Below are 41,785 nucleotides of genomic sequence, written 5' to 3'. Positions count from 1 at the left end.
CAGGCGACCGAGGCGATGGAACGGATCACCAACTCGTCGGGCAAGATCTCGAACATCATCGGCATGATCGACGACATCGCCTTCCAGACCAACCTGCTGGCGCTCAACGCCTCGGTGGAAGCGGCTCGTGCCGGCGATGCCGGCAAGGGGTTTGCTGTGGTGGCGGTGGAAGTGCGGCGGCTGGCGCAGTCGGCAGCCGGTGCGTCGAATGAGGTCAAGGCGCTGATCGAGCAATCGGGCAGCGAGGTGAAGGGCGGCTCGAAGCTGGTCGCGGAAGCCGCTGCCAAGCTCGAGGCGATGCTTGTCGCAGCGCGGTCGTCGAACGAGTTGATGGACTCGATCGCGCGGGCCAGCCAGGAGCAGGCTTCGGCGATCGAAGAGGTCAACGCGGCGGTCCGCACCATGGACGAGATGACCCAGCACAACGCGGCGCTGGTCGAAGAGACCAATGCTGCGATCGAGCAGACCGAAGCACAGGCGACCGAGCTCGACCGGATCGTCGAGGTATTCCGCACCGGCGATGCGAGCGCGCCGGTCCGCGCGACCGAAGCGCCCAAGGGCATCCGCGCCCTGCAGGACAAGGTGCGCTCGGCGGCAAAGTCCTATCTCAGCCACGGCAACGCCGCCGTCGACAAGGACTGGTCCGAGTTCTGACCAACACGCCAGAAGGCCCCGCGACAAGTCCAGAAAGGACGACCATGCGCAAGTTGCACCGGATCATCGCCGCCACTGTAATCGGGGCGTTGCCCCTTGCCGGCGCGGCCTATCTCGGGGCGCAGGTAAGCCGCGAGGCCGCTGCGGCGCAACGGGAAGCCGCGGGGATGCACTATGCCGGCCTGGTCTTGCCGGAGCTGGTGAGTCTCGCGCGCGATGGCGCCGCCCGGGCGGGGAACCCGGCACTGGCCGAGGCGGCCCGCACCGGCGACGCGACGTTTGGCACGGGCGCGCTGTCTCAAGCCTATGACGAGCTGAAAGCAGAACTGGCGTCCGGGGCGCATCCGGCGGCGGCACGCAACGCCGCAGCGATGCTGGTGGCACGCATCCACGAGAGTTCCGGACTGCTGGCAGAACCCGATGGGGCGGCGACGCAACTGACGCAGGTGCCGCAGGCGGCCAATGCCGCACCGTTGTCGCCGGCGCTGATGAATGCGACGCGCTATGCCATTGCGGTGTTGCCGGCAGAGATCAAGCGGCTCGAGGAAGTGCTGGCCGAGTTCCGCGCCGCCACTGCGAACGCCGGTGCGACGCCCGAGGGCAAGGCCTATGCGGCAGCGGCAACGGCGCTGGCTGACCGAGTAGCGGCCGGCATCGCGGTGATCCCCGACGTCAAGGCGCGCCTGGCGTTCGACTGGGCCGGTCTCGATACTGCACATGACACATTCCAGGACGCAGCACTGGCGCTAGGCCACGTGTCGCAGGCGGCGATGCAGCAGGTGCTCGACCAGCGGATCTCGGCGTCCAGCTCGAGCCTGACCTGGATTGGTGCGGCGAGCGCGGTATTCGCATTGCTCCTCGGCGCCGCTGCCTATCTGGGGCTGGGTCGGATCGGTCAACCTGCGATTAAGGAACCTTCCCTATCGTTTGCGGCGGGGAAGAGCGGAGCAGCCGGGCACGAAAGCCCCGGCGACATGGGGGCTAGAATGGCCACGACCTCTGCGCACGCCAAAGGCGGGCTGAAGCTCACCACGGCAATTTCGGCAACAGTGTTTCTCGCGGTGACAGCTGCCATCGCGGCAGTGCTGTTCGCGGTGTGGACGATGCTCGCGGCCAACACGCGGGATACGGCCGACCAGCGGCTAGCAGCGGACTTGCGGATCGCGGCGGCGATCCTCGAGGTGAACCTGCCGAACTCCGACATCTTCTGGAGCGAGGACGGTCAGCTCGAAAAGATCGAGGCAAAGGCGATGCCGAAGTTCCGCAACCACGATCTGATCGACACGATCGGGCGGGTGACGGGCGACACCGCGACGCTGTTCGTGTTCGATCCCGAGAGCGAGGACTTCATCCGCAAGTCGACCACCATCCTCGACGACAAGGGCGAGCGCATCCTCGAGACGCCGCTGGCGCGCGAGGGCGCGGCCTACCCCGTGGTGGTGGCAGGCGGCACCTATCAGGGCGAAGCGAACGTGCTGGGGACGCCCTATTATGCAATCTATCGGCCGATCCTGAACCTCAACAACGAGGTGATCGGGCTGGTCTATGTCGGCATTCCGAAGGCAGAGATCGACGCGGTGGCGACTGATGGCCTGAAGCTGCTCGGGCTGGTGGGCGCGGTGGCGGTACTGGTGATGGGGGCGCTGTCGGTGTTCGCGGTGTCGCGGATGATGCGGCCAGTGCCGCGGCTCTCGAAACACATGCAGCTGTTGGCCGAAGGTGACCTCGAAAGCCAGATTCCCTACATCGGCCTCCGGAACGAAATCGGCGAGATGGCGCGCAACGTCGAAGTGTTCCGCGCCAATGCACTGAAGGTTCAGGAGATGACCGAGGACGAGCGGCTGGCGCTGGCGCAGCGGCGGGCCGAGCGGACCGAAATGATGCAGTCGCTGCAGCAGAGTTTCGGCGAGGTGGTCGACGCAGCGACCGCGGGCGATTTCTCGCGGCGGGTGGAAACGCAGTTCGCCGATGACGAGCTCAATCGCCTGGCGGGCAGCGTCAACACGCTGGTGGGGACGGTGGAGCGGATCATTGGCGACACGGGTGCGGCGCTGGCCGCATTGGCCGATACCGACCTGACGCACCGCATCGAGGGCGGCTACGAGGGTGCGCTCGGGCAGTTGCGCGACGATGCCAATGAGGTGGCCGAGAAGCTGAGCGCCATCGTGATGACGCTGAAGCATACCTCGCGGTCGCTGAAGACGGCGACCGGCGAAATCCTCTCGGGTGCCAACGACCTTTCCGAACGGACGACGCGGCAGGCGGCAACGATCGAGGAAACCAGCGCGGCGATGACGCTGCTCGCCGACACTGTGCGGGCCAATGCCGAAAAGGCCGAGGATGCGCGGCATGTCGCCGAAGAGGTGAGCCGCACGGCCGAAGCCGGAGGCTCGGTGATGCAGCAGGCCAACGTAGCGATGGAGCGGATCACCCAGTCGTCGGCCAAGATCTCCAACATCATCGGCATGATCGACGACATCGCCTTCCAGACGAACCTCTTGGCACTGAACGCTTCGGTCGAAGCGGCGCGTGCCGGTGAGGCCGGCAAGGGCTTTGCCGTGGTAGCGGTCGAAGTGCGCCGGCTGGCGCAGTCGGCGGCGCAGGCTTCGTCCGAGGTGAAAGTGCTCATCGAGCAGAGCGGCGCCGAGGTCAAGGGCGGGACCAAGCTCGTTGCGGAGGCGGCGGACAAGCTCGAAACCATGCTGGCGGCCGCGCGGCGCTCCAATACGCTGATGGCGGCGATTGCTGAGGACAGCCGGCAGCAGGCTGGATCGATCGACGAGGTCAACGCAGCGGTGCGGCAGCTCGACGAGATGACGCAGCACAACGCGGCGCTGGTCGAGGAAATCAACGCGGCGATCGAGCAGACCGAGGCGCAGGCCGGCGAGGTCGACGGTATCGCCGAGATCTTCACCATCGACGACGCTGCACCAGGCCGCCGAGCTGCCTGATCAGGGTCGGCCGGGCCACCCGTCCGGCCGCCGTTTTTCCGACCAAAGTCTAGCCGCCGGGTCGGTCTGTTTGACCGGATGTTAACGCTGCCATGCTGTGATCGTCCAGAGACGCAGAACGCATTTCCAGCTGTCGACACTCCAGAAGGACAACGACTCTCCATGCCGGCCAAAACCATTTTCAAGCTGCCGACGCTCAAGCTTCGGGGCTCAATCATTCTCGCCGCTGCCGCAATCTTCACCGTGGCAATCGGCTCAGCGCTCTACTACGTCGTCTCCAGCAATCGTGCGCAGGACCTGGCGCAGGCCGACGAAGTCGTCGGTGGCCTGGCAGTGACGGAAGCACAGAAGATCAATGCGTTCCTCAGTGAGTACGCCACGGCGGCGAACTCCACTGCACAAACCGCCAGCGCATTGCTCGCCAACCCAGCGACCTCGCCCGACATCTACGGTGCTGTGGTGACCAAGCAGCTCGAGACGCTCGAGAATGCACTCGGGGTCTACATGATGTTCGCGCCGGAATCGCAGCTGGCGAGTGCGCCGGCGTTCGCGGGTTCGGCTTTCGCCTACAAGGACCGGCATGTCGGCGTCTATGCGGCGCGTGGCGCCGACGGCAAGCCGGCGTTCCAGTCGCTGGAACAGGCCGGCGGTGGCTACGACACGTGGTTCACCAATCCGCTGAAGGCGGGTAAGGCCGAGATCGCCGGACCCGACAACTATGACGGCGTGCTCTACACCACCTTCACCGACATCATCCGTGACGCTGCCGGCAAGGCCGTAGGCATGACCGGCGTGTCGTTCAACGGCAACGCGCTGGCGACGCTGATCGGTGGGACCGTGCCGATGGGCACCGGTTTCATGGGCGTGATCAACCAGAAGAACGTATGGGTGGTGAACCCGGATCCCAAAATCGTGGGCACCGAAGTTACCGAGCCGTGGGCGCTTGAAGCGACCACCGCGATGCAGAGCGCCGAGACGTTCAGCTCGACCGGTGAGGCTGCGGGGCAAACCTGGAAGATGACGGCACAGAAGGTCAACCTTCCCGGTACCGATCAGTCATGGACCGTGATCGTCGCCGTGCCGCAGTCGACGTTGCTCGCCGATTCCGAGGCGCAACTGCTCAGCCTGCTGATCGGCGGCGCAATAATCCTCGTGCTTGGCCTCGTGGCCTTCGCCTGGCTCGGCACGTCGATCGCCCGGCCGGTGAACAGGATGACCGGCGTGATGCGCAAGATCGCCGACGGCGACTACCAGGTCGAAGTGCCATACGGCGACCGTCGGGACGAGATCGGTGACATGGCGAAAGCCGTCGAGGTGTTCCGCGAGAATGGTCTCAAGGTCGCCGAAATGACCGAGGCGGATGCGGCGCGGATCATCCGCGACCAGCAGGCGCGCACCGCGATGATGGCCGAACTGCCGAAGGCGTTCGGGCAGGTGGTGGACGCGGCAGTTGCCGGCGACTTCTCGCAGCGTGTCGAGACGGAGTTCCCGGATGCCGAACTCAACGCCATTGCCGGGAGCATCAACAACCTGGTCGCGACAGTCGATCGCGGCCTCGGCGAGACGGGCGAGGTTCTGGCGGCGCTGGCTGACACCAATCTCACCAAGCGCATGGAGGGCCAGTACGAAGGCGCCTTCGCTCGGCTGCGTGACGACACCAATGCGGTGGGCGACAAGCTGAGCAGCATTGTCGGTCAGCTCAAGGAGACCTCGCGTTCGCTGAAGACGGCGACCGGCGAAATCCTCTCGGGTGCCAACGACCTCTCCGAACGCACCACCAAGCAGGCGGCGACGATCGAGGAAACCTCGGCGGCGATGGAGCAGCTCTCGACCACCGTGCTGCAGAACGCGGAACGGGCCCGCGAGGCGAGCGAAGTGGCGAGCACCGTCACCCGCACCGCCGAAGAGGGCGGCCAGGTCATGGGCGATGCGAACTCGGCCATGGAGCGGATCACCCAGTCGTCGGCGAAGATCTCCAACATCATCGGGTTGATCGACGACATCGCCTTCCAGACGAACCTCCTGGCGCTCAACGCTTCGGTGGAAGCGGCACGGGCCGGCGATGCCGGCAAAGGCTTCGCGGTGGTTGCCGTGGAAGTGCGTCGCCTTGCGCAGTCGGCCGCCAGCGCGTCGAGCGAAGTGAAGGCACTGATCGAGCAGTCGGGCAGCGAAGTGAAAGCCGGCTCGAAGCTGGTTGCGGACGCAGCAGCTCGTCTCGCCGCGATGCTGGAAGCGGCGCGTTCGAGTAACGCGCTGATGGACGGCATCGCCCGCGACAGTCGCGAGCAGGCCTCGGCGATCGAAGAGGTGAACACCGCAGTGCGCCAACTCGACGAGATGACGCAGCACAACGCAGCGCTGGTCGAGGAGACCAACGCGGCGATCGAGCAGACCGATGGGCAGGTGAACGAACTCGACCGGATCGTCGACATCTTCACCATTTCCGGTGCGTCGCAGACCAAGGTGGTCCAGGTTGCCTCGCCTTCCCGTGGCATCAAGGGCCTGCAGGAGCGGGTCAAGAAGGCCGCGAGTTCGTACTTGAGCCACGGCAACACCGCGATCGACAAGGACTGGGCGGAATTCTGACCGGCTTGAAAATAACCCTGACACTCGGCGTCAGGTGACTCATGCGAAACCCTCTCCGTCGTCACTACGGAGAGGGTTTTCTTCATGCCCCAGACACTCGAACTCGTCACCTTTCGGCTCGCCCGCGGCACCGGCCAGCAATTCGTCGATGCCAACGCCGCGGTCAGCGACTGGCTGAAGCGGCAGCCGGGGTTCGTGTCGCGCCACCTCGCCGAGCGCGACGACGGCAGCTTCGTCGACATCGTGTTCTGGCAGACGCACGAAGCGGCACTGGCGGCGAGCGGCAAAATGATGGAAGAGATGGCCCAGAGCGAGGCCATGACCATGATCGATCCCATGGGCCTCGAGATGAGCCATGGCAATATCCGACTCTCGGTCGACTGAAATGGTCGCCGATCTTCTACAAATCGTCCGGTCCTTCCCGCAGCCGATCGCGGACCTGGCGCAGAACCTCGCATTGACGCTGCTGTCGGTGCGCCCGGATCTCGATGCCAAGGCGCGGCTCGGCTGGGGTTCGGTGAACTATCGGCACCCGAAGGCGGGGTTCGTGTGCGCGATCTTTCCGATGGAGGATCACGTGTCGCTGGTGTTCGAGCATGGAAGATTGCTGAGCTCCTCGCTGCTCGAGGGCGACGGCAAGCAGGTGCGCTACATCCGGTTCGAGCCGGGTGCCAAGATCCCCGAAGACGAGATCGCCATCCTCTTGGCCGAGGCCATTGCGCTCAAGGGGTGAGCCGTGCAGAAAACCGGGAGACCCTCTAGGAGATATCCCGCATGGCGCGCATCGGCCTCGTGGCGCACGACGACAAGAAGGACGAACTGGTCGCCTGGGCCAAGCTCAATCGGGACAAGCTCGCGCTGCACGAGCTCTGGGGAACCGGCACGACCGGTGGCCGTGTCACTGATGGCACTGGCCTGGCGGTTACGCGGCTGCTGAGCGGGCCGCTCGGCGGCGACGCGCAACTGGGTGCGATGATCGCCGAGGGTCGGCTCGATGCGCTGGTCTTCTTCCAGGATCCGCTGACCGCCATGCCGCACGACGTGGACATCAAGTCACTGACCCGGCTGGCGACTCTGTACAACATTCTGTTCGCGCCGAACCACAAGACCGCCGACGCGGTACTCGCCGCGCTTTGACCATCTGGTCAAAGCCCGTGCAAAGCTATAGAAGCCGCCCCCAATCGAAGCGCGGTGTTGGTTGACCGGTGTTTGTGCATATGCGCAGATGACCGCAAAACCGGCATAAGCCGCGAATAAGAACTATTCATCAGGACGGGGGCGGGGTGTCCTTCGACGCAGTCATCGACGTGCAGAACGTCAGCAAGCGCTTTGGCGGCTTGCGCGCAGTCAACGATTGTTCGCTACGGGTCGAGCGTGGCTCGATTACCGGGCTGATCGGCCCGAACGGCGCCGGCAAATCGACGCTGTTCAATCTCGTGGCCGGCAATATCGTGCCCAACAGCGGCAGGATTATCTTTGATGGCCAGGATGTTACCGGGTTGAAGCCGCACCAGCTGTTTCATCGCGGCATGCTGCGCACCTTCCAGATCGCGCATGAATTCTCCAACATGACGGCGCTCGAGAACTTGATGATGGTGCCCTCGAAGCAGGCCGGCGAGAACCTCGTCACCACTTGGCTGATGCCCGGCGCGGTGAAAGCCAGCGAGCATCATGTCCGGCAGAAGGCGCTGGACGTCATCGATTTCCTCAAGCTCGGGCACGTGAAGTACGAGCTCGCGGGGAACCTTTCGGGCGGGCAGAAGAAGCTGCTGGAACTCGGCCGCACAATGATGGTCGACGCCAAGGTGGTGCTGCTCGACGAAGTCGCGGCCGGCGTCAACCGCACACTGCTGCAGGATCTCGCCGCCAATATCGAACGGATGAACCAGGAGCTCGGCTACACCTTCTTCGTCATCGAGCACGACATGGACCTGATCGGGCGGCTCTGCGATCCCGTCATCGTCATGGCGCAGGGCGAGAAGATCGCCGAGGGTCCGATGAGCGAGATCCGCGCTAACCCAGAGATTATCGAGGCCTATTTCGGCTCTCCGGTGGGGGCCGCGTAATGGCACTTCTCGACATCAAGGACGTCGTCGGCGGGTACGGCGGCGCGCCGATCCTCAATGGCGTCAACATCGCAATCGAGCAATCCGACATCGGGGTTATCGTCGGGCCGAACGGTGCGGGCAAATCGACGACGCTGAAGGCGATCTTCGGACTCCTGAAGCTCAACGAGGGCTCGATCCTCTTTCACGGCGAGGAAATCCAGAACTCGCTTCCGGACCGGCTGGTGCCGAAGGGGCTGAGCTTCGTGCCGCAGGAAAAGAACGTTTTCACTTCGATGACGGTGGAAGAGAACCTCGAAATGGGGGCGTTCACCCGGACCGACGATTTCAAGCCGACGATGGAATGGGTCTACGACATGTTCCCGGTGCTGCGCGAGAAGCGTCGGCAGCCGGCCGGTGAGCTGTCGGGCGGGCAGCGCCAAATGGTGGCGATGGGCCGTGCGCTGATGAGCCAACCGAAACTCTTGCTGCTCGACGAGCCGTCGGCGGGCCTCTCGCCGCGCTACGTGCTCGAGATCTTCGAGCAGATCGTCAAGGTCAACAAGGCGGGCGTCGCTATCCTGATGGTCGAGCAGAACGCACGGCAGGCGTTGGCCTTCGCGTCACGCGGGTTTGTGCTCGCGACCGGCAAGAACCGTTTCACCGGCACGGGCGCCGAACTGATCGCCGATCCCGAAGTCGCCAAGAGCTTCTTGGGGGGCTGAGGGGCAAATGAACGAACTGATCTTCTTCTTCAACAACGTCATCGTCGCCGGCGTGGTGCTGGGTTCGATCTATGCTGTCGGCGCCATCGGCGTGACGCTGATCTTCGGCATCCTCCGCTTCGCGCATTTCGCCCATGGCGACATGATGACCATGGGGGCGTTCATCGCCTTCCTGCTCGCCATGGCGGCGACCGCGCTAGGCATCACCACGCCGATCGTCCCCACTGGATTTCTGGTACTGCCGATCGCAATGATCCTTGCTGCAGTCATCGCGCTGGGGCTCGACAAGAGCTTTTACGCCCCGCTGCGCAAGCGCGGCGCGCGGCCGGTGACCATGCTGATCGCCTCGATCGGCGTGACACTGATCATCCAGGGCGTGATCCGGCTGTTTTTCGGCTCGGGCACCTATTCGTTCTTCGAGACCGAGCAGAAGCAGTTGATCCGCATCCCGGTGCCGCTCGAGGGCGTGACCCGGACGATCAACTTCACCCAGCCGCAGTTGCTGATGATCCTCTGCACGGCGGCTGCGGTGATTGCGCTGCACCTGTTCCTCACCCGCTCGCGGCTCGGCAAGGCGATGCGCGCCATGGCCGACAATGCGGACCTGGCGCAGGTCTCTGGCATCAACACCAAGCTGGTGGTGCGGGTGACCTGGATCATCGCCGGCTCGCTCGCGGCGATGGCCGGTACCATGCTGGCGCTCGACGTGAACCTGAAGCCGGACCTGGCGTTCAACATCGTCCTGCCGATCTTCGCAGCGGCGATCGTCGGTGGGCTCGGGCAATCCTACGGTGCCATCGCCGGCGGCTTCCTCATCGGTTTCGCCGAGACGATGGCGATCTTCAACTGGTCGGTGCTGCTGCGGCCGATTTCCGGGATCATTCCCTTCGAGATTCCCGCGACGCTGGCGATCGTGCCGACTGAGTACAAACTCACCGTGGCGTTCGTCATCCTCGTGGTGGTGCTGCTCTGGCGCCCGACCGGTATCTTCAAGGGAGCCTCGACATGATCGCCCGTCGCTCTCTCATGATGTTTGCCGGCCTGTTCGTGCTCTTCACGCTGATCGGCTGGTTCCTCGGCGCTGCCAACATCTCGCTGCTCCTGGTGCAGAGCTTCGCCTATGCGCTGATCGCGCTGGGGCTCAACATCCAGTGGGGCTATGGCGGGCTGTTCAACTTCGGCATCATGGGCATGCTGATGCTGGGTGGCGCGGCCGTCACCTTCATCTCCTATCCCATCAACGCGCAGTTCTGGGGCTCCGACGGGCCGCTGATGCTGGGCAAGGCGTTGATGGCGTTCCTCGCCGGGTTCCTCTTGGTCTGGGGCGCGCGGCATGCCGACCGCTTCGGCATCCGCGGGCGCTGGAAGACTGCGCTGATCGTCCTCGCGTGGATTGTCGCCTATTGCGTCTATCGCAGCCAGATCGACCCCGCGGCCGCCTATATCGAGGACAAGGCGCATGGCGGCTGGGTGGGTGGACTTGGGCTCCATCCGGTGCTCGGCTGGCTGTTCGGCGGCATTCTTGCTGCTGGCGTCGCCTATGTCGTCGGCAAGATCTGCCTCGGGCTCAGGACCGACTATCTCGCGATCGCCACCATCGGCATCTCGGAGATCATCCGGGCGCTGCTCAAGAACATGGATTGGCTGACCCGCGGCACGCTGACTGTATCGCCGATTCCGTGGCCGACGCCGATCCCGCAGGACCTGCAGGCGCAGGGCGTGTCGATCTCGGACTCGTTCATCTATGCGCGCCTGGGCTTCCTGGCGCTGGTCATCGCCATACTCGCCGTGGCGTTCTTCCTCATCCAGCGCGCCTATGGCGGGCCGTGGGGCCGGATGATGCGAGCGATCCGCGACAACCACATCGCCGCGGCCTCGATGGGCAAGAACGTCACCCGCCGGCAGCTCGAGATCTTCGTGCTCGGCTCGGTGCTGATGGGCATCGGTGGCGCGATGCTGGTGAGCTTCCAACAGATCTACGATCCAGGCTCTTACCAGCCGATCAATCACACGTTCCTGATCTGGGTGATGGTGATCGTGGGCGGCGCGGGCAACAACTGGGGTGCGGTGTTCGGGGCGCTGCTCATCTATATCACTTGGATGATCTCCGATCCGGTGTCGCAGTGGCTGTTCAACGGCATCTCGAACTGGTCGACCGATATGGGCTGGGGCGCCATCCCCGAGATCCAGTCGCGGGCCAGCCAGATGCGCGTGTTCGTGCTTGGCGTCGTGATCACCATCGCCCTGCGCTACGCGCCGCGTGGCCTGATCCCCGAAGTGGTAAAGCGCGAAGTCTAGTCCAAATCTGGACGCGCTATTGCATGTTGTCTGGATTTAGACTATGTCTTGATCTGGACAAGGAGCGCATCATGCAGTTCGGCTTCCGTGAAAAGCCTCAGGCTGGTTTTGAGCCAGCCAGCTCGGCTGGTGAGAACGTCATCGATCTCGGCCAGTTCTCGGCAACCAACCGGCGTCGCCTGAGCGGCCCGGCGCTCCGCACCTTCCTCGCCATTGCCGAGCAATGGGGACTCAACGAGGAGCAGCGGCGGCTGGTGCTCGGCTACCCGTCGCGCTCGACCTATCACCATTGGGCCAAGCTGGCCCGCGAACAGCACCCCTTCACGCTCGACCTCGATGCGCTGCTGCGCATTTCGGCGGTGTTCGGCATCCATCAGGCGCTGGGCGTGCTTTTTGCTGATGACGCAGATGGGGTGCGCTGGTTGAAGGGGCCGCACATGGCGCCGCTGTTCGGCGGGCAGCCGCCGCTGGCGCTGGTCACGTCGGGCACGCAGGATGGGCTGATGGCGGTGCGGCGTTTCCTTGATGCGGCGCGCGGGGGGCTCTACATGCCGCCCAACGCACTCGATGCGGCCTTCACCCCGTACGAAGACAGCGACATCGTCATCCGCTGATGCAGTCGCCCGCCCCACAGCCGAGCTACCGGCTGATCCCGTCGCGGTTCCCGCCGATCGGCCTGTTCGACACCGTCGCTACCACTGCGGATGCCGAGGCGGTGATGGAACTGGCCGGCTGGACCAATGACCGGCTGGTGAAGCAGCGGTTGGCGCGGCTGCCTCAGGACGAGTGGGTGTTCGGCCGGGCCAATTCCAGCGTCGTCATGGCAGCGTTCCTGCATGCGGCACCGAGTGGCGGGCGGTTCAACGGACCGGACCTCGGGGCGTGGTACGCTGCGGCATCGGTGACGACCGCTATCGCCGAAGTGGGGCACCACCTCCGACGCGAGACGCTGGCGCGCGGGCTCGAGGGGATGCAGCGGGACTTTCGCAGCTATTCGGCCCGGCTCGACGGTAGCTATCGCGATATCCGCGGGAGCGAGCCGGAACTGCACGCATCCGACAGCTATGCCGCCGGGCAGGCGTTCGGCGAGGGCCTGCGGTCGTCCGGGGAGGACGGCGTGCTCTACGACAGTGTCCGCCACCGCGGCGGCAGCAATGTTTGCGCCTACCGGCCGAGCAAGGTGCTCGACGTGGCGCAAGCCGAGCATTTCCGGGTCAGCGTCAGTGTCGGCGAGCGACGTATCGAGGCGAAGCGGCTCGGCGGCTAGGCGATGCTGGCGAGGAGGGCCCGAACGGCCCTCGGCAGGTCGCGCTCGATGTTGGGGCGGTGCGGGGCAAATTCGGGTTGCGACAGCACGCGCTCCGCCGCCGGCGCCGGGTGCGCGCCCGGCCACATGCCGGCAACCAGTGCGCCGATCATGGTAACGGCCCAGAACGCATCCTCGGCCGACGCGTGCGGGAGCCGAGTCCGCAGCGCCGCAGCGATCTCGCCGGCCATGCCGCCCATGGTGCGCTTCACCACGATGATGGTGTCTTCCGAGACATTGGCTTCGAGCGTGCTCGAGAGGATCGAGGTGAGTTGCCCGAGCCGCGGGCGGGACGCGAACTCCGTCGCTACTGCCTGAGCCAGGGCATCGAGATCATTCTCGGGCGTTGCGGCGACGGCGGCCGCGAGGGCCGGCACGAGTTGGTTCATCTCATCGAGGAACAGGTTCAGCAGCACCTCTTCGCGGCTTTCGAAGTAGCGGTAGACGTTCGACTTGGTGAAGCCGGCGCGGGCGGCAATGGCGTTGAGGCCGGCGCCGAGGGGGCCTTCCGCGTCGAACAGTTCCGCTGCCGCCGCGAGAAGCGTTTCGCGGCGGGCCTGGATTTCCTCGGGCTTGCGGGCCCGCTGGAAGGTCGTGGTGGTCATACGGATGTGGTGCGGCGCTCCGCTGTTGCTGTCAAGCGGCGACGGCGGCGAGGACCGGGAAGCGCACGCCGGTCAACTGCTCGGATACGGCCCAGAGGCGCGAAGCGACGGCTTCATTCTTGGCCTGGGCCGGGATGCGGCCATCCTTGGGCGGACCGACCAGCTCGAAGCGACGGCTGGGGCTGTAGTAGCCGCCGGGCACGGCGTTGGGCGAGGTCGCGGCGAACAGCTGGGGCAGGGCGCCTTCGGCCGGGGTCTGGCTCATCAGTGGGGAGAGGAGGCGGATTGCGATACCGGTCAGGCCTGATGTGCCGGGGCCGTTGGGGATGAGGTCGGTGCGGGCGTAGCCGGGGTGGGCGGCGGTGGACTTGAGGTTCCAGCCGGAGCGGTCGCTACGGCGTTGTAATTCCAGCGCAAACATCAGCATGGCGAGCTTGGATTGGGCGTAGGCTTTGTAGGGCTTGTAGAGTTTTGCGCCCTGCAGGTCGTTGAAATCGATGTGGCCGGCATTGGCGTAGCCGGAGGAGAGCTGAACAGAAGTTGGTGCTTTCGCACGGGCAAGTTGCGGTAAAAGTCGGGCGGTGAGCGCGAAATGCGACAGGTAGTTGGTGCCGAACTGCTGCTCGAAGCTGTCGGCGGTCACTTGCCGCTCGGGCAGGGCCATGACGCCGGCATTGTTGACGAGGATATCGAGGTGGTCGTGCACGGCAGCGAAGCGCTCGGCGAAGGCGGCGACATTGGCGAGGGCCGAGAGGTCGAGGCTTTCGTACGAGATATTGGCGTGCGGCACCTCGGCGCGAATGCGGGCGAGGGCCGTGGCACCCTTCTCGGTATTGCGGCCGGTGAGCACCACGTCGGCGCCGGCACGGGCCAAAGCCAGCGCGCTTTCGTAACCGAGCCCGCCGGTGGCGCCGGTGATGAGGGCAAGCTTGCCCGATTGATCTGGAATGTCCTTGGTCGACCAGCCCATGGCTGCACCTCAATAAGAGAACGATGGTCTGTAATTAAGAGACCGTCGGTCTGCTTTCAAGATGCCGGCTAAAGAAAAGGCCCGGGATCGCTCCCGGGCCTTCGAACTATCGGAGGCCGACGCCTCCGGGCGTGGTGCTTACTTCACCGGGCCGATTTCGACGAACTTGCCGTCCTGCACGGCGACTTCGACGATGATGCCGTCGACATCGCCGGCCTTGTCGAAGTCGGCAGGGCCGCCGGCGCCGTCATAGTCGATGTCGGTGCCGGCCTTGATCAGCTCGAGAGCCTTGGCCCACTCGCCGGGCAGGATCTTCTCGCCGGGAGCCGAAGCGATCTCACGCAGAGCGGCCGAGAGGCCTTCGCGCTTGGCCGAACCGTTCTTCTCGACCGCGAGGGCGAGGAGGAACGCGGCGTCATAGGCCTGCGGCGCATAGGTCGCCGCCGGGTCCTGGCCGGCTTCGGTCGCCAGCTTCTTGTAGGCGTCGGCCGAGGCACCGGTGTAGGCGCCGGCGCGGGTAGCGATGATCTTGCCGTTGACGGCAGCCGGATCTAGGCCAGCTACCAGGTCGTCGCCGATCATGCCGTCGCCGCCGACGAACGCGGTGAACTCGCCGCCTTCGATGGCCTGCTGCAGCACGGTCTTGCCCGAGCCCGAAGCGTAGGCGAGGATCACGAGGTTCTGCGAGCCGCCCGAGGACAGCTGGCCGAGCTCGGCGCGATAGTCGGCCTTGCCGTCTTCATGCGCGACGTTGGCCGACACAGTGCCGCCATTGGCGGTGAACTGGGCGACGAACACGTCGGCGAGGCCCTTGCCGTAGTCGTTGTTCACGTAGGTGACGGCAACGTCCTTGATCCCCTTGGAGATCAGCAGGTCAGCCAGCTTCACGCCCTGGAACGCATCCGACGGGGTGGTGCGGAAGACGAGGTCGTTGTCTTCGAGCGTGGTCAGCGCGGGAGCCGAAGCCGACGGCGAGATCTGCACGACACCGCCCGGGATACCGGCAGCGGTGGCAGCGCCGATGGTGGCGCCGGTGCAGAAGGCACCAACGATGGCGGTCACCTGGTCGGTGTTGACGAGCTTGTCGGCGGCCGGACCGGCGACCGACGGATCGCAAGCAGAGTCACCGGTGACGGAGACGACCTTGCCGCCGCCGAGAATGCCGCCCTGGGCGTTCACCTCGTCGAAGGCCAACTGGGCGCCGGCAACGATCGGCGGCGCCAGGCTTTCGATCGGCCCGGTCAGATCACCGAGAATGCCGAGCTTGACGTCTTCGGCGAGCGCCGGAACTGCGAGACCGAGCACGGTCGCGGCAACGGCGAGGCCAAGGATGCTAAATTTGTTCATGATGTCCCTCTGTACAGTCGCTCCGCCGTGCGGCGTTGTTACCGGCCGTCTCCGTCGAAGCAACAATCAATGGGGGCACGACCCGTGCCCCGCTGCGGGCGATATTGCATAAATTGCGAAGGCGAGTCATCCGCTTTTGATCAGACGGTAAAAGCCTTAGGGCATTTGTCTTCGCCGCTTCCGGCCCTATAAGTTCGACCAGCAAATCCGCCCTCGCTCCGGTCCGATGACAAAGCTCGTTCGTTGCCTCACAGTTCTCGTCGTCGCGCTGCTCCTCGGCAGCGCTGTGGCACAGGAGTCGGTCCAGACGCTGGAGACCCCGGCGGAGGGCGCTGCTGCAGACCCGGCGATCGGCGAAGCGCCGCCGCCGCCGCCCTGCGGCACCCAGCAGGTGGCTATTGCGCGCATGGGCTGGCCATCGGCGGCTCTGCTGGCCGAGATCCATTCGCGGCTGCTGACCGCCAACTTTCTCTGCAACGTCGCGGTGCAGGACGGCGATCTTGCCGCCACCGGCTCATCGATGGGCGCGACCGGCCAGCCGGCAGTCGCGCCGGAGCTGTGGATCGGGCGGATCGCCGACATCTGGAATGCTGCGATGAAGGGCCAGAAGGTGCGGCAGGCCGGCGCGCCCTATGCCGATGCGGTGTTCGAGGGCTGGTTCGTGCCGGATTACGCTGCGGCGCAGTGGCCGGAGGTGACGACCGTGGATGGACTCAAGGCGCACGCCGCCGATTTCGGCGACGGCAATGGGCGCGGCAAGTTCATCTCCTGCCCGGTCGACTGGGGCTGCGCGGTGGTGAACCGCAACATGCTGAAGGCTTACGGGCTCGACCAGAGCTTCGACATCGTCGAGCCGGCCAACCGCTTCGAGCTCGATACGCTCATCGCCGAGGCGGTGGGGCGCAAAGAGCCGATCTTGTTCTACTACTGGCAGCCCAACGCGGTGCTGGCGCAGTTCGGCTTCAAGCCAGTGACGCTCGCCCCCTACGATCGCGACGCGTTCCTCTGCATGGGACGCACCGCCTGCGCTACACCGACCCCAACCGGGTTCGCGCCCGATCCGGTGGTGGTAGCGCTGGCCGAGTGGGTCTATCTCGATGCGCCGCAGGTGGCGGGCTATTTCGGTCGGGCGCGGATGCCGTTCGACGAGATGAACAAGCTGCTGCTGGAACTGGGCGAGGCCGGCGCCACGGTCGAAAGCGTGGCCGATCGGTTTGTCGCCGAGCGCGGCGAAATCTGGCGCCCCTGGGTGGGATTGCCCGCGGCCGAGAAGCCACCGGAAGCGGCGCCGCAATAACGCTAGGACTTCGTTAGCCACGTTGGTGGCCCGTGGCGCTGCTGTTACGCGAGTGTCACGAACCGGTCCTAGCGTCGCTTGCGGCGTGGCATGGCTGATGGCTCCTAGTAGCTTGTATTCATTGTCGTAATGGTGGCCGTTAGGGCTTCTGAAAGACTATTGGGCGAGGTTGCGGTCTGGCCAGCGCGGCGGATCGTGCCGGCCGGAAGCCAGGAGGCTAACCGTTGCAACGTCAAGCCTCATTGCACCACGTCATCGGCACCTACCGCATGGTCTTCACCGGGGTGGCAGCGCTCGTGCTGGTGACCGGACTGATCGCGCTGCTGGGCTATTTCACCGACCCGCGGGCCATAGAGATGGTGGTGGTGCGGGTGCTGGCGGGGGCCAGCCTCCTGCTGCTGTTGCGCTGGGGTTATGTACGGCTGAAGCAGGAGTTGGAGGCCGCCGCCGATGAACAGCGCCAGCTCCTCGACCTCGCCTATCGCGATGCGCTGACCGGGGCGCACACCCGATCGTATTTCTTCAGCGCGCTGAAGGAGAGCCTGCATGGTGGCGACCGACCCGTCGCCTACATGCAGATCGACATGGATAACCTCAAGGTGCTCAACGACTCGCATGGCCATGGCGCCGGCGACGCGGCATTGGTGCACCTGGTCAAGACGCTGAAGGCGCTGATGCCGGACGCGTTGATCGGGCGCCTGGGCGGCGACGAGTTCGGCATTGTCCTCGTGGGACAAGACAGCAAGCCCGCGCTGGTGCGGTTGGGCGACCAGATTCTTGCGACGCTCGGACAACCGACCAGCATGGAAGGCCGGCCGATCCGGCTGTCCGCCACCATCGGCGTGGCGCTATGGCCCCAGGATGCGGCCGAGGCGGATGAACTGATCTCGAAGGCCGACCTGGCGCTCTACAAGGGCAAGAAGCAGGGACGGGCGACGACGGTGACGTTCGAGGCGGAGCTGATGGCCGACGAGCGGCACAAGCGTTTCGTCGAGCGGGACCTGCGAGCAGCCATCCTGCTCAATGAACTCGAGCTGCACTACCAGCCGATTTTCGCTGCCGACGGTGTGACCCGGCTCACCTACGAAGCGCTGGTGCGCTGGCAGCATCCGGTGCGTGGGCAGGTGCCACCGTGCGATTTTATTGGCATCGCCGAGCAATCCGACCTGATCGACAAGCTGGGCGACTGGGTGCTGCGCCGCGCCTGTGCCGATCTCAGGCGCCTGGGCACACCCAATGTCGGGATCAACGTCTCGGTCGTGCAGCTGCGACGCGGCGACTTCGCTGAGCGCTTCACGGTCATCCTCGCAGAGAGCGGGATCAGAGGCAGCCAGATCGTCATCGAGATCACCGAGTCGCTGCCGTTACAGGCCGGCACAGTGGAACTGCGCAATATCGAGACGCTGCGGGCGCTGGGCGTGCGCGTCGCGATCGACGATTTCGGCACCGGCTTCGCGAGCCTCGAGTATCTGCGCGGCTTCCCGTTCGACATCATCAAGATCGATCGCTCCTATGTGATGAACCTGCCGGGAAGCCGGATCGACGGGCTGATCGTTTCGGCGGTCGCCAAGATCGCCCGCTCGCTGAAGGTCGAAGTGATCGCCGAAGGCGTCGAGACCGCAGAACAACTGGAGTTCCTGCAGCGGGCCGGCGTCACGGCGCTGCAGGGCTATCTACTGGCGCGACCGGAACCGCTACAAGCCTTGGCGCCGCGGTTGGCTTCGGCCGCCTGAGCCGCGGCTGGAGCAAGCAATGACCATCGAGATACGGCCCGCCCAGCAGCGGGAGGCGGAGAGCATCCGCAGCATCGTCCGAGCCGCCTATGCCAAGTGGGTGCCGCTGATCGGTCGCGAGCCGATGCCGATGCGGGCGGATTACGAGCGGGCGCTGACCAAGCACCGGTTCGACCTGGCTGTCGAAGGCGCCGAGATCCGCGGCCTGATCGAGACGCTCGCCCACGACGATCACATCTGGATCGAGAACGTCGCCGTGGCGCCCGAGGCGCAGGGGCAGGGGATCGGGCAACTGCTGTTCGCGCATATCGAGCAGCGAGCCATCGAGGCGGGCTTGCCGCAGTTGCGGCTGCTGACCAACGGGGCATTCGAGGCCAATCTGACGCTCTACAAGCGGCTCGGCTTCGTCACCGATCACGTCGAGGAATTCATGGGCGGCACCGCCGTTTACATGAGCAAGACTCTCTAGGAGCCTTGGAGCGCCTAACCCAAAGTCATGAGACTTAGGGCGGGCGATGGCGCGCCTTGCCTCTCGGATGCAGCGATGTCTATAAAGGCTTCCGGGAAGACCCTGGCATATCTATCGGAGTATGTGATTTGGACGTGAAGCGGATCAACGACCACGTGAGCGTGTCCCCGCAGATCAACCCCGAGGATGTTGCGGCTATCAAGGCCCAGGGTTTCGTCGCCATCATCAATAACCGGCCGGACGGGGAATCCCCAGACCAGGCTACCAGCGCGACGATCGAGCAAGCGGCGCACGACGCCGGCCTCGCCTATCATTACATTCCGCTCGGTCGTGAGGGGGTCAGTTCCCAGATGATCGAGGAGACCAAACAGGTGCTCGAGGGGAGCACCGGTCCCGTGTTCTGCTATTGCCGTTCCGGCACGCGTTCGACGACCCTGTGGGCGTTGAGCCAGGCCGGCAAGGCGCCTGCTTCCGAGATCATCTCGGCGGCGGCAAATGCGGGTTACGACATGTCCCACCTCGCGGGACATCTGAGCCAGAAATAGGGGCGGCGGCCCTTCGGGGCCAGTGCCCTGAGACTACCCTTGCCGGCACTAGCGTGCCTCGCCCCCTCCTGCTCGGGTTAAATCGATGCCGATCAAGAAGATCCTCGTCGCCAATCGCAGCGAAATCGCCATCCGGGTGTTTCGCGCCGCCAATGAACTGAACATCAAGACCGTCGCCTGCTATGCCGAAGAGGACAAGCTGGCGCTGCACCGGTTCAAGGCCGACGAGGCCTACCTGATCGGCAAGGGCAAGGGCCCGGTCGAAGCCTACCTGCAGATCGACGAGTACATCCGGATCGCCCGCATCTCGGGCGCCGATGCGATCCACCCGGGCTATGGCCTCTTATCGGAATCGCCGGAATTCGCCGACGCCTGCGAGGACGCGGGGATCATTTTCATCGGGCCCAAGGCGCAGACGATGCGCGACCTCGGCAACAAGGTCGCGGCGCGCAACATGGCGATTGCGTCGAAGGTGCCGGTGGTACCGGCGACTGACGCGCTGCCCGACGACATGAACGAAGTGAAGCGGATGGCCGCCGAGATCGGCTATCCGCTGATGCTGAAGGCGAGCTGGGGCGGCGGTGGCCGCGGCATGCGCCGGATCATGGACGAGTCGACGCTGATCTCCGAGGTCTCGGAGGGTAAGCGCGAGGCGAAGGCGGCGTTCGGCAAGGACGAGATGTATCTCGAAAAGCTGATCGAGCGGGCGCGCCATGTCGAGGTGCAGCTGATCGGCGACGACCACGGCAACCTCGTGCATCTGTTCGAGCGCGACTGCTCGGTGCAGCGGCGCAACCAGAAGGTGGTGGAGCGGGCTCCAGCGCCGTATCTGAGCCAGGAAGTACGCGACGATCTCACCGGCGCTGCGATCCGGCTTGGCAATGCGGCGCGCTATCGCGGCGCTGGCACGGTCGAGTTCCTGCTCGATGCCGATACGAACAAGTTCTACTTCATCGAAGTGAACCCGCGCATCCAGGTGGAGCACACGGTGACCGAAGTGGTCACCGGCATCGACATCGTGAAGGCGCAGATCCGCCTGCTCGAGGGTGCGGTGATCGGCACGCCCGAGTCCGGTGTGCCGCTGCAGCAGGATATTCGGCTCAACGGCAACGCCATCCAGTGCCGCGTCACCACCGAGGATCCGGAGCAGAACTTCATCCCGGACTATGGCCGCATCACTGCCTATCGCGAGGCCACCGGTTTCGGCGTGCGCCTCGATGGCGGTACGGCCTATGCGGGCGCGGTGATCACCCGGTTCTATGATCCGCTGCTCGAAAAGATCACCTGCTGGGCGCCGACCGCCGACGAGGCGATCGCCCGCATGCACCGCGCGCTGCGCGAGTTCCGTATTCGCGGCGTGTCGACCAACCTGGCGTTCCTCGAGAACATCATCACCCATCCGGATTTCGTCGAGAACCGCTACACCACGCGCTTCATCGATACGACGCCGGCGCTGTTCGACTTCAAGCGGCGGCAGGACCGGGCGACGAAGCTCCTCACCTATATCGCCGACGTGACGGTGAACGGGCATCCGGAAGTGCGCGACCGGCCGCGGCCGCCTGCCGACGCGGCGGCGCCGGTGGTGCCGGAGTATGAACCGCTGATCGTCGTCGAAGGCTCGAAGCAGATCCTCGATCGTGACGGGCCGAAGGGCTTGGCGCGCTGGATGAAGGCGCGGACCGAGGTGCTGTTCACCGACACGACGATGCGCGACGCGCACCAGTCGCTGCTGGCGACGCGCATGCGCTCATTCGACATCACCCGCATTGCGCAGGCCTATAGCCGCGGGCTGCCGAACCTGTTCTCGCTCGAGTGCTGGGGCGGGGCGACGTTTGACGTGTCGATGCGTTTCCTCAACGAGGATCCGTGGGAGCGGCTGGCCGCTGTCCGCGAGGGCGCGCCGAACATCCTGACGCAGATGCTGCTGCGCGGCTCGAACGGCGTCGGCTACACCAACTATCCGGATAACGTGGTGAAGTTCTTCGTGCGCGAGGCGGCGAAGGGCGGGGTCGACGTGTTCCGCGTGTTCGATTGCCTCAACTGGGTCGAGAACATGCGCGTCTCGATCGACGCGGTGATCGAAGCCGACAAGGTGGCCGAAGGCGCCATCTGTTACACCGGCGACGTGCTGGACCCGAACCGGGCCAAGTACGACCTCAAGTACTATGTCGGGCTGGCGAAGGAGCTCGAGGCTGCCGGCGCGCATGTGCTGGGGCTGAAGGACATGGCGGGGCTGTTGAAGCCGGCTGCCGCCAAGAAGCTGATCGAGACGCTGAAGTCGGAAGTCGGGTTGCCGATCCACCTCCACACGCATGACACTTCGGGTGCAGCGTCCGCGACGATCATGGCGGCGGTGGACGCCGGGGTCGATGCGGTCGATGCGGCGATGGATGCGCTCTCGGGCACTACCTCGCAGCCGACGCTCGGCTCGCTGGTGGCGGCGCTGAAGGATGGGTCGCGCGATCCCAAGCTCGACCAGAAGGTGATCCGCGAGATTTCGTTCTACTGGGAAGCGGTGCGCAACCAGTACCGCGCCTTCGAGAGCGACCTGAAGGGCGGCGCCTCGGAAGTCTACCTGCACGAAATGCCGGGCGGGCAGTTCACCAATCTCAAGGAGCAGGCACGTTCCCTTGGCTTGGAAAGCCGATGGCATCAGGTGGCGCAGACCTATGCTGACGTGAACCAGATGTTCGGCGACATCGTGAAGGTGACGCCGAGCTCGAAGGTGGTCGGCGACATGGCGCTGGCCATGGTGTCGGCCGGGCTGACCCGGGCAGATGTCGAGGATCCTTCGCGCGATATCGCGTTCCCCGACTCCGTGGTCGGGTTCTTTGCCGGTGATCTCGGCCAGCCGCCGGGCGGCTTCCCGCCGGCCTTGCAGAAGAAGGTGCTGAAGGGCAAGAAGCCGCTCACCGAGCGGCCTGGCTCCTATCTCAAGGACGTCGATCTCGAGACCGAGCGCGCCAAGATCGCCAAGGAGGCCGGCGGCGATATCGACGACAAACGCCTCGCTTCGTACCTGATGTATCCCAAGGTGTTCTCGGACTTCCTGAAGAGCCAGGACAAGTACGGCCCGACGGCGGCGCTTTCGACGCCGGTCTATTTCTACGGGTTGAAGGAGGGTGAGGAGCTCTTCATCGACATCGAGAAGGGCAAGACGCTGGTCCTCACCTACCAGGGTCGCGCCGAGACCAACGAGAAGGGCGAGGTGCGGGTGTTCTTCGACCTCAACGGTCAGCCGCGCACCATCATCGTGCCGGACCGGCTGAAGGTCGGCGACATCAAGGTCCGCGCCAAGGCGGCATTGGGCGACGCCAAGCAGATCGGCGCGCCGATGCCGGGGGTGATTTCGGGGCTGGGCGTCAAGGTCGGCGACAAGGTGTTTGCCGGCGACGTGCTGCTGTCGATCGAAGCGATGAAGATGGAAACCGCCATCCACGCGGAATCCGACGGCGTCGTCGCCGAGGTGACGGTGAAGCCCGGCGACCAGATCGACGCCAAGGATTTGCTGGTCCGGTTCGAGTAGTTCAGATTTCCGCGCCCATCGCTTTCGCGATGGTGCGGAAATCCGCTTCACTGATTTCGAACAGGCCGAAGCGCATCTGGTAGCCCCAGTTGGCCTTTCCGCGGGAGAACTCGAGCTTGTCGAGCAGTGGCGCGATCGGAGCGTCGTGGCTCTCGGCATAGTCGACGTTGCGGCGCCACGGGGTGCGGAGACCAGTGTCACGGGGGACTGTCAGAAACCGGCAATGGTCAGCGCCGGCGGTAGTCGCCGTCGATCACCTTGTTGCCCTGGGCGTCGCGATAGACCTTCACCGGCTGCGGCAGCAGGCGGACGATGAGCGCGACCAGCATCGGGATCACGACGAAATCGTCGACCCAGCCGAGCAGCGGGATGAAATCGGGGATCAGGTCGATCGGACTCAGGAGGTAGGCCGGGACCAACAGCATCAGCGCCTTCAGATGCACCGGCGTGTGCGGCGACAGGAACGCCTGCCACAGAGTTGCGAGTTCCTTGCGGAAGGTGAGGAAGCGAAGGAGGAACCTGTTCATGCTGCGTGACATGGTCCGGACCGGGTCGTGGTTCAAGACCGCTGGTGCATTGTGCCGCAGTTTCCGGTGGCTATTTCAGCCCGGCGCGGTCCTTCAGCAGTTTGACGATCGCCATGGCGTGGCCGTGACCGAGCTTGTAGTCGGCTTTCAGCCAGTCGGTGATCTGGGTTGCCTTGGTGCCCGGCTTGGTAAAACCCTTGTCGGTCGCGAGCTTGATGAATTCGTCGGGGGTGACGCCGGTCTGCTTCTGGATATTGTCGAGATAGGCCTGAAAGGTCATGAGCGGCTCGCTTCAATCGGTCACGCAATCGTAACATTGCGCCGCCAACGTCAAAGGCCTATTTGCTCGGCAACGAGGTGAGCAATGAGCACTTTCCCGCGCCGGCAGGCAGTTGGCGTCAATGTTGGTGGTGTGATGGTCGGCGGCGGTGCGCCGATCGTCGTGCAGTCGATGACCAACACCGATACCGCCGATATCGATGCGACGGTGAAGCAGGTGGCGCAGCTGTGGCGCGCCGGCTCGGAACTGGTGCGCATCACGGTCGACCGCGACGAAGCCGCGGCGGCGGTGCCGCATATTCGCGACAAGCTCAGGGCGCGCGGCGTCACCGTGCCGCTGATCGGCGATTTCCACTATATCGGCCATAAGCTGCTGACGGATCATCCGGCGGCGGCCGAGGCGCTCGACAAGTACCGGATCAATCCGGGCAATGTCGGCTTCAAGGCGAAGCGCGATACGCAGTTCGCAACGCTGATCGAGCTGGCCATTAGGTACGGCAAGCCGGTACGCATCGGGGTGAACTGGGGTTCGCTCGATGAGGAACTGCTGACCCGGCTGATGGACGAGAACTCGGCTTCGGCGGCGCCGGTTTCGGCAGCGGCGGTGCAGCGCGAGGCGATCATCCAGTCGGCGCTGCTGTCGGCGCAGCGGGCCGAAGAGATCGGGCTGGGGCGCGACCGGATCATCCTGTCCACCAAGGTTTCGGACGTGCAGCACCTGATCGGGGTGTACCAGGATCTGGCGGCACGCTGCGATTATGCGCTGCACCTTGGCCTCACCGAGGCGGGCATGGGCTCGAAGGGCATCGTCGCCTCGTCCGCCGCGATGGGCATCCTGTTGCAGCAGGGGATCGGCGACACGGTTCGGGTATCGCTGACGCCGGAGCCGGGCGGCGACCGCACACAGGAAGTGCGGGTGGCGCAGGAACTGCTGCAGACCATGGGCTTCCGGCAGTTCCTGCCGGTCGTCGCGGCCTGCCCGGGCTGCGGGCGCACCACGTCGCAGACGTTCCAGGTGCTGGCCAAGGAAATCCAGGATCACCTCAGCTCCTCGATGCCGGAGTGGAAAGAACGGTATCCGGGCGTCGAGGCGCTGTCAGTGGCGGTGATGGGCTGCATCGTCAACGGCCCGGGGGAGAGCAAGCACGCCGATATCGGCATCTCGCTGCCCGGTACCGGCGAAACGCCGGCCGCGCCGGTGTTCATCGAAGGCCAGAAGGTCGCGACGCTGCGCGGTGCGGATGTCGCCGACCAGTTCAAGGTGATGGTGGCGGATTACATTGAGAAGCGGTTCGGCACAGCCGAGAAGGCGACAGCGGCGGAATGATCGAGAAGGCTTGCCCCGTGGTGCTGCGCCAGCGGGGCGGCATCGAGGTTCTGGCGTTTCGTCATCCGCTGGCCGGACTGCAACTGGTCAAGGGGACCATCGAATCCCGAGAGGCGCCGGCTGCCGCGGCGCTGCGCGAACTTGCCGAAGAAGCCGGCATTACCGACGCAAGGATTTCGGGCCGGTACGGTGCGACCCTGCTCGCTGCCGATGAATACTGGCACTTCTTCCGCGTGAGCGTTCCTGAACTGCCCGACAGTTGGACCCACCATGCGCCGGACGATGGCGGGTATGACTTCCAGTTCTTCTGGCACCCGCTCGGCACACCCGCGGATGATGAGTGGCATCCTAACTTCAGGGCGGCGCTAGCCTATATTCGCGATCTCGCGGCATAGGCAGCCACTGGCTTTCGAAGGCTCACTGACTTGCTAAGGTGAGTGATCGAAACACCGCTGAAGGTTGCCGATGCCGAGCCCGAACCTGCCTGAGCCGCCGTATTACATGGTCAGCTTCGCCTCGCAGCGAACGCCCGGCGATAACGGGCACAGCGAGATGGGCGCCGCAATGCTCGAGATGGCGCGCCGGCAGCCGGGCTTTCTCGGCTTCGAGAGCTGCCGCGACGCCAGCGGCTTCGGCATCCTCAATTCGTTCTGGGCCGACGAGGAGAGTATCCGCAACTGGAAGGCGGTCGCCGAGCACGTCGAGGCGCAGCGGCGCGGGCGGGCCGAATGGTACGCTGGCTACCACATCCGCATCGCGTTGGTGCAGCGGGCCTATGGGTTTGAGGGAGCGGCCAGCAACTCTCAGTCCTAGCGCTCGCGTTCGGCGAAGAAGCGGGCGGTGGCGCGGAGGCCGTCGGCGCGGTGGTCGAAGGGGAGCAGGGCGGTCAGCGCGTCGTGGATGACTTCGCCGAGCTGGCGCTGGGCGGCTTCGACGCCGATGCGGGAGACGATCGTCTGCTTGCCCTTGCCGGCGTCCTTGCCGGCGGCCTTGCCCAGTGTTTCGGTGGAGGCCGTGACGTCGAGGATATCGTCGGCGAGCTGGAAGGCGCGGCCGGCGGCCTCGGCGTAGTCGGTGAGGTGGGCGAGGTCGGTGTCGGAGGCGTTGCCGAGGATGGCGCCGATGCGGACGGCGGCGCGGATCAGGGCGCCGGTTTTCATCGCCTGCATCTGGGCGATGGCGCGTTCGGTCAGGAAGCTCGTTTCGCCCTCGATGTCGCGCATCTGGCCGCCGACCATGCCGCCGGCGCCGGCACCGGCCGCGAGTTCGGCGACAAGGCGGACGCGGATGGCGGGATCGGGGTGCGCGGCCTCGCTGGCGAGGAGGCCGAAGGCGTGGGTCAGCAGGGCGTCGCCCGCGAGGATGGCGGTGGCGTCGTCATAGGCCTTGTGGACGGTCGGCTGGCCGCGGCGCAGGTCGTCGTCGTCCATGGCGGGCAGGTCGTCGTGCACCAGCGAGTAGCAGTGGATCATTTCGACGGCGAGGCCGGCGGTTACGGTCGCGGCAGGCGCCACGCCGAAGACGCCGGCGGCTTGGCGGACGAGCAGCGGCCGGAGGCGCTTGCCGCCGTTGAGGCTGCCGTGGCGCATGGCAGCGATGAGGCGCTCCGGCGGGATGCCGGGGGTGGTCAGAGGTTTGGCGGCGAGCAGCGCGTCAAGGGCGCGCTCGGTGTCGGAAGCGGTGCTGGCGAGTTCGTCGGGGAAGGAGTAGGTCACGGGGTGGTCCGAGCCGGGATTGACAGGTTCTTACTCGAAACAACTGAGCGTGTGGACCCCCACCCTTGATCCCTCCCCATAAGGGGAAGGTGACGACTGAGAGACCCGAGCAATAGAACCAGCAGATGGGCCAATTTCGCCCCTTCCCATCGGGCCAATTGTGCTCTATAGACGCCCCCAATTCCCGACAGACCCTGTCTGTTAGACGCCGGAACGCTTTCGGCGAAACGCTATTGAACCAGGAGTAACAACCATGGCAGTGCCAAAGCGCAAGACCTCGCCGATGAAGCGCGGGTTCCGCCGCTCCGCCGATGCGCTCGCAATTCCGGCTTATGTCGAGGACAAGGATTCGGGCGAGCTGCGTCGTCCGCACCACGTCGATCTGAAGACCGGCAGGGCCCCCCCCGTTTCCATTTGTTTCAGAGGCATCCCGGCTATGGGCACGCGCGTCGAATCGGATTCCATGGGCACGATCAACGTGCCATCGGAAAAGTACTACGGGGCGCAGACCGCCCGCTCGCTGGCGAATTTCGACATCGGCGGCGAGAAGATGCCGACCGAGATCATCCGGGCCTTCGGCATCCTCAAGAAGGCGGCGGCGCTCGCCAACCACAAGCTGGGGCTGATGGATGTGGCGACGCGCGACCTGGTGGTTGCGGCGGCCGACGAGGTGATAGCCGGCAAGCTCGCTGACCATTTCCCGCTGGTGGTGTGGCAGACCGGGTCGGGCACCCAGTCCAATATGAATGTCAACGAGGTGATCTCGAACCGCGCCATCGAGATGGCCGGCGGCACGATGGGCTCGAAGAAGCCGGTGCATCCGAACGATCACGTCAACATGAGCCAGTCGTCGAACGACACCTATCCGACGGCGATGCACATCGCGGCGGTGGAGGCGATCGAGAACTACCTGGTCGACCGGGTGATGCTGCTCAGGAACACGCTCGACGCCAAGGCCAACGAGTTCATGGGCGTGGTCAAGATCGGCCGCACGCATCTGCAGGACGCGACGCCGCTGACGCTCGGCCAGGAGATTTCCGGCTGGGTGGCGCAGCTCGACCTGGCGCTGAAGGCGATCCGCGCCACGCTGCCGCAGCTCTATGAGCTGGCGCTGGGCGGCACGGCGGTGGGCACCGGGCTCAATGCGCATCCGAAGTATGGCGAGACGGTTGCGGCGGAAATCGCGGCGCTGACCGGGCAGCCGTTCATCACTGCGCCGAACAAGTTTGCGGTGATGGCCGGGCACGATGCGTTCGTCGGCTCGTCCGGCGCGCTGAAGCAGCTGGCGGTGGCGCTGATGAAGATCGCCAATGACGTGCGCTGGCTGGCCTCCGGCCCGCGCTCTGGGCTGGGCGAGATCACCATTCCCGAGAACGAGCCGGGCTCGTCGATCATGCCGGGCAAGGTCAACCCGACGCAGGCCGAGGCGACCACGATGGTCGCGGTGCAGGTGATGGGCAATGACGCGGCGATTGGCATTGCGGCGAGCCAGGGCAATTTCGAGCTCAACGTGTTCAAGCCGGTGATCGCCTACAACTTCCTGCAGTCGGTGCGGCTGCTGGCGGATGCGGCCAAGAGCTTCAACGATCACTGCGCGGTCGGCATCGAGCCCGATCGCGACCGGATCAAGCAACTGGTCGACCAGTCGCTGATGCTGGTGACGGCGCTCAACCGCAAGATCGGCTACGACAATGCAGCCAAAATCGCCAAGCACGCGCACAAGAAGCGCTCGACGCTGCGCGAGAGCGCGATCGAGCTGGGGCTGCTCACCGGCGAGGAGTTCGACGCGGAGGTGAAGCCCGAGCAAATGGTCGGCCCGCTGAAGGTCTGATGATTCTGCCATCGGTGCGAAATCGTACCGCAGGGCTGGCGGTGGGGGCCCGGCTTTGGCATTGTTCCCCGCACAACTTTCGCGGAGCGCGCCATGTCCGACAACACTGTATTCATCCCGCAGGGTGGTCGCGCCGCGCGTCACGGCGCGTTTATTCCGCCGCTGCTGTTGATCCCGCTGATCGCCTACAACTTCTTTGCCTTCCTGTTCATGGGTGGCAGTCCGGTCGGCTGGAACCAGCAACTCCTGACCATTCCGATGGTATCGGGCGTGCAGTGGTCGCTGACGGCGGGCGACCTGATGCTGGTCGTCGGGTTGATCTGCCTGTTCTTCGAGGTGCTGAAATCCACCAATACCGGGCGCAACTCGGTGGTCGAGCATATGCTCTCGGTGGTGGTGTTCGTGATCTTCCTCGTCGAGTTCCTGCTCGTCGGGGCGGCTGCCAGCTCGGTGTTCTTCATCCTGATGATGATGGCGATCGTCGACGTCGTGGCCGGCTTCACCGTCTCGATCACCGGCGCGGGCCGGGACGTCTCGATGGGCGGCTGAGGCCGCCCGACTCCCAACCGTCAGGTGACGATGGTCGTCCGGTAGCCTGCGGGCATGCGCCGGACAGCGATCTTGCTGCCATTGGCATAAGCGTCGACGGCCTGCCCAACCGGGGCGCGGCGGCGTTCGCGCTGCGGCGCGAGGTGCTGGCGTTCGGCGATCAGCTGGCTGAGGAAGTCGGCATGGGCGGGGGTGTGAACCAGCGTCAGCCGTCCACGCGGGGCGTCGAGCGCCACCGGTAGCCTGAAGACCTTCCTATCCGTCCCGTTTTCGTCCATCGCCTCGGCCTGGTTGTGCCGATCCGGAGCGACTGTTTCATTCTGGGACAGCCTGATCCGGACCTATGCGAGTAACGTCGCAATGGCCGTGCCAGGTTGCAATGTTTCGTTAGGACTTTCCCGTCTTATGCGAAGTGAGGGTTAACCGCGTGGGGTGTCGGCGCGTACCGGCTTTCCCCACCTCGACGGAGGTCAAACCCTCGAAGGCGGGGGTGGTTGGAGGCCGGCTTTGGGCCGTCTGCTACCCTTTGAACTCGTCCTTTGCCTTGCGTAGAGCGCCAAACACCTTGGCGGGCTCGGCGCCCGGCGCGAAGCCCATGGCCTGGGCGAGCACAGGCTGATCGGCGCGGAGGAAGGGATTGCTGGCCTTCTCCATGCCGAGCGTCACCGGGATGGTGTACTTGCCGGCCTCGACCATGCGTCTTACCTCGGCGGCACGGATGTTGAGCGCCGGGTTCTTCGGGTCGACGCTGAGGGCGAAGGCGGCATTGGCCGCAGTGTATTCGTGGCCCGGATAGACCAGGGTGTCGTCGGGCAGGGCCCGGAGCTCCTCGAGCCCTGCCCACATCGGACCCGGCTTGCCCTCGAACATGCGGCCGACGCCGAGCGAGAACAGCGCATCGGCGGAGAACAGGTGCCGGCCGACCGGATCGTAGTAGGCGATATGACCAAGTGTGTGGCCGGGCGTCTCGATGACGATGAAGTCGGTTTCGCCTAGGGACACGGTATCGCTGGCCGAGACCAGCACCTCGAGCCCGAGGATCTTCGAGGCCTCGGCCTTGGGACCGACGACGCGCACCCCATATTCACGTTTTAGGACGGGAATGCCTTCGACGTGGTCAGTGTGATGGTGGGTGATGAACAGATCGGTCAGTTTCCAGCCGCGGCGCTGCAGCGCCTCCTTGATGGCCTTGGCGTCGGGCGCGTCGATGGCGGCGGTGCGGCCGCTGGCGACATCGTGGACGAGGTAGCCGAAATTGTCGGTGCGGCAGAGAAAGGTGTCGATCAGCAAGGGCACGTTGGGGAGTCTCCGGCTAGAGCTGCGGCGGCGCGGGTGGCAAGCGGCAACGAAGCATGACAGAAACTAGAGAAGGTTTTCGGACAACGCCATGACCTCACACGTCGAGCGGCTGATCGGCTTCTACAAGTCGCCCCTGGGAAAGATCTCCCGCGCCCTGCTGCGCGAGGAGGTGTTGCGCTTTGCCGGCAATGTGCGCGGGCTGCGCGTGCTCGGGCTGGGCTTTGCGACGCCCTACATGCGGTTCACGCTGGAAAAGGCCGAGCGCGTGATCGCGGTGATGCCGGCCCGCCAGGGCGCCTCGGCCTGGCCACGCGAGGGCCCGTCGCACACCGTGCTCTGCGATCCGCTGGAACTGCCGCTCACCGATGCGGCGGTGGACCTGATCGTTGCCGTGCATGCGTTCGAGCATGTCAGCGACACCGAAGAGCTGATGCGTGAGCTGTGGCGAGTGTCGGCGCCCAATGCGCGGCTGATCGTCGTGGTGCCGAAGCGCCGCGGCACCTGGTCGTCGATCGACACGACGCCGTTTGGCGACGGCCACCCGTTCTCGCGCGGCCAATTGGAGCGGCTGCTACGCGACCATAGCTTCGTGCCGGAGCAGTGGCGCGATGCGCTGTACGTGCCGCCCTCGCAGCACTCGCTGGTGCTCAAATCGACCCGCTTCTTCGAGCGGGCCGGGCGGATGTTCGGGCCGACCTTTGCCGGCGTCCATTGCGTGCTGGCGCGCAAGGAACTGTTCCCGGCCGTGCCACGGCGCAAGAAGGCCGAGCGGCTGATCAGAGTGCCGGCGATGGCCCCGCAGGCGGCGATGGAGATGCCGAAGGAGCGGTAACTCCAACGCCGCTCGCTACATGGCGCTTTCGGCGCTGACTTGCGGCCTGAGGTGCAACGATACTTCGCCCGACCAGGGCTCGGTGACGCCGCGGCCGCCGCCGAGATCTTCGAGCAGCGAACGTTGGCGGTCGAGACTGGAGATCATTTCGGGGCGGGCCCGTACCAGGTCGGACATCTCGGTCCATTCCCCGACGACGATGAAGTCGCGCTCGCCGGTCTTGACGATCCAGAAGTTGCGCAGCCCCGTCATCTTCAAGTTCTCGAAGTCTCGGTTGATGGCAAGGAATTCCTCCTCGCGGCCGGGTTTCACCCGCATATGCACGATGTTCATTGCCGTCATCGGATCCTCCTCCGTTTGCGACCGATCATGCGCCAGTCACCTTAGCAGATGCGCGGGCGGGGCGGGCCGGATTCCTTTGCAACCCCGAGCGCCATCCCCTATGGTCCGGCCGATTTTCGACCCGGCCCCAAAGACATGACCGACACGCCCAAACGCCCCGTTCCGCAACCCGGCATCCTCAAGATCGCGCCCTACGTTCCGGGCCGCTCCGACACGCCGGCTGGGGTCAAGCTGGTAAAGCTCTCGGCCAACGAGTCCCCGCTGGGCGCCAGCCCCAAGGCGATCGCCGCGGTGCGCGAGGCGGCTGGGCGTATCGAGATCTATCCGGAAGGCACATCGCGTGACCTCCGGACGGCGCTGGGCGAAGTGCACGGGCTGTCGCCGGATCGGATCGTCTGCGGCTTCGGCTCGGACGATATCCTGCACCTGTTGGCGCAGGTCTATCTCGGCGAGGGCGACGAGGCGGTGATGAGCCAATACGGCTTCAACGTCTACCCGATCATCACCCGGGGGGCGTCGGCCGAGATCATCATGGTGCCCGAGAGGGACTATCGGGCCGATGTCGACGCGCTGCTCGCCGCGGTAACGCCGCGTACCCGCGTGCTGTTCCTCGCCAACCCGAACAACCCGACCGGCACGTACCTGCCGGTAGCGGAGGTCGAGCGGTTGCAGCGCGGGCTCAGGCCCGACATCCTGTTCGTGCTCGACAGCGCCTATGCCGAGTACGTGACCGCCGAGGACTATTCGGTGGGCATCGACCTAGTGAACGCATCGGACAACGTCGTGATGGTGCGCACCTTCTCGAAGATGGGCATTGCCGGCGAGCGGGTGGGCTGGATGTATGGCCCCGATCATATCGTCGACGCGGTGAACCGCATTCGCGGACCGTTCAATGTCTCGCTGTCGGGGCAGGCTGCCGCCGCTGCCGCGGCGCGGGACGTCGAGTTCACGGCAAAGCTGCGTGAGCACAATGCGCGCTGGCGCGGCTGGCTGACCGGGGCGCTCCAGTCGAACGCCATCCGGGTGCCGCCGAGCCAGGGCAACTTCATTCTTGCGCTGTTCGAGGACGTGGCGACGTCGAAGGCGGCGTTCGCGGCGCTGCGCGACAAGGGGCTGCTGGTGCGCGAAATGCACGGCTATGGCATACCCGAGGGCCTGCGTATCTCGATCGGGCTCGAGGAGCACATGCGCGCAGTGGTGGAAATTCTGAAGGCGTTCGGGGCGCCGGGGGCAAGCAACTGATGTTCGAAAAACTCACGCTCATCGGCATCGGCCTCATCGGCTCGTCCATCGCCCGGGCGGTGAAGCTCAAGGGGCTGGCGAAGACCATCGCCATCACCACGCGCAAGTCCGAGACGCTCGAGGAAGCGCGCTCGCTGGGGCTGGGCGACACCTACATGCTCGACGCGGCCGAGGCGGTCGAGGGCGCCGATCTCGTCATCCTCTGCACACCGGTTGGCGTCTATGCCGACCTGATGAAGCAGATCAGCGGGCACCTCTCGCCGGGCGCCATCCTCTCCGATGTCGGCTCGGTGAAGGGCCAGGTGATGAAGGCGCTGGAGCCGATGGTTCCGGCGGGCGTGCATTTTATCCCGGGGCATCCGATTGCCGGTACCGAGCATTCCGGTCCATCGGCCGGTTTCCCGGACCTGTTCGTCGGGCGCTGGTGCGTACTGACGCCGAAGCCGGAAGTCGACCCGGTGGCGGTCGACCGATTGGTGTCGTTTTGGGGCGCGCTTGGCTCGAATGTCGAGGTGATGGATGCCGCGCACCACGACCTGGTGCTGGCGATCACCAGCCACGTGCCGCACCTCATCGCCTACAATATTGTCGGCACGGTCGCCGATCTGGAAGCGGCAACGCAGTCAGAGGTGATCAAGTTCTCGGCCTCGGGATTCAGAGATTTCACCCGCATCGCCGCCAGCGACCCTGTCATGTGGCGCGACGTGTTCCTGACCAACCGCGAGGCGGTGCTGGAGATGCTCGGGCGGTTCCTCGAGGATCTCTCGAGCCTGCAGCGCATGGTCCGCGTCGGCGATGGCGAGGGGATGCAGCAGCTGTTCACCCGCACCCGTGCCATCCGCCGCTCGATCATCACGGCAGGCCAGGAAACCGCAGCGCCCGACTTCGGCCGCCCGCACGGCACGCCCGAGGCGGTGGTGCAGCCGGTTGATGTGCCCGACGTCATGGTGCGCGAGCACGGTGGTGGCGAGGACGCATAGCCGCGATTCCTCACGACCCACCGTGCGTGGTGCCAACTCTGGGACCCTAGAACAGCGGCAGCAACTGTGCGAACGGCACGGCGAGCAGCTTAATCTGGCCGTCGGTGATGGTGAGGCTGTTGCGAAAGGTGCCGTCCGCATTGGGCGCACCGCGCAGCATGGCGAGCTGGATCGCCGGCAGGAACTGGGCGAAGCGATCGAGCACGCCCTTGGTGACGTAGTTGATCTGGCCCTCGGGGTAGCCGCCGCCATTGAGCTTCAACTCGCCGGTGATCTCGAAGCGCTCGTCGGGCGTCGGCTGGCTGCCGGTCAGTTTGGTGAGGGTCAGCGCCCCGCCGGCCGCCTGCCAGCGGCGGAGCGCGTCGGGCTCGCCGAAGGCGCGGAAGTCATCGGGCAGGCCGGTGAGTTCGGCTTCGAGGCTGGTGTCGGCGGCTGCGACCTGCAGGCCGGGCAGGTCTAGCGCGGTGGTAGTGAGGTAGCCGCGAAGGGCCGAGGTGCCCGCTGTCTTGTCGTGCAATTCGGGCACGTCGATCAGGTGCGCTTCGAGGTGTTTGCTGCGCGCCTCGACGACCTCGCTGGCGACCGTATCGGTCAGCGTCAGATCATCGGCGACCAGCGAGAAGCGGGCGATGCGCCAGCCTTCGCCGCTCAGGCCGCGTATGAGGTCGGTGGAGGTGAGGCGGAGGCTGCCTTCCATGGCGCCGAAATCCAGCCGGCGCTGGCTGCCGGAGAAGGCATCGGCCAGCGCGAATGGCGCCTTTGCGGAGAAGATGACGTGTGCTGGCGCGTAGACGAGCACTGAGGCTTTGAGGCCAGCAAAGGTGGCGGTGAGATCCTGGTCGACGAGGGTGGCGTCGAGGCATTCTGCATCGAAACGGAAGGGGAAGCCTGAGACGTCGAAGGTGCCGCAAGTCAGCTTTGGCGCGGTTTCGCCGTCGCCCTCGGCGAGCAGCTTCACCTGCCGCGTCGCTTCGCCGGCGGCCCAGAACCAGCCGGCGGTCCACAGCTCCACCACGACGACCACGGCGATGGCGAGCCACATGAACTTCCGCAACGTCAGGTCTCCCATAGCGGCGCACCGATTGCGCGGCGCGGACCGTATCGGTAGGAACGTGACCGCGGCAAGGCGGATGGGCTCACGTGCAGCAGATTTCAACCCATTGGGTGTTCGGCTACGGCTCGCTGATCTGGCGGCCGGGCTTTGCCTTCATCCGGCAGGTGCCGGCACTGCTGCGCGGGGTGCACCGGCGGCTCTGTGTCTACTCCTATCGGCATCGCGGCACCGAGGCGCAGCCGGGGCTGGTGTTCGGGCTGATGCCCGGCGGCTCCTGCCGCGGCATGGCATTCGAAGTGGCCGGCGAGCAGTGGCGCCAGGTGCACGCCTATCTCAGCGAGCGTGAGATGGATCGCGGCGTCTATCGCGAGGCGACGCGGCAGATCGAACTCGCCGATGGTCGTCTGGTGCCATCGCTGGCGTTCCTCGCCGATACGCGGCACCTGCAATACGCGGGCAAGCTCGCCATTGCCGAGCAGGTGCGGATCGTGCGGGCCGGGGTCGGCGAGTCGGGCGCGAACCCGGAATATGTGCTGGAGACGGCACGGAAGCTGCACGAGCTTGGGATCACGGACCGCTATCTCGATGAGGTCGTGGCAGTGCTGAACGGGACCGATTTGCCGGTGGTGGCGGGGGCTTAGGCTGCGCTCAGCCCAATCACCGGTTCAGCGCCCTCGAGGTCCCACACCACGGTGAGGCGCTCGATCGCGTCGGCGCTGGTTTCGACGTGAAAGACGCGGTCCGCGCAGTCCATGGCGAGGCGGAAGCGGGCACGGCTGACGTGGTCCTCGACGAGATCGGCGGCGCCGCCGGCCCACATCACGTGATGGCCGAGCGCGATCAGGTAGAGTTCGTCGCCCTTGAAGCTGAAATCCTCGAGTCGCAACGGCTCAAGCGCATAGAAACGGCCCGAGCGGCCGCGCCAGTTCACCGGGTGCGCGGTGGCGTTCCGAAGCAGCGTACGATCGAGTGTAGGCACCATGCCCCCGGCTCCTTCGATACCCGGCGAAAGAGAACGAATGTAGAACAAATTTGAGCTAAATGTCAAGCGCCGCCCTGCATGACACCTACAGCTATGGGCTGCGTCGTCGATTCCGTCAAGATGTAGTGGTTTCGAGCGGCCCGGGCGCTATCCCTTGCTTCAGGTTATCAAGCTTCTCGCGCAGCTCGGGGCTGATCGGGCGGCTCAGGCCTTCGTCATAGGCGCGGAGGATCAGCCGGTTGGTTTCGCCCTCGATGGCCCCGATCAGCCGGCTGCGGAACTCCTCAACGGGCAGACCCGGCGGGATGGCCGGGAGGAACCGCGCCCGGGCGGTGCCGGGCCAGAGCAGCAGGCTGTTGCGGCCCCAGAACAGGCCGGAATTGAGGGCCACCGGCACCACCGGGATGTTGAGCCCTTCGTACAGCCGGACGACGCCGTAGCGATAGTCGTGCGGCTCGAGCGGCGCCTTACGGGTGCCCTCGGGGAAGATGATGATGCGGGCACCGTTGGCGAGCGACTTGCGGGCGTCGTCGAGCATCATCGGGATGGCGTCGCCGCCCTTCGAGCGATCAACGCGGATGGTGTCGAAGGCCATCGCCGCTTGGCCAAAGAACGGGATGTCCATCAGCTCCTTCTTGGCGATGAAGGCGGGGCGGCGGGCGCCGGGGAGCAGTGCGAAGATGTCCCAGTCGCTCATGTGCTTGGACGCGATGATGCAGGGGCCGGCGGGGATGTTCTCCATACCCTCGACGTCGGTCTTGATACCGGCGAGGAGGCGCAGGGCCAGGATGTGCGAGTGGATCCAGTAGAGCGCCAGGGTCCAGCCGAACCTGGTGCGGCCCCAGATGACGGCGCTGCCGCCGACGAGAATCGCGAGCACTACGGTCTGCAGGTAGAAAACCGCGTAGAACAGCAGCGAGCGAAGCGCCTGGCCGAGCAAAGAAAGTCCTCCCCGTTTTGTGCGGCAGGGTGCCTGCTGGCCCGCCGGAGGACAATGATAATTCGGTAGGTGGGTCGCGGGGATAAAGGCCCCCGTCAGGACGTCTTCTGCAGGAAGCGCCGCACCGTCAGCCGCGAGGTGATGGCCGTCAGCGCCGCAATGACGGGCACCACGGCCAGGATGCCGAACATGCCGTCGATGCCGAGCGCGAAGCGGCCGAACAGGATGCCGAGCTGCTGGCCCGCCTCCTGCGGTACCATCGAGCCGGCGGCGACGCCGACCAAGAGGAAGAACAGCAGGGCGCCGAGGCCGCCAAAAATGCCGCCGCGGAAGCCGATGGTGAGGAAGCGGCCCTGGAACTCGCCGGCGATGAAGTTGTTCGAGGCGCCGATGAAGTGCAGCACATCGACGATTTCTCGGTTCGAGGCCATGGTGCCGCGCGTCGCGAAGACAATGGCGAGCACGGTGGCGACGACGATCAGCGTCAGTACCAGGAGGCCCGAGGCGACGATGGTGCCGGCCATGACGTTGAGCTGCTGACGCCAGGCGGCGTGGGTATCGAGGCTCGCGCCCTTCACCGCCACGAGATCGCGTTCGAGCTTGCTGACATCAGCCTCGGCGGGATCAGCGAGCTGCACGACGACCAGCCGCGGAATGTCGATGGCGGTGAGATCGAGGCCGGCGCCGAGCCAGGGCTCGAGCAGCTTCTGGCTTTCCTCGAGCGTCAAGGCCCGGGCCGCAGCGACGCCGGGGGTGGCTTCGGCTAGCGCGACCGCCGTGCGGAGGTTCGATTCCATCACCTCGCCCTCGACGGGGCGGATCTGGATAGTCATTTCGCGGCCAACGTCCGACGACCAGGCGATGGCGGATTTCTGCACCAGCACCACGCCGCCGAGCGTTACGCCCGACAGGAACGTCATGATGGCGATCAGCAGGACCAGGGTGCGACCGGCCACCGAGCGCTCGGGCACGATGGCTGCGGCGCGCTCGCGGTTCTCGATGCCGATGAAGCGGGGGAGCTTGAGCTCAATCGCCAAAGACGATCTCCCCTTCATTGAGGATCATGCGCGGGAAGGGGAATGCGTCGAGCAGCGGCAGTTCGTGGGTGGCGAGGATGATGGTCGTCCCCATCTTGTTGAGTTCGGCGAAGAGCCGCACCAGCCGCAGCGACAGGTCGGGGTCGACGTTGCCGGTGGGCTCATCGGCGAGAAGAATGTCGGGGCGGCCGATTACGGCGCGGGCAATGGCGGCGCGCTGCTTCTCGCCACCCGACAGCACGGCCGGCAGCGCATCGAGGCGCTCGCCGAGGCCGACCCATTCGAGCAGCTCGGTGACATTGGCGCGGTAGCTCGACTCGGGCTCACCGAGCACGCGCAGCGGCAGCGCCACGTTCTCGAAGGTGGTGAGATGGTCGAGCAGGCGGAATTCCTGGAACACGATGCCGATGTGGCGACGCATTTGCAGGAGCGCGTCCTGGTCAAGCGAGGAGGTATCCTTGCCGAACAGGGTGACCCGGCCGCGGGTGGGGCGGAGTGACAAGAGCAGCAGTTTCAGCAGCGACGTCTTGCCGGAGCCGGAGGGGCCGGTGAGGAAGTGGAACGTGCCGGGTTCGATGCGGAAGTTGAGATCGCGCAGGATCTCTGGCCCCTGCCCATAGCGCAGGCCGACATTGGAGAACTCGATCACCGGGCCATCCGCTCCGAATCAGTTGAGAGGCATCATAACAGCGGCGTCCCGCCGGGGCGGCGTTCTCACCCACAATTCAGCCCAAATCTTGGTGGGCCGAGACGAATGCCGCGGCAGTTTCGCAGTGCGGGTTTGAGGAAACTTAACCCCGCCCGGCTAGCTTCCAATTCATGCGCTCGCCCCAGCCCTTAACGGTCGTCATCGCCTGTCCGCATTGCGGCACGCGTTACCAGGTGCCGCCCGAAACGCTCGGGAGCACGGGCCGCAAGGTCAGCTGCGCGCACTGCGGCAAGGCCTGGCTCGCGGAAGCGGGGCCGCCGATGCCGATCGAGGAGGACCGCCTGTTCTCGCCCAGCGAGGAGGCGGCGCTCGACCGCGAGTTCACGGCCGTCGAACAGCGTGCCGCCATCGCCGAAATCCCCGGCTCGCTCCGCGGCATGATGCCGGACGGCGCACCGCCGCCGGAGGTGGTCCGCTCGATCGCCGAGATCAAGGCCGCCATTGCTCCGAAGCCGGTCGAGACGCCGCCTGAGCCGACGCCGTCCCCCACTGCCGCCGAGCGCGCCGCCAACGGCAAGCTGGCGAAGCGCCAGCGGGCCGCGGCGCGCCGTCTTCCCGCAGCCAAGTTGTTCCGGGTCATCCGCATTTCGGCGGTGCTGCTGCTGGTCGCGGTGGTGGCCGGCGGGCTGCTGTTCCGGACCGAGATCGTCAAGCTCGCGCCAGCGATGGCAGGGGTCTACTCGGCGCTCGGGCTCGGGGTGAACGTCGTCGGGCTGGAGTTCTCGGACGTATCGACATTGATGAGCAAGCGTGGCGACAGCGACGTGATCAGCGTCACCGCCACCATCCGCGGGGTGGAGCCGCGCCGCGTCGTGGTGCCGCCGGTGGTGGTGAGCCTGCTCGATGCCGAGGGCGCGTCGATCTACCAGTGGAGCGTCACACCGCCGGCGCCCGATGTGGAGCCGGGCGAGGCCGTACAGTTTTCTGCCGAGCTTGCTGCGCCGCCCAAGGGGGCAACGCAGTTGCGACTCGGTTTTGCCACCGGCCGCCAGTCTGTCGGGACTGCTGCCGAAGCCACTACTGCCCAAGAGATTTCTCAAGAGACCGTACACTGATGGCCAGAATCCTGCTTGCCGAAGACGATGATGGAGTGCGTGCCTTCGTGTCGCGTGCTCTCGCCCATGTGGGCCACGAAGTGGTCGAAGCCGAGGATGGCGGGCTCGCCTCCGAGGTGATGCAGGAGGAGATGGGGCGGTTCGACCTGCTGCTCTCCGACATCAAGATGCCGGTAATGGACGGCATCGCCCTGGCGCTCAACGTCGCAGCGGCCTGGCCCGAAGTGACCATCGTGCTGATGACCGGCTTTGCCGACCAGCGCGAACGGGCGCATGGGCTCGACCAGTTGATCTACGATGTGATCCCCAAGCCGTTCACGCTGGCGCAGGTGCTGGAGAAGGTGGACGACGCACTTGCGGGCCGGCCGCCGGAAATCCTGTCGCTGGCGCGCCAGGCGATGATGGGGTGAGCGGCTAAGCCGCTGCCTCGAGCACCCGGACGTCGAAGGTCCCGGCCTTTTCCTCCATAAAGTGCAGGAATTTTCGGCCCTCGCGCTCGACGTCGGCGACGTCGCGCTTGGTGAGTTTATGAAAGGGCGACACGGTCAGCACCGCAGCGCCCTTTTTGCTTTCGATTGCCCAGTTGGCCGAGATGATGCCGTCGACCAGCACGGTGGGCTTTGCGTCGCGCAGGAAGTCGCCGCGCTTCTCGTCGTTTTCGGCCAGCATTCGGCGGCGGTTGTCGTAGCCGAGGAAGGCGTTGTCGTAGAGCGGCATGAAGCGGACCGGCGCCGGGGTATCGGCGGGGGGGCGCGGCGCATCGGCCAGGTCGAAGAGTTCGCGGCCATCGGCGGCGGTGAAGGTGACGAGTTCGCCGCGGATCGCCTCGAAGATCTCGCCCAGCTTGGTGAGGCCGCACCAGCTCTGCATGTCGTTGACGCTGGCCGGGCCGTAGGCGGCGAGGTAGCGGCGGACGAGGCTGGTGAGATCGAGGGCGCTGGTGGTCGGCGGCAAGTACTTTGGCGCGCGCATCAGCAGCGGGGCGTGGCCGGAACCCCAGATGCGGGTGGGCGGCACCTGCACCAAGGTCTCGCGCACCTGCAGCAGCACGGTCATCGCCAGCGGCTCGGCAGTGGGAAAGCGGTCCTGCAGCGCCTTGCCGACAGCGCCGGCGGTCATCGGCTCGCGGTCGATCACCTCGATGGCGGCGGCGAGGACCTTTTCCTGGTCGTTGTCGCCGAAGCGGCGGCGGAAGTTCGATTGCCACATGCGCTCGAGCACGGGGTGGATCAACTCGCGCATGCCGATCAAGTCGGGCAGCGAGTGGAGGTGGAGCGTGCCGCGCATGGTGGTGGCGCGGGCGAGGCGCTTGTCGACGATCAGCGCGGTGAGGGCTTCGTGGGTGAAGCCGTTGAGCCGCGACCAGAGCCCGATATAGGGATCATGCGTCTGCTGCGCCTGCTGCCCGAGCAGCCATTCGACGGCCTCGACGATCCCCATGTCGCTGCGCTCGAGCAACATCTGCCGGGCGAGGGTGGCGCGGTTCAGCTGGCGGTCGGTAAGAGCTTCTCGGGTCATCGTCGCCTCCTTGGCATAGCAATAACCTAGCGCCGCCGTACTGACAGGGTCTGTCAGGAGCCGACCGGCGAGCGAACAGGTCCGACAGCCCCAAGGGCTTCGGAGTTTTCAAAGAACCTTCCCCTGATCGAGGAAGACGAAGCGGGACCGGCGAGGCGTTTGCCCCGTAGCGGTAGTCCGCAGATGAATGAGGCTCACGCCTCGCCGGCCGGCCGGGGTTTTGGGCCTATGCCACCAGTGCCGGGGCGCATCCCCTGCCGCATCGCGAGAACGATGGCAGCTCGGTCGGCGGCCGGAATGCCAACACCGCCTTCGTTGCTCCCGCCCGGCTCATGCGTGCCAGGCTTCGTCCCTTGGGCAACTCCGCATCGAGCAACCCTCGCGTGATAGCGGCTTGACCGGCGAACCGGTCCTTGCCGTGATGGTTTCCGCCTGAACTGCAGCGACCCGCAGCCCACCCGGTCTCCACCGCACCAACCACTCGTCATGATCTCGCTTCGGTGCAGCGGA

43 protein-coding genes are annotated in these 41,785 nt (G+C 65.5%); 28 read left to right on the top strand and 15 right to left on the bottom strand.

The features are described 5' to 3' along the window. The 12 genes from AC1DYL_RS22505 to AC1DYL_RS22450 all read left to right on the top strand — a co-directional run. Positions 1 to 654 (top strand): methyl-accepting chemotaxis protein (locus AC1DYL_RS22505; RefSeq protein ID WP_477174861.1); only part of this gene is annotated, 654 nt, incomplete at its 5' end. 44 nt (positions 655 to 698) lie between these two features. After that, positions 699 to 3,605 (top strand): methyl-accepting chemotaxis protein, encoded by a 2,907-nt coding sequence (locus AC1DYL_RS22500; RefSeq protein WP_477174860.1) that lies wholly within the window; start codon positions 699 to 701, stop codon positions 3,603 to 3,605. A 162-nt stretch (positions 3,606 to 3,767) separates the two neighbouring features. Next, positions 3,768 to 6,191, top strand: coding sequence for a methyl-accepting chemotaxis protein (locus tag AC1DYL_RS22495; RefSeq protein ID WP_477174859.1), 2,424 nt, complete (start codon positions 3,768 to 3,770; stop codon positions 6,189 to 6,191). An 84-nt stretch (positions 6,192 to 6,275) separates the two neighbouring features. Further along, the gene (locus tag AC1DYL_RS22490; RefSeq protein ID WP_477148030.1) at positions 6,276 to 6,575 is read left to right on the top strand and encodes an antibiotic biosynthesis monooxygenase family protein; all 300 of its coding nucleotides are present in this window, start codon (positions 6,276 to 6,278) and stop codon (positions 6,573 to 6,575) included. A 1-nt stretch (position 6,576) separates the two neighbouring features. Then, entirely contained in the window at positions 6,577 to 6,924 is a 348-nt protein-coding gene (locus AC1DYL_RS22485; protein ID WP_477174858.1) for a DUF1801 domain-containing protein, read from the top strand. Between the two features lie 41 nt (positions 6,925 to 6,965). After that, positions 6,966 to 7,328: a methylglyoxal synthase gene (locus tag AC1DYL_RS22480; protein WP_477174857.1), complete on the top strand. Its 363-nt coding sequence runs from the start codon at positions 6,966 to 6,968 to the stop codon at positions 7,326 to 7,328. 146 nt (positions 7,329 to 7,474) lie between these two features. Next, positions 7,475 to 8,257, top strand: coding sequence for an ABC transporter ATP-binding protein (locus tag AC1DYL_RS22475; RefSeq protein ID WP_477174856.1), 783 nt, complete (start codon positions 7,475 to 7,477; stop codon positions 8,255 to 8,257). Further along, positions 8,257 to 8,961, top strand: a complete 705-nt coding sequence (locus AC1DYL_RS22470) for an ABC transporter ATP-binding protein (protein ID WP_477174855.1) — start codon at positions 8,257 to 8,259, stop codon at positions 8,959 to 8,961. Before AC1DYL_RS22475 ends, AC1DYL_RS22470 begins: the two co-directional genes overlap by 1 nt. 7 nt (positions 8,962 to 8,968) lie before the next feature. Further along, on the top strand, positions 8,969 to 9,970 hold the full coding sequence (locus AC1DYL_RS22465; protein WP_477174854.1) for a branched-chain amino acid ABC transporter permease: 1,002 nt from the start codon (positions 8,969 to 8,971) through the stop codon (positions 9,968 to 9,970). After that, the gene (locus AC1DYL_RS22460) at positions 9,967 to 11,259 is read left to right on the top strand and encodes a branched-chain amino acid ABC transporter permease (RefSeq protein ID WP_477174853.1); all 1,293 of its coding nucleotides are present in this window, start codon (positions 9,967 to 9,969) and stop codon (positions 11,257 to 11,259) included. Before AC1DYL_RS22465 ends, AC1DYL_RS22460 begins: the two co-directional genes overlap by 4 nt. Before the next feature lie 71 nt (positions 11,260 to 11,330). Beyond that, positions 11,331 to 11,873, top strand: a complete 543-nt coding sequence (locus AC1DYL_RS22455; protein ID WP_477174852.1) for an MbcA/ParS/Xre antitoxin family protein — start codon at positions 11,331 to 11,333, stop codon at positions 11,871 to 11,873. After that, a complete protein-coding gene (locus tag AC1DYL_RS22450) occupies positions 11,870 to 12,526 on the top strand; it encodes an RES family NAD+ phosphorylase (protein ID WP_477174862.1) in 657 nt (218 codons plus the stop codon). Before AC1DYL_RS22455 ends, AC1DYL_RS22450 begins: the two co-directional genes overlap by 4 nt. Here the strand turns inward: AC1DYL_RS22450 and AC1DYL_RS22445 are convergent. From AC1DYL_RS22445 to AC1DYL_RS22435, 3 genes are all read right to left on the bottom strand, one after another. Beyond that, entirely contained in the window at positions 12,523 to 13,170 is a 648-nt protein-coding gene (locus AC1DYL_RS22445) for a TetR/AcrR family transcriptional regulator (RefSeq protein ID WP_477174851.1), read from the bottom strand. The two genes, AC1DYL_RS22450 and AC1DYL_RS22445, sit on opposite strands and share 4 nt — an antisense overlap. A 31-nt stretch (positions 13,171 to 13,201) precedes the next feature. Further along, a complete protein-coding gene (locus tag AC1DYL_RS22440; protein WP_477174850.1) occupies positions 13,202 to 14,140 on the bottom strand; it encodes an SDR family oxidoreductase in 939 nt (312 codons plus the stop codon). 138 nt (positions 14,141 to 14,278) lie between these two features. Beyond that, positions 14,279 to 15,487, bottom strand: coding sequence for an ABC transporter substrate-binding protein (locus tag AC1DYL_RS22435; RefSeq protein WP_477174849.1), 1,209 nt, complete (start codon positions 15,485 to 15,487; stop codon positions 14,279 to 14,281). Between the two features lie 226 nt (positions 15,488 to 15,713). On the opposite strand from AC1DYL_RS22435, the gene AC1DYL_RS22430 reads away from it, so the two are divergent. The 5 genes from AC1DYL_RS22430 (at position 15,714) to pyc (ending at position 23,057) form a co-directional block, all read left to right on the top strand. Continuing rightward, positions 15,714 to 16,784 carry a glycine betaine ABC transporter substrate-binding protein gene (locus tag AC1DYL_RS22430; protein ID WP_477174848.1) on the top strand — a complete coding sequence of 357 codons (1,071 nt, stop codon included), beginning with the start codon at positions 15,714 to 15,716 and terminating at the stop codon, positions 16,782 to 16,784. A 224-nt stretch (positions 16,785 to 17,008) separates the two neighbouring features. After that, positions 17,009 to 18,517, top strand: coding sequence for a putative bifunctional diguanylate cyclase/phosphodiesterase (locus AC1DYL_RS22425; protein ID WP_477174847.1), 1,509 nt, complete (start codon positions 17,009 to 17,011; stop codon positions 18,515 to 18,517). A gap of 19 nt (positions 18,518 to 18,536) precedes the next feature. Continuing rightward, a complete protein-coding gene (locus AC1DYL_RS22420) occupies positions 18,537 to 18,986 on the top strand; it encodes a GNAT family N-acetyltransferase (protein WP_477174846.1) in 450 nt (149 codons plus the stop codon). Positions 18,987 to 19,120: 134 nt separating this feature from the next. After that, complete coding sequence (locus tag AC1DYL_RS22415; protein ID WP_477158774.1) at positions 19,121 to 19,531, top strand: protein tyrosine phosphatase family protein; 411 nt, start codon at positions 19,121 to 19,123, stop codon at positions 19,529 to 19,531. Positions 19,532 to 19,616: 85 nt separating this feature from the next. Further along, the gene (gene pyc, locus AC1DYL_RS22410) at positions 19,617 to 23,057 is read left to right on the top strand and encodes a pyruvate carboxylase (RefSeq protein ID WP_477174845.1); all 3,441 of its coding nucleotides are present in this window, start codon (positions 19,617 to 19,619) and stop codon (positions 23,055 to 23,057) included. A 227-nt stretch (positions 23,058 to 23,284) separates the two neighbouring features. Here pyc and AC1DYL_RS22405 read toward each other — a convergent pair whose 3' ends face one another. Both AC1DYL_RS22405 and AC1DYL_RS22400 read right to left on the bottom strand, forming a co-directional pair. Continuing rightward, complete coding sequence (locus AC1DYL_RS22405; RefSeq protein WP_477174844.1) at positions 23,285 to 23,584, bottom strand: YkvA family protein; 300 nt, start codon at positions 23,582 to 23,584, stop codon at positions 23,285 to 23,287. Positions 23,585 to 23,654: 70 nt separating this feature from the next. Then, entirely contained in the window at positions 23,655 to 23,864 is a 210-nt protein-coding gene (locus AC1DYL_RS22400; RefSeq protein ID WP_477174843.1) for a DUF4287 domain-containing protein, read from the bottom strand. 84 nt (positions 23,865 to 23,948) lie between these two features. Here AC1DYL_RS22400 and ispG point away from each other — a divergent pair, with 84 nt between their 5' ends. The 3 genes from ispG (at position 23,949) to AC1DYL_RS22385 (ending at position 26,003) form a co-directional block, all read left to right on the top strand. Then, complete coding sequence (gene ispG, locus AC1DYL_RS22395; protein WP_477158770.1) at positions 23,949 to 25,190, top strand: flavodoxin-dependent (E)-4-hydroxy-3-methylbut-2-enyl-diphosphate synthase; 1,242 nt, start codon at positions 23,949 to 23,951, stop codon at positions 25,188 to 25,190. Then, on the top strand, positions 25,187 to 25,585 hold the full coding sequence (locus AC1DYL_RS22390) for an NUDIX domain-containing protein (protein WP_477158769.1): 399 nt from the start codon (positions 25,187 to 25,189) through the stop codon (positions 25,583 to 25,585). The genes ispG and AC1DYL_RS22390 overlap by 4 nt, the downstream gene beginning before the upstream one ends. 70 nt (positions 25,586 to 25,655) lie before the next feature. Next, a complete protein-coding gene (locus AC1DYL_RS22385) occupies positions 25,656 to 26,003 on the top strand; it encodes an antibiotic biosynthesis monooxygenase family protein (protein ID WP_477174842.1) in 348 nt (115 codons plus the stop codon). Here the strand turns inward: AC1DYL_RS22385 and AC1DYL_RS22380 are convergent. Continuing rightward, positions 26,000 to 26,905 (bottom strand): polyprenyl synthetase family protein, encoded by a 906-nt coding sequence (locus tag AC1DYL_RS22380; RefSeq protein ID WP_477174841.1) that lies wholly within the window; start codon positions 26,903 to 26,905, stop codon positions 26,000 to 26,002. The genes AC1DYL_RS22385 and AC1DYL_RS22380 overlap by 4 nt on opposite strands. A 253-nt stretch (positions 26,906 to 27,158) precedes the next feature. Here AC1DYL_RS22380 and fumC point away from each other — a divergent pair, with 253 nt between their 5' ends. After that, entirely contained in the window at positions 27,159 to 28,736 is a 1,578-nt protein-coding gene (fumC, locus tag AC1DYL_RS22375) for a class II fumarate hydratase (protein WP_477174840.1), read from the top strand. Positions 28,737 to 28,829: 93 nt separating this feature from the next. Then, positions 28,830 to 29,285 (top strand): hypothetical protein, encoded by a 456-nt coding sequence (locus tag AC1DYL_RS22370; protein WP_477174839.1) that lies wholly within the window; start codon positions 28,830 to 28,832, stop codon positions 29,283 to 29,285. Positions 29,286 to 29,305: 20 nt separating this feature from the next. Here the strand turns inward: AC1DYL_RS22370 and AC1DYL_RS22365 are convergent, their stop codons facing one another. Further along, positions 29,306 to 29,563, bottom strand: a complete 258-nt coding sequence (locus AC1DYL_RS22365) for a hypothetical protein (RefSeq protein WP_477158767.1) — start codon at positions 29,561 to 29,563, stop codon at positions 29,306 to 29,308. Positions 29,564 to 29,804: 241 nt separating this feature from the next. Beyond that, positions 29,805 to 30,581 carry a hydroxyacylglutathione hydrolase gene (gloB, locus tag AC1DYL_RS22360; RefSeq protein ID WP_477174838.1) on the bottom strand — a complete coding sequence of 259 codons (777 nt, stop codon included), beginning with the start codon at positions 30,579 to 30,581 and terminating at the stop codon, positions 29,805 to 29,807. A 91-nt stretch (positions 30,582 to 30,672) separates the two neighbouring features. Between gloB and AC1DYL_RS22355 the strand changes: the two genes are divergently transcribed. Continuing rightward, complete coding sequence (locus tag AC1DYL_RS22355) at positions 30,673 to 31,416, top strand: class I SAM-dependent methyltransferase (RefSeq protein ID WP_477148002.1); 744 nt, start codon at positions 30,673 to 30,675, stop codon at positions 31,414 to 31,416. Positions 31,417 to 31,431: 15 nt separating this feature from the next. On the opposite strand, the gene AC1DYL_RS22350 is transcribed toward AC1DYL_RS22355, so the two are convergent. Further along, positions 31,432 to 31,758 (bottom strand): DUF718 domain-containing protein, encoded by a 327-nt coding sequence (locus tag AC1DYL_RS22350; protein ID WP_477158765.1) that lies wholly within the window; start codon positions 31,756 to 31,758, stop codon positions 31,432 to 31,434. Between the two features lie 135 nt (positions 31,759 to 31,893). Here AC1DYL_RS22350 and AC1DYL_RS22345 point away from each other — a divergent pair, with 135 nt between their 5' ends. After that, the gene (locus tag AC1DYL_RS22345; protein WP_477174837.1) at positions 31,894 to 33,000 is read left to right on the top strand and encodes a pyridoxal phosphate-dependent aminotransferase; all 1,107 of its coding nucleotides are present in this window, start codon (positions 31,894 to 31,896) and stop codon (positions 32,998 to 33,000) included. Then, complete coding sequence (locus AC1DYL_RS22340; protein ID WP_477174836.1) at positions 33,000 to 33,980, top strand: prephenate/arogenate dehydrogenase family protein; 981 nt, start codon at positions 33,000 to 33,002, stop codon at positions 33,978 to 33,980. The genes AC1DYL_RS22345 and AC1DYL_RS22340 overlap by 1 nt, the downstream gene beginning before the upstream one ends. A 46-nt stretch (positions 33,981 to 34,026) precedes the next feature. On the opposite strand, the gene AC1DYL_RS22335 is transcribed toward AC1DYL_RS22340, so the two are convergent. Further along, positions 34,027 to 35,034: a DUF2125 domain-containing protein gene (locus tag AC1DYL_RS22335; protein WP_477174835.1), complete on the bottom strand. Its 1,008-nt coding sequence runs from the start codon at positions 35,032 to 35,034 to the stop codon at positions 34,027 to 34,029. Between the two features lie 86 nt (positions 35,035 to 35,120). Between AC1DYL_RS22335 and AC1DYL_RS22330 the strand changes: the two genes are divergently transcribed. Then, positions 35,121 to 35,675 carry a gamma-glutamylcyclotransferase gene (locus AC1DYL_RS22330; RefSeq protein WP_477174834.1) on the top strand — a complete coding sequence of 185 codons (555 nt, stop codon included), beginning with the start codon at positions 35,121 to 35,123 and terminating at the stop codon, positions 35,673 to 35,675. On the opposite strand, the gene AC1DYL_RS22325 is transcribed toward AC1DYL_RS22330, so the two are convergent. The 4 genes from AC1DYL_RS22325 to ftsE all read right to left on the bottom strand — a co-directional run bounded on the left by AC1DYL_RS22325 (position 35,672) and on the right by ftsE (position 38,642). After that, a complete protein-coding gene (locus AC1DYL_RS22325; RefSeq protein ID WP_477158760.1) occupies positions 35,672 to 36,016 on the bottom strand; it encodes a hypothetical protein in 345 nt (114 codons plus the stop codon). The genes AC1DYL_RS22330 and AC1DYL_RS22325 overlap by 4 nt on opposite strands. Before the next feature lie 115 nt (positions 36,017 to 36,131). Further along, entirely contained in the window at positions 36,132 to 36,956 is an 825-nt protein-coding gene (locus AC1DYL_RS22320; protein ID WP_477174833.1) for a lysophospholipid acyltransferase family protein, read from the bottom strand. A 95-nt stretch (positions 36,957 to 37,051) separates the two neighbouring features. Then, positions 37,052 to 37,993 (bottom strand): cell division protein FtsX, encoded by a 942-nt coding sequence (locus tag AC1DYL_RS22315; protein ID WP_477147994.1) that lies wholly within the window; start codon positions 37,991 to 37,993, stop codon positions 37,052 to 37,054. Continuing rightward, on the bottom strand, positions 37,983 to 38,642 hold the full coding sequence (gene ftsE, locus AC1DYL_RS22310) for a cell division ATP-binding protein FtsE (protein ID WP_477147993.1): 660 nt from the start codon (positions 38,640 to 38,642) through the stop codon (positions 37,983 to 37,985). Before ftsE ends, AC1DYL_RS22315 begins: the two co-directional genes overlap by 11 nt. A 170-nt stretch (positions 38,643 to 38,812) precedes the next feature. Here ftsE and AC1DYL_RS22305 point away from each other — a divergent pair, with 170 nt between their 5' ends. Together AC1DYL_RS22305 and AC1DYL_RS22300 are read left to right on the top strand one after the other, a co-directional pair. After that, positions 38,813 to 39,757 carry a zinc-ribbon domain-containing protein gene (locus tag AC1DYL_RS22305; protein WP_477147992.1) on the top strand — a complete coding sequence of 315 codons (945 nt, stop codon included), beginning with the start codon at positions 38,813 to 38,815 and terminating at the stop codon, positions 39,755 to 39,757. Then, entirely contained in the window at positions 39,757 to 40,167 is a 411-nt protein-coding gene (locus AC1DYL_RS22300) for a response regulator (RefSeq protein ID WP_477174832.1), read from the top strand. The genes AC1DYL_RS22305 and AC1DYL_RS22300 overlap by 1 nt, the downstream gene beginning before the upstream one ends. A gap of 4 nt (positions 40,168 to 40,171) precedes the next feature. Here AC1DYL_RS22300 and AC1DYL_RS22295 read toward each other — a convergent pair whose 3' ends face one another. Next, on the bottom strand, positions 40,172 to 41,275 hold the full coding sequence (locus AC1DYL_RS22295; RefSeq protein WP_477174831.1) for a winged helix DNA-binding domain-containing protein: 1,104 nt from the start codon (positions 41,273 to 41,275) through the stop codon (positions 40,172 to 40,174). Positions 41,276 to 41,785 lie beyond the last annotated feature (510 nt).

This window comes from Devosia sp. P1_H9 (assembly GCF_056405135.1).
Note: the sequence above shows the minus strand (reverse complement) of the source record. Positions and strands in the feature narration are given on the sequence as shown.

Bases quoted from the DNA above. Each gene is read 5' to 3' on its own strand.
- AC1DYL_RS22365 (WP_477158767.1), bottom strand. From the start codon at position 29,563: ATGGACGAAAACGGGACGGATAGGAAGGTCTTCAGGCTACCGGTGGCG.
- AC1DYL_RS22490 (WP_477148030.1), top strand. From the start codon at position 6,276: ATGCCCCAGACACTCGAACTCGTCACCTTTCGGCTCGCCCGCGGCACC.
- AC1DYL_RS22485 (WP_477174858.1), top strand. From the start codon at position 6,577: ATGGTCGCCGATCTTCTACAAATCGTCCGGTCCTTCCCGCAGCCGATC.
- fumC (WP_477174840.1), top strand. From the start codon at position 27,159: ATGGCAGTGCCAAAGCGCAAGACCTCGCCGATGAAGCGCGGGTTCCGC.
- AC1DYL_RS22460 (WP_477174853.1), top strand. From the start codon at position 9,967: ATGATCGCCCGTCGCTCTCTCATGATGTTTGCCGGCCTGTTCGTGCTC.
- AC1DYL_RS22355 (WP_477148002.1), top strand. From the start codon at position 30,673: ATGACCTCACACGTCGAGCGGCTGATCGGCTTCTACAAGTCGCCCCTG.
- AC1DYL_RS22455 (WP_477174852.1), top strand. From the start codon at position 11,331: ATGCAGTTCGGCTTCCGTGAAAAGCCTCAGGCTGGTTTTGAGCCAGCC.
- AC1DYL_RS22430 (WP_477174848.1), top strand. From the start codon at position 15,714: ATGACAAAGCTCGTTCGTTGCCTCACAGTTCTCGTCGTCGCGCTGCTC.
- AC1DYL_RS22420 (WP_477174846.1), top strand. From the start codon at position 18,537: ATGACCATCGAGATACGGCCCGCCCAGCAGCGGGAGGCGGAGAGCATC.
- AC1DYL_RS22305 (WP_477147992.1), top strand. From the start codon at position 38,813: ATGCGCTCGCCCCAGCCCTTAACGGTCGTCATCGCCTGTCCGCATTGC.
- AC1DYL_RS22340 (WP_477174836.1), top strand. From the start codon at position 33,000: ATGTTCGAAAAACTCACGCTCATCGGCATCGGCCTCATCGGCTCGTCC.
- AC1DYL_RS22480 (WP_477174857.1), top strand. From the start codon at position 6,966: ATGGCGCGCATCGGCCTCGTGGCGCACGACGACAAGAAGGACGAACTG.
- AC1DYL_RS22400 (WP_477174843.1), bottom strand. From the start codon at position 23,864: ATGACCTTTCAGGCCTATCTCGACAATATCCAGAAGCAGACCGGCGTC.
- AC1DYL_RS22390 (WP_477158769.1), top strand. From the start codon at position 25,187: ATGATCGAGAAGGCTTGCCCCGTGGTGCTGCGCCAGCGGGGCGGCATC.
- AC1DYL_RS22325 (WP_477158760.1), bottom strand. From the start codon at position 36,016: ATGGTGCCTACACTCGATCGTACGCTGCTTCGGAACGCCACCGCGCAC.
- AC1DYL_RS22350 (WP_477158765.1), bottom strand. From the start codon at position 31,758: ATGACGGCAATGAACATCGTGCATATGCGGGTGAAACCCGGCCGCGAG.
- AC1DYL_RS22445 (WP_477174851.1), bottom strand. From the start codon at position 13,170: ATGACCACCACGACCTTCCAGCGGGCCCGCAAGCCCGAGGAAATCCAG.
- AC1DYL_RS22465 (WP_477174854.1), top strand. From the start codon at position 8,969: ATGAACGAACTGATCTTCTTCTTCAACAACGTCATCGTCGCCGGCGTG.
- AC1DYL_RS22385 (WP_477174842.1), top strand. From the start codon at position 25,656: ATGCCGAGCCCGAACCTGCCTGAGCCGCCGTATTACATGGTCAGCTTC.
- AC1DYL_RS22405 (WP_477174844.1), bottom strand. From the start codon at position 23,584: ATGAACAGGTTCCTCCTTCGCTTCCTCACCTTCCGCAAGGAACTCGCA.
- AC1DYL_RS22440 (WP_477174850.1), bottom strand. From the start codon at position 14,140: ATGGGCTGGTCGACCAAGGACATTCCAGATCAATCGGGCAAGCTTGCC.
- AC1DYL_RS22470 (WP_477174855.1), top strand. From the start codon at position 8,257: ATGGCACTTCTCGACATCAAGGACGTCGTCGGCGGGTACGGCGGCGCG.
- AC1DYL_RS22300 (WP_477174832.1), top strand. From the start codon at position 39,757: ATGGCCAGAATCCTGCTTGCCGAAGACGATGATGGAGTGCGTGCCTTC.
- AC1DYL_RS22435 (WP_477174849.1), bottom strand. From the start codon at position 15,487: ATGAACAAATTTAGCATCCTTGGCCTCGCCGTTGCCGCGACCGTGCTC.
- ispG (WP_477158770.1), top strand. From the start codon at position 23,949: ATGAGCACTTTCCCGCGCCGGCAGGCAGTTGGCGTCAATGTTGGTGGT.
- AC1DYL_RS22500 (WP_477174860.1), top strand. From the start codon at position 699: ATGCGCAAGTTGCACCGGATCATCGCCGCCACTGTAATCGGGGCGTTG.
- AC1DYL_RS22495 (WP_477174859.1), top strand. From the start codon at position 3,768: ATGCCGGCCAAAACCATTTTCAAGCTGCCGACGCTCAAGCTTCGGGGC.
- AC1DYL_RS22295 (WP_477174831.1), bottom strand. From the start codon at position 41,275: ATGACCCGAGAAGCTCTTACCGACCGCCAGCTGAACCGCGCCACCCTC.
- pyc (WP_477174845.1), top strand. From the start codon at position 19,617: ATGCCGATCAAGAAGATCCTCGTCGCCAATCGCAGCGAAATCGCCATC.
- AC1DYL_RS22370 (WP_477174839.1), top strand. From the start codon at position 28,830: ATGTCCGACAACACTGTATTCATCCCGCAGGGTGGTCGCGCCGCGCGT.
- AC1DYL_RS22345 (WP_477174837.1), top strand. From the start codon at position 31,894: ATGACCGACACGCCCAAACGCCCCGTTCCGCAACCCGGCATCCTCAAG.